We start from the raw sequence: 54,289 nt of genomic DNA, 5'->3' as shown, positions 1-54,289 counted from the left end.
GCTGGCGATGGTGGAGGCAAGCAGTTCATAGACCAGGCCACAGGTCGCGACGACAAAGGCCGAGACGAGCAGCGCGCCCGCCGGTGCCGTGACCTTTCGCGCTGCCGCCGGGTCGCTGTCAGCCATGAATTGCCGCGGCGACGATGATCGCCAGGCCCAGCGCCATCGCGCCGGCGACGATGGCGACGCCGATATTGCGCTGGTCGTGAATCTCGGCCCACAATTTTCCCGGCGTCAGCTTGTCGAGGATGAAAAATCCGACGAGGAAAACGAAAATGCCGACCCCGGCGTAGAGCAGGGTGTTGAGGAAGGTTGCGAGTGACGTGACCATCTGAAAATCCCCTTATTTATGGTTCGGGCCGCCGATGAAGATGACGCCGCCGCCGCTGCTGCCGCGTGCGCCGCGCCGTCCGTCGGCAAAGGGCGACCAGGCATTGGCGCTTGCCAGCATGAACAGCCCGACCATGCCGAGGCACCACAGCGCGTAGAGAAAGCTGCTGGTTCGCATGGGGCTTAATCCTCATCACTCACGGGCGCGAAATCGCTTTCGGCGCGGCGGGCATGTTCGAACTGCGCGTGGATCAGCAGGCCCACGCCCAGCGGCGCGAGAATGAGCAGCAACATGACGAAGAATACGCCGCCGCTGGTGCCCCCGCGGGCGACGACCGCGATCTCGACGCGCGGCGTGGGACCGTCGCGGCGCCAGTCGGGCTGGCCGTCATCGGCCGGCGCATTGCTCCAGAAACCGGAGCCGCCGCCCGCGCGCGCGGGGTCGACCCACTTGTTGCCCTTATAATCCACGATCAGGTCATAGCTGCCCGCGGGCAGGGCAGCGAAATCGGCGCTGGCGCGGCGCGATCCCTCGCTCCAGGCGCCCTCGGAATCGCGACCCGAATATCGCTCGGCCGTCTTGGAAGCGGTGAAGCTCGCCTGATTGCTGCGATCGACCAGCGTATAGTTCATGTCGACCCAGCCGTTCGCCAAGGCGGGCACTTCCGCCTCGACGCGCACCCGCTGTTTCGGGCGGGTAAGTTCGACCGGCCCGACGGTGATCTGCTGATCGCGTCCATCGGCGGCGATATCGGCCGACCCCTGCCACAGTGTCCGGCCGCCCGCACTCACGATCGCGGCGACGACCAGGGCGGCGATGGTCAGCGTGGCAATGACCATCGCCGATTTCAGGAACGGTCGCGCAGGCGATGGCTGATGCGGCAGCGGCGGCGACGGGCGGCCATGGGCGGTGACGCCGAATGCGCGCACGACAACCGATTGCGGCAACCAGCGTGAGCGGGACCAGCTGACTTCGCGGTCATCCGCCTCGCGCGACAACATGCTGCCGGGGCGCACCCAGTCATCGGTGCGAACCGTGTCACCGCGTCGGACGCGCCAGTAAAACTCGCCCACCACATCATCGACACGCGCGGTGCCGTTGGCGAAAAAGGGTTGATATGTTTCCCCATCGACGGTCAGGCCGTTTGATCCGCCGGTCGGCGTCACCGTCAACTGTTCGCCCAGGCTCCAACCGCCGCGCTGTTCGATCAGCCAGCGATACCCGTGATAGGGATTGAACAGGAGGAATTCCTGCCACGGATAGCCGCTGTCGCTGCGCGCCATCCAGCCGACCATTTCCCACTCGACGCCGTCCAGCGTGCCCCGCGCGCCGAGCGGAATGGCCAACCGGGCCGTCTTTTCGTGGTGGCGCGTGACCAGACGCACTTCTGGCTGGCTGACATCCAGAATGCTGGCGCAATATTCGCACGCGACCGTCACCGAATGACCGGCGGCGCGCAGCGTGATCGTGCCGCCGCAATTGGGGCAGGAAAGCGCGGTGGCGGCGGGCGCGTCAGCCATATTGCGGCATCGTCCAGCCCTCGATCGCGCGCAGCCCGGTTGCCTTCAACTCGGCCAGCGTCACATAGCGCCCGTCATAGAACCATGCCTGATCGCCCTTCCTCTGCAGGCTGGCGAGGCGGCCGTCGGGCGCGCGCAGATCGACCGAATAGATCGCCCAGCCCGGTGGTGCTGTGAACGGCAATTCGCCCTCAGCGGCGATGCAGGTCACGTCGCGCGCGTCGGCGATCGTCATTTCCTGACCCTCGACCACCGCGCGGCGGCCGGGGATGGCGGGGCTGCCGCGCGCGATGCGGTTGAGTTCGTCCGAGCCGATGCCGTCCAGCGGCCGTTCGAAGGTCATCATGAACTGACCCATCGCATCGCCCAGCCAGCCGTGGCGATCGCCCTCGAACAGGCAAAGCCATTCGTTCCACGACCCGTCGTCCCATGACCAGCGCACGCGGCCGATTACCTCGAACGCGCGATCCGCAAACCGCCCGCGCGTGCCGATCTGAATCGGGCTGACGTCAAAGGGCAGGGCGGCCTGTTCCCCGGCGATGCCGACGCCATCGTCGCTGCGGACCAGCATCGACCGGCAGTTGTCGCAAACCCGCGTCGGCAGCGCGGCCGACCGGAACGTGACGGGCGCCCCGCAATTGGGGCAGGATAAAGTCAACATGACATGCGGCCCCGGCCCCTTCCGCACGTGCGGAAGGGGCTTCCCCTTAACGGATGCGGCCGAGCAGTTCGGCCTTTTTGGCGTCGAAATCGCTCTGGCTGATCGCGCCGATGCTCAGCAGCTTGTGCAGCTTTTCGATCTGGACATAGGGGTCATCGCCGCCGGCCGCCCCGGCAACGGTGCCCGCGCCGCTGGCGGTGTTGCCGCCGCCCAGCCCCGCCGCCATTGCCTGTCCCAGCGCCATGCCCGCACCGGCGCCGACGCCCATGCCGGCAACGCCGCCCTCGGCACCGGCCGCCTTCTCGATGGCATCGGCGCTCTGGAACTTCACGAAGCGGTCGAGGTCGCCGACGACCCGCATCGACGATGCCTTGTCGAGATATTTCTGCACCTCGTCGGGCAGCGACAGGCTTTCGACAAAGAAGGTCTGGCAGCTGAGACCCCATTGCGTGAAGGCGGGCTGCACCATTTCGCGCAGCCGTTCCGACATCGCGGCCTGATCGGCGGCCATGTCGACAAAGCCGAACTCGCTGCGGCCGAGCGAGGTCGCCAGTTGCGTCGCGATGGCGGAGCGCAACTGTCCCTCGACATCGCCGACGCGCACGCGTTCCAGCGTGCCCATCAGCTTGGCCTGGAACACCGGCGGTTCCTCCACGCGGAAGCTGTAGCCGCCAAAGGCGCGGATGCGGAGCGGGCCGAACTCCTTGTCGCGCACCGTCACTGGCTGCGACGTGCCCCATTTCAGGCCCGCCTGCTCCTTTTGCGAAAAGAACAGCACATCGGCCTTGAACGGCGACTGGAAGCCCTTGTCCCAGTTTTGCAGCGCGGTCATCAGCGGCAGGTTGGCGGTATTCAGCGTGTGCTGGCCCGGACCGAACGCGTCGGCCATCTGTCCTTCATTATAGAAGAACGCGACCTGCCCCTCACGCACGGTCAAGACCGCTCCGTTCTGGATTTCGCGGTCCTGCATGGGATAGCGGATCGCCAGGTCGCCCGGCGCCTCCACCCAGTCGATGACGTCGACGAACTGCTTTTTCAGAAAATCGAGAATGCCCATCGGTCCCTCCAGTTCGCCCAAGTGTAATGCCGAACCATGACACTTGAAAGCGAAACCGGACGATCGGGGTCAGGCTCCGCGCACTGCGCGCGACGTGAATGGGCCGCGCGGCAACAAAGCGCCGCCTGATGCATTGGGGTCGCGTATCTCAATCGCCACAGGATCAACGATGATCGAGCTGAATGACGGCCGCCATATGCCCGCATTGGGTTTCGGAACGTGGCAGATCGCCGAGGCCACCGCTGCGCTGATCGTCCGCAAGGCGTTCGACATGGGTTATCGCCTGATCGACACCGCCGCGATCTATCGCAATGAGCGCGGTGTGGGAGAGGGGCTGTCGGGCGTTGAGGACGTGTTCCTGACCACCAAGTTGTGGAATGACCGGCAGGGCGACCCGGAAGCGGCGCTGGATGAAAGCTTGGCGCTGCTGGGGCGAGATTTCGTCGACCTGTATCTGATCCACTGGCCGGTGCCGCAAAACGACCAGTATCTCGGTGCCTGGAAACGGCTGATCGAATTGCGCGACGCAGGCAAGGTCAAGTCGATCGGCGTTTCCAATTTCCTGCCGGAACATCTGGATCGCATTATCGACGCAACCGGCGTCGTGCCCGCCGTCAACCAGATCGAACTGCATCCCCATTTCCAGCAGGCCGAGGCCCGCGCCTTTCACGCCAAACGCGGCATCGTCACGCAAAGCTGGAGTCCGCTTGGGCAGGGCGCGACGATGAAAGACGCGCGCATTGTCGCCATCGCGGAGAAGCATGGTGTCAGCCCCGCGCAGGTGATACTGGCGTGGCATCTGGCGCTTGGCCTCTCGGTCATCCCCAAGGCGTCAGACGAAGACCACGCACGCGACAATCTGGCTGCGGCGAAGGTGACGCTGGACGACGCCGACATGCAGGCGATTGCCGCGATGGATGATCCGGGCGGCCGGATCGGTGGTGATCCGCGGAGCTTTGCGGGTTAGATCACGCCCATGTCGCTGCGATAATGGTGCCAGGTGAAGATGGCGGCCGCGCCCCGATACGGTCGCCAGGGTTCGGCGATCTCGCGTGTGGCGGCTTCGGAGGGGCGTTCGGGCAGGTCCATGATGCGGCCGACCTCGATCTGGACGGCGAGGTCGCCCGCCGGCCAGATGTCTCGGCGGCCCTCTGCGAACAGCAGGTAGATTTCCGCCGACCAGCGACCGATGCCCTTGACCTTGACCAGTTCGGTCACCGCCGCTTCGTCGTCGGCAGGCAGGTTGGCGAGGTCGAGTTCGCCTGACTGCACCAGCCCGGCAAGGCTGCGGGCATAACCCATTTTCTGGCGCGACAGGCCGGCGGCGCGCAGCGTTTCGTCGCTGGCGGCGACCCATGCGGCGGTGTCGGCGGCGTCGCCAAGTGCCGCCTCCAGCCGCAACCAGACCGCATCGGCGGCCTTGTAGCTGACCTGTTGCCCGACAATCGTTCGCAACAGCGTGGCGACACCCCGGTCGCGGATGCGCGGTTCGGGATAGCCGACACGCCCGATTGCCGCAGCAATGGCGGGTTCGATCGCGGCCAGCGCGTTCAGGTCGTCGCGCAACTGTTCCGCGCTCAATCCCATTCCAGCATCCCTTGAAAGTCGCGCGCCGGCGCTGCATTTGCCGCCCGATCGCAGGAGAAACCAATGCCCCAGCTTATCGTCGTTACCCGTGGTGGAGAAGAGCGCGCCGTCGAGGGCGAAGTGGGCCTGTCGGTTATGGAGGTCATTCGCGACAACGGCTTTGACGAATTGCTGGCGCTGTGCGGCGGGTGCTGTTCATGCGCGACGTGCCACGTTCATGTCGACTCCGCCTTTGTCGACCGGCTGCCCGCGATGAGCGAGGATGAGGATGACCTGCTCGACGCATCGTCGGATCGCAACGAAAGCTCGCGCCTGTCGTGCCAGCTTCAGTTCACCGCCGCGCTCGACGGGCTGCGCGTGCGGATCGCCGAGGAGGACTGATCCGCCTCAGCCTTGTGTTGCGACGGCGTAGAGCGCGATTGCCGCAGCATTTGACACGTTCAGGCTCTCGACGCGCGGGCTGATGGGCAGTCGCGCCAGAACGTCGCAATGTGCGGCGGTGTTCTGGCGCATCCCCTCGCCCTCGGCGCCCAGCACCAGCGCGATGCGCCCGCTGCCCAGCGCCTCGTTGAGTGGCGTCTGGGTGTGGCCGGTCAGGCCGACGCGCCAGTAACCGGCCTCCGCGATCTCTTCCATCGCGCGCGCCAGATTGACGACGCGGACCCACGGCACGATTTCCAGTGCGCCAGACGCAGCCTTTGCCAGCGCGCCGCTTTCGGGCGGGGCGTGCCGGTCCTGCGTCACGATCGCCAGCGCGTCGAACGCCGCGGCCGACCGCAGCACCGCGCCGACATTGTGCGGGTCGGTCACCTGATCGAGGATGACGATCGGACGGCGATCATCGGCCCCGCGTTCCAGCACTTCGCCCAGCCACAGGTCGTCCAGCGGATCGACCTCGATCACCATGCCCTGATGCGGCGCGTCCGACGGCACCAGGCGCCCCAGATCGGCCACGTCGGCATAGGTGATGGGCAGCACGGGCGGCAGGTCAAGATTGGCCAGCGCTTCACGCGTGCCCCACAGCTTGCGGACCTGCCGCTCGGGATTGGCGAGTGCCGCCAGCACGGCGTGACGGCCCCAGAAACGGGGCCGGTTGCCGGGGGCCTGGGAAGGGCGATGTCCGCGTCGGGCCATGATGTTATCGCTTACTCGGCATTGGGGTCGGGGGTCTGAAACGGATCGGTCGGCAGCGGCTGGCGGGGCACGGGATTGCGCGGCAGCGGCTGTTCGGCATTCGCGGCCTTCAGCAGCATCCACGCCAGCACCATTGCACCCTGTCGCATGTCCGGCCCCTTCAGATGGTCGAAGGTGTCGGCGCCCGAATGATGGGTGACGCTGGAATAGTCCAGAGGGTCCTGAATGAACTGGAACGCGGGCAGGCCGATCGCGGCCATGAATTGATGGTCGGTGCCGCCGGTGCGCCCGAACACGACATCGCCCGCACCCATGGGCGCAAAGGGCGCCAGCCATTCGCGCAGGATCGGCACGGCGGCGGCGTTGTTCTCGGCATAGATGCCCCGCAGCTTGCCCGAACCGTTGTCGATGTTGAAATACGCGGCAAGGTTGCGATAGCCGGGCAGCGGCGTGACGGGGAAGCGTTCGGCCTGGCCGTAATAATTCTGGTCGGAATTCTGCGGCGCGGCGGGTGCCGGGCGGCGCGCCAGATATTTCTCGATATAGGCAATGCTGCCGTAGAGCGACTGCTCCTCTCCGTTCCACAGGGCGAAGCGGATCGTGCGCTTTGGCCGCACGCCGATCGCTTTCAGGATGCGGGCAGCTTCCATCACCATCGCCGAACCGGCGGCATTGTCGGTGGCGCCGTCGCCCGCGACCCAGCTGTCGAAATGCGCGCCTGCCATGACATAGCCCGCCCCGGCGTCGGTGCCGGGAATGTCGGCGAGGATGTTATATGCCTGGGGGTCGCTGTCGTCGAACTTCACGTCGCTCAGGATTTCCAGCGTCGGCGCAGGGCCAATGGCGGCGAGGCGCGCCAGCCGTCGGTAATCCTCGGCCGCGATCTCGACGCCGGGCAGCGACGCGCCGGTGCGGTGCATATAGCCCTCGCCGTGCAACAGCTTGTTGTCGCGATAGGAGATGCGCGCAAAGGCCAGCGCCCCTTCGGCTTTCAGAAATGCATCCAGATCGTCCTCGAACGTCAGGCCCGGTTCGCGGGTGCGGATGCGCTGGGGATCGAAGGTCGGCTCCCGAAACGTGTCGAGTTTGGCGAGGTCTTCGCCCGACAGGCGCTTGAAAGCAGCCTCTCCCGGCTCCTTCGCGTTGCCCGGTGCGGAAATCAGCACGATCTTGCCCGCCAGCTTGCCGCGCCATGCCGCGAAATGTTCCTGCTTCGTCATCGGCGCGACGACGATGGGCGCGCTCACCATGCCTTGGGTCGGCGGAGTCCATGCGATGGGAATGGCGGTAAGCTGGATCGCACGCGGCGTAACCATCCGCACGCTGGACCGCTCGATCGACCATCCGCGCCCGAAATCGAATCCCTCCTTGCGCGCGTTCGACAGGCCCATGTCGCGGAACCTGGCGACGGCCCAGTCCTCTGCCTGCCGCATCGCGGGGGAATTGGTCAGGCGCGGGCCGATCACGTCGGTCATGTGCTGTGCTAGCGTCATCACCTGGCTCTGATGCGTGCCTTCGTCCACGATCCGGGCGAAGTCGGGGGCAGGCGCCTGTTGCGCGGCGAGCGGCGTGGCGACGAGCGCAGTTGCAGTGAGCAGGTGGACAAGGCGCATGTTGCCGTGGATTCCCGAAATGACGTTTTGGTTTCGCCGCGTTGCTATTGCGTGACGCCGCGTCGCGCAACGGCGTTGACAAGCCCGATCGCCAAGGGCTAGGGGGCGCCCTCGCTTTTAGGAGCGGCCCCATGGAAGGGTGGCCGAGTGGTTAAAGGCAGCAGACTGTAAATCTGCCCGCGTGAGCGTACACTGGTTCGAATCCAGTCCCTTCCACCATATCCCGCGGACGCTCCCGCCCAACATGTCCTTTCGCTTCCGCTTCGCGATCCGCGACGACATTGCCGCGATCCATGCACTGGTTGAAAGCGCCTATCGCGGCGACGCGGCCCGCATAGGCTGGACGCATGAGGCGGACCTGCTGGATGGGCAGCGCACCGACCCCGACGCACTGGCCGAATTACTGCGCGACCCCGATCAGCGGATGATTTTGGCTGAGACCGATGATGACATCGCCGGATGCGTCGCGATCGAGCGCAAGTCACCCGACGCTGCCTATCTGGGCATGTTGACCGTCCGCCCCGATTGGCAGGCGCGCGGATTGGGCCGATTGCTGATGGCCGAGGCGGAAATGACGGCTCGCGCGCTGTTCGATGCCGACGCAATCGAGATGACCGTCATTCGTCAGCGTGGCGAACTGATCGCTTATTATGAGCGGCGCGGCTATTGCCGGACCGGGGAAGCGCGGCCGTTCCCCTATGGCGACACGCGGTTCGGCGTGCCCCGCACCGACGCGCTTGCGTTCGTGGTGCTGGCAAAGCCGCTTCGCTGATGCTGGCGCCCATGCGGCGGGCGCGATAGACGGCACGCGATGGCACGACATGACATGAACACGTTGACCCGACGGCGGCTGTTGATCGGCGGCGGCGTCGGCTTGGGCATCGTCGCCGCATGGGGCATGTGGCCGCGCCGCTTCCCGCCGCCCGCGCCCGTTCGCGAGGACGAACAAGGCTTTGGCGCGTGGATCAGACTGGCTGAGGACGGGCGGCTGACCGTCGCCATTCCGGTGGTCGAACATGGTCAGGGTGTTTTCACGACCCTGGCGCAGGTGGTGGCCGATGAAATCGGCGCCGACTGGCGCACCGTCGGCGTCGAACCCGCGACGATCGGTCCCGCCCATGCCAATCCGTTGGCGGCTGCGGAATTGTTCGGCGGCGTCGACGCGCGGCTGCCGACATTGCCTGCCTATGCCGGGGCGCGGCGCGCGCGGCTGATGCTGACGGGCGGCTCGTCATCACTCCGTCAGTTCGAGCTTCCGCTGCGCGAAGCGGCGGCGGCGACGCGCGCGTTGCTGATTGCGGCGGCGGCGGCGCGTTGGGGGGTGTCGCCCGAGCAGTGCGTGACGCGCGACGGATTCGTCGTGTCGGGCGACCGGCGTCTGCGCCTGGGGGAACTGGCGGTCGAGGCGAGCGGCCTGACGCCGCCCGATCGCCCCGTGCTGCGAAGCGATGAGGACCATCGCCTGACGGGCACGTCTGTGACCCGGCTCGACAGCCCGGCCAAGCTGGACGGCAGCGCGAACTTCGCGGCCGATATCCGCCTGCCCGGCATGGTCTTTGCCGCGATCCGGCAAGGTCCGCTGGGGCAGACACGGCTGATCGGCGCGAACATTCCGGCGGCGGATAGCGTGCCCGGCGCGATCCGCGTCGTCACCAATGAACGATGGGTTGCGACAATCGCGACCGACAGCTTTGCCGCGCGGCGGGCGCTCGACGCCGTGGCGCCCCGTTTCGAGACCGTCGACCCGCTGAGCGACGACGGGATCGACGCCGCGCTGTCGACGGCTTTGGCAAAGCAGGGCGCGCGCATATCCGCCATCGGCGATCCCGATGCGATGTTGACCGGGCGGCGGTTGTTTCGCGCACATTATCGCACCGCCCCCGGCCTGCACGCCGCGATCGAGCCATCGGCGGCCACCGCCTGGTTCGAAGACGGGCGGCTGCGGCTGTGGCTGGCGACGCAGGCCCCGGCGGCGGCACGCGCGTCGGCGGCGCGGATTACGGGGCTGGCCGAGGATGCGGTGACGATCATCCCGATGCAGGTCGGCGGCGGGTTCGGCGCTGGTCTCGACACGCTGGTTGCCGAACAGGCGGCATTGCTGGCGCAACAGGTCGGGCGTCCGGTGCAATTGAGCTACAGCCGGGGCGAGGATTGCATCCGCGACCGATTTCGCCCGCCCGCCCATGCGCGCATGACCGCGCGGATGGAACGCGATGGCCGTGTGACCGCGTGGCATTCAGCGGTCGCCGCGCCCGCGCTGGGACGGCCGCTCGCCGAACGGCTGATGGCGGGGGAGGGGGTCGCCGACCTGTCGCTGACGCTGCCTGCGCGCGCGGGTGATGCAGCGGCGGTGGCCGGGGCGGCGCCTTTCTATGGCATTCCGAACTGGGCCGTTGACCACCACCCCGCCGCGATTGGCGCGACCGTGGGGCATCTGCGCGGTGGCGCGCATGGCTATACCTGCTTCTTCGCGGAAAGCCTGATCGACGAGCTGGCGCGCCGCGCCGAGTTCGATGCCAGCTATTTCCGTATCCGTATGCTGGGCCAGCAACCGCGCCTTGCCAATTGCCTGAACACCGTCGCATCGCTTGGCGGATGGCAGGGGGGCATCATGGGCAGCGGGCAGGGGATCGCCGCGCACAGTTTTCGCGGGTCGCATATCGCCGTGCTGGCGGAGGCGTCGGTCGAGGGCGGGCGGGTGCGCTGTTCGCGACTGGTGGCAGCGGTGGATTGCGGGCGCGTCGTCCATCCCGATATCGTGCTGCAACTTGTGGAAGGCGGGTTGATCTTCGGCCTGGCACAGGCGCTGGGATGCGCGACCGGGTATAAGGACGGGGTTGCACAGGCGCGCACGCTTACCGATCTGCATCTGCCCATGATGAGCGATATTCCCGACATCACCGTCGAACTGATCCGCAGCGAGGCGGAGCCGGGCGGCGTGTCCGAGCTGGCAGTGCCGCCGGTCGCGCCCGCGATCGCCAACGCGGTGGCGGCGGTCGCCGGTCTTCGCCTGCGCCGCCTGCCGCTCGATCCGGCGAATCCGTGATGCAGCGTCCTGTCGATCATCCCGCGATCCCCGCCCGCCGGGTCGGTGTCCTGCTCATCAACCTGGGTACGCCCGACGGCGCCGATACCAAATCGGTGCGGCGCTACCTCAAGGAGTTCCTGTCCGACCCGCGCGTGGTCGAGATCCCGCAGATCGTCTGGCAGCCGATCCTGCGCGGCGCGGTGCTGACCACGCGACCGAAAAAGTCGGCCCATGCCTATCAGCAGGTCTGGACCGATGCCGGCTCGCCGCTGGCGGCGATCACGCGGGCGCAGGCGGCGGCGATGAAGGACAGCTTCGGCCCCGGCGTAATGGTCGATTATGCGATGCGATACGGCAATCCGTCGATCGCATCGCGGCTTCAGGCGTTGAAGGATGCCGGGTGCGACCGCGTGTTGCTGGCGCCGCTTTATCCGCAATATTCGGCTGCGACCACGGCGACCGCCAATGACAGGGCGTTCGCCCATCTGGCGACGATGCGCTGGCAACCGGCAATCCGCACGCTGCCGCCCTACTACGATGATCCGGCCTATATCGCGGCGCTCAGGACCTCGATCGAGGCGGGGCTGGCGGCGCTGGATTTCGAGCCTGACGTGCTGATCGCCAGTTTCCACGGAATGCCCCGGCGCACGCTGGAGCTGGGTGACCCCTATCACTGCCACTGCCAGAAGACCGCGCGCCTGTTGGGCGAGGCGATGGGGCGGCCGCTGACCATCTCGTTCCAGTCGCGCTTCGGCCCGGCCAAATGGCTTGGTCCCGCGACCGACGAAGTGCTGGTCGAACTGGCGAAGGCAGGCACGCGCCGCGTCGCGATCTTTGCACCCGGCTTTTCAGCCGACTGTCTGGAGACGCTGGAGGAACTGGCGATCCGCGGGCGGGAAAGTTTCGAGGAAGCCGGTGGCGAGCGTTTCGCCTATCTTCCATGCCTGAATGACAGCAACGTCGGCAATGAAATGTTACGTGCGCTGGTCGCTCGCGAACTTGCCGGGTGGATCGACCAGGGCTAGGCCGCGTTCGTTTGATGAGGGCCGAATGGCGGTCCCGTAAACGAGCAGGAGAGATGCATGACTCGCGTCGCGATCGTCACCGGAGGAACACGCGGAATCGGTGAGGCGATCAGCCTTGCGCTCCATGAAGCGGGCGTCACCGTCGCCGCCAACTATGCCGGCAATGATGAACGCGCGCGGGCGTTCACAGAACGCACCGGCATCAAGGCATATAAGTGGGACGTGGCCGATTTCGATGCCTGTCAGGCCGGCGCCGCGCAGGTGGCCGAAGAACTCGGCCCGGTCGACATTCTCGTCAACAATGCGGGCATCACGCGCGACGGCACGATTTTGAAGATGAGCTACCAGATGTGGAAGGAGGTCATGGACACCAATCTTGGCGGTTGCTTCAACATGGCCAAGGCGGTGTTTGCCGGGATGCGCGAACGCAAATGGGGTCGCATCGTCAATATCGGTTCGATCAACGGCCAGGCGGGCCAATATGGCCAGGTCAATTATGCCGCCGCGAAATCGGGCATCCATGGCTTTACCAAGGCGCTGGCGCAGGAAGGTGCGCGTTTCGGCGTGACCGTCAATGCGATCGCGCCCGGCTATATCGACACCGACATGGTGGCGGCGGTGCCCGCCGACGTGCTGGAAAAGATCGTTGCCAAGGTGCCGGTGGGCCGGTTGGGTCAGGCACAGGAAATCGCGCGCGGCGTCGCATTTCTGTGCGCCGACGACGCCGGTTTCGTGACCGGATCGACGCTGAGCATCAATGGCGGCCAGCACATGTATTGACGACCGGCGGGCATTTGCCCTCGCCGCAAAAGCAGAAGGCCGGTCCCGTGGGGACCGGCCTTCTTCCCTCGATACACTACGCGAGGGACTCTCTCGTTACGCGACTGGAGAGAGATGTCTGGATCAGCGGCGGCAATAGCCGGGACGGTCCGACCGATCGATTTCGCGGCCGGCCAGCGCGCCGACGCCACCGCCGATGATCGTGCCGAGCGTCCGGTCGCCGCGACCCGCGATCTGGTTGCCCAGCAGCCCGCCTGCAATCGCGCCGACGATCGTGCCCCCATCGCCGTCGTTGCAACGCTCACGCGCCCGATTGCGATAATAGCGGCGGTCGTTGCCATAATAACGGCGATCATTATAGCCGCGGCGGTCGCGATAGCGCTGGCCGTAATAGCCCGGTTCATAACCGTAATAGCCCTGAGCCTGGGCGGGGGCCGTCGGCACGACGAGAGCGGTCGTTCCCATCGTCAGCGCGGCGGCGGCAAGCGTCAGCTGCTTGAACATTTTTATTCTCCTCGTGCCGTGTTTCAAATCCGTTTCGGCGGATTGGCGAATCGCACCTCACCACCGTTGAAGCCTTTATGGCCGAGTCGCATTGAGCCGAGCCTGAATGCAGCTGTTAGCAATTGTTCAGCTAAACCCGTGGTTGAGCCGGAACGTCGTGCTGATTAGGGCCGGATTGATGCGTATCGCCGTTTCCGTGCTGCTGTGTGTGCTGTTCGTGCCGAGCTATTCGGGCGCGGTGCGGCTGGACCTGCCGGGCGACAATCGCCTTCTCGCGAAACCGGTTGACCTGGTGCCGGGGCAGCCTGCGCGGCGACAGGTCGGTCAGTTGTTGTATCTTGGCGGTATCCGACTGATCGAGCGTGGCACCGGCACCGGCGGTTATTCGGCGATCCGCGTGCGGGGGGACCGGATCACATTGCTGAACGATGGTGGTAATATCCTGGACTTCCGCTGGCGCGGCGGTGTTGCGTTGTCCGAAATCCGCTATTCGTCGCTGCCTGCGGGGCCGGGCAGCGGCTGGCAGAAACAGGATCGCGACAGCGAATCGCTGGCGGTCGATCTCGCCACGGGGCGAATCTGGGTCGGTTTCGAGCGGACGAACGAAATCTGGCAATATGATGCGCGCTTCAAACGCGCGACGGCGCGCGCGGCGCCGAGTGCGATGGCCCGCTGGCGCGAAAATGGTGGTGCCGAATCGCTGGTACGGATGCCCGATGGCGGGCTGGTGGCGCTAAGCGAAGGCACGCGGCCAAGGCGCGGTTCACGCGGGCGCAGGGCGGTTTATTTCGCCGATCCTTCGCGCGGGTTCGACCGGGGGTTCGCCTTTACCTATTATCCGCCTGCGGGGATGCAGCCGACCGACGCGGCGGTGTTGCCCGATGGCCGCCTGCTGGTCCTGAACCGCGCATTCGAATTGCCGCTGGCATTTTCAAATGCGCTGAGCGTGGTCGATCGCGGCGCAATCCGGTCTGGCGCTTCCGTGAGGGGCCGCGTGATTGCCCGGCTGGCGCCGCCGACGCTGCACGATAATTTCGAAGGTCTGGCGGTCACGCAGGAACATGGTCGCACGATCATCTGGCTGGTCAGCGACGACAACCAGTTCGCGCTCCAGCAAAGCCTGCTTCTTAAATTCGCGCTGATAAAATGACATACGAAAGAGCGCCGTTCCACACGGGAACGGCGCTCATTTCACGCAGCCGATCCCTATCGGATCAGGCGGCGGCGTTGCCCGCCAGCTTCTTCGACACTTCGCGCTTGAGGCGACGTGCGCGCAGCGACAGGTCGGTGTCCCGCGTCTTCACCAGCCAGTTGTCCAGTCCGCCGACATGCTCGACCGAACGCAGGCCGTGCGTGGACACGCGCAGACGAACGCTCTTTTCAAGCGAATCCGACATCAGCGTGACATTCTGCAGGTTTGGCAGGAAGGTCCGCTTGGTCTTGTTATTGGCGTGCGACACATTGTGTCCCACCTGCCGGCCCTTGCCGGTCAGCTCGCAAATGCGCGACATGATGTTCAATCCTGATTTCGGGTTGGCCCGGAAAGGCCGCGCCACTACCCCGTCATGGCGGGCGCGTCAACCACCGACACGCAACTTGCCATGCGCGGCGGCGTTGTTGCGGTGACGTTTCAATTCTGAAAGGGGATATCCGATGCGAACGCTGTTGGCCATTCTGGGCGTTGCCGTCCTGGTGATCGTGGTCCTGATGTCGTTGGGCATGGTCAGCATCGACCAGACCCGACCGGGCGTGGTGCAGGCGCCGGAGTTCAAGGCCGATGTCGGCCGCGTCGAACTGGGCACGACCAATCGCACGGTCGAAGTGCCGACGCTGGAAGTCGAAAAGGCGGGCGATCCGCAGCAATAACGGGGGACGCCATTCCATCACCCTTTCGCCTGCCGCCGCCGATGCGCGTCGCGCTCGATGCGGCGGCAGCGGCGGCACGTGCCGGTGAAGTGCCGGTCGGCGCTGTCGTGACGCTCGGCGGCGCCGTGGTCGCGATCGGGTCGAATGCGCCGCGCACGACGCACGATCCGACGGCACATGCCGAAATCGTCGCTATCCGCGCTGCGGCCAGGGCATTGGGGCGTGAGCGACTGGAGGATTGCGACCTGTGGGTCACGCTTGAGCCGTGCGCGATGTGTGCGGGTGCGATCGCCCATGCGCGTATCCGGCGGCTTTATTATGGCGCCGACGATGCCAAGGGCGGTGCCGTGGCCCATGGTCCGCGCTTTTTCACGCAGCCGACCTGCCACCACCGGCCGGAAATCTATGCCGGCATCGGGGAGGGGGACGCCGCAGCGCTGCTGCGATCGTTTTTCGTAACGCGCCGATAAGGCGGGGCGGGCGGTCGAACCGACCATTCCCGCCCCGGCTGGGATCAGCGCAGATCGTTCTGCGTGATCGGCACCAGCTTGATCTCGACGCGGCGGTTTTCCGCGCGACCTTCCTCGCTGTCGTTCGGCGCGACCGGCTGGGTCTCGCCGAAACCGCGCGTGCCCAGGCGCGCCGACTGGACGCCGCGCGTCACCAGATAATCGGCGACCGCCGATGCGCGCCGTTCGGACAGTCCCTGATTATAAGCGTCCGACCCGACCGAATCGGTATGGCCGTAAACATCGACATAGGTCTGGTCGTAACGGCTCAGCGTGTCGGCCACTTGATCCAGCGTCTGGCGAAATTGCGGCCGAATGGCGGTGCTGTCGAAATCGAAGGTGATGCCCGACGGCATGTCGAGCACCAGTTCGTCGCCCTGGCGCACTACGTCGATGCCAGTGCCGGCGGTCTGCTGACGCAGTTCGCGTTCCTGGCGGTCCATATAGGCGCCGACGCCCGCGCCCGCGAGCGCGCCGATCCCCGCGCCGAGAATCTTTTCGGTGCGATCGCGGCGCCCCCCGACGATGTCGCCGAGCAGATAGCCACCAAACGCGCCGCCCAAGCCGCCGATCGCGGCCTTTGAGATGCTGCGCTCACCGGTGACGGGGTCGGTCACGCACGCGCTGGTGATGCCCAGCGCGGCGATGGCAGTTGCGATGCTCAGGCGTTGGGCCAGACGCATGTTCTTTCCTCCGTTTGCAGTTTGTCGGTCGTTCTCTGAGCGGTGCAACACGCTCGACAGCGGCTTGTTCCGCATCCGCACTGAACCGGAAATGAGCGACAGGATGTTCGGATGAAAGGTTGTATCGCTGGACCGTTCTGCCCTATGGCGCTCACTGCCCGCAATGGACCCGCTTCCCCCCTTTCCCTGGATCGACTGCGTCATCATCGTGGCGCTGATCGCGTTGAACGGCGTTTTCGCGATGAGCGAGCTGGCGCTGGTGTCGGCGCGTCGCGCGCGGCTGGAATCGATGGCGCGCGCCGGCAGGAAGGGGGCGACCGCCGCCTTGTTGCTGGCGCAGAATCCGGGCAAATTCCTGTCGGCGGTTCAGATCGGTATCACGCTGATCGGCATTCTGAACGGCGCCTATTCCGGCGCCAGCCTGGGCGTGCCGACGGCCGCGCGGCTGGAGGCGCTGGGCGTGAGCGCCGAATTGTCCGATACGCTGGGCTTCGCCATCGTCATCGGCATCACGACCTATCTCTCGCTGATCGTCGGCGAGCTGGTGCCCAAGCAATTCGCGCTGCGTTCGCCAGAGGCGATTTCCTCGTGGATCGCAATTCCGATGCGCGGCATCTCGGTCGTGGCGGCGCCTTTGGTCTGGCTGCTCGATTCGACCACCGGGCTGGTGTTCAAGATCCTGGGCCTCAGCCGGGAAGCTGAAAATCGTGTGACGGCGGAGGAACTGCACCTGATCGCGACGGAGGCGGCGCGTTCGGGCGTGATTGAGGAGCATGAACGCTCGATCATCTCCGGCGTGGTGCGATTGGCCGATCGGCCGGTGCGTGAAATCATGACGCCGCGAACCGAGGTCGACTGGCTCGACCTTTCACTCCCGGTCGAGGCGGTTCGGGAGACGTTGCGCGCGACGCGGCATACGCGCCTGCCGGTGGCGGACGGATCGATCGACGCGGTGGTCGGCGTGGTCCAGGCTCGCGATGTCGTCGCCGCCCTGATCGACGGGCGGCCGATCGATCTGCACGCGCTGGCCAAACAGGCGCCTGTCCTGCCCGATCAGGTCGACGCCATGGATGCGCTGACGCTGCTGCGCGGTGCCGAAGTGCCAATGGGCTTCGTCCATGACGAATATGGCCATTTCGAAGGGATCGTGACCCCCGCCAATCTGCTGGCGGCGATTGCCGGCGATGTTCGCGGGCCGGACGATATGGGCGAGGACCGTGTGGTCGTGCGCGAGGACGGGTCGTTGTTGGTGTCGGGCCAGATGGCCGCCGATTCGTTGGCCGAACGGATCGATATCGAATTGCCCGAGGATCGCGATTTCGCGACGGTCGCCGGCCTGGCGCTGGCCGTGCTCAAGCACCTGCCGACCGAGGGCGAAACCTTTGTCGAGCAAGGGTGGCGGTTCGAGATCGTCGACATGGACGGCCGCAAGATCGACAAATTGCTGGTCAGCGAAATCGGTTAGGACGCAACGAGTCGGGCGTTGCGGGGTTGGAGAAAGTGATGCGCGCCGTTTCCCCTCTCGCTCTGCTTTTGTGTCTCGCCGCCTGTGCGACGCCGATCCCGCCCTTGCCGCCAGGCGCCGATCCCGATGCGCGGCCCGAACGCACGCCCGACATCTATTATGAGCCAAGCCCTCGCGAGGTCGTGCAGGGCATGTTGTCGCTGGCGCAGGTGACCGACCGCGACATGGTATTTGATCTGGGTTCGGGCGACGGACGCATCCCGATCGCCGCGGCGCGCGATTTCGGCGCGCGCGGCGTTGGGATCGAACTGGACCCGAGGCTGGTCGCGGTGGCGCGCGCCAATGCCGAGCGGGAAGGGGTGGCCGCGCGTGTGCGGTTCGAGGAAGGCGATATCTTCAAGGCCGACCTGAGCGGCGCCACGGTCGTCACATTGTTCCTGCAACCGGGGATCAACCGACGCCTGATGCCCAAATTGCGTGCCGAACTGCCGCCGGGCGCGCGGATCATCAGCCATTATCACGCGATGCGCGGTTGGGAACCGGCGAAGAAGATCAGGGTCAGCGGTCGCCCGATCTTTCTGTGGGTCGTGCCGCCGCGCTAACCCGTCAGCGGATAGCGCTCGACCGCTTCGTAAAGCGCGCCTTCGCGCCCCAAATGGCTCTTGAACAGGATCATCGCGTCGATGTCGAAGGCGTCGGTCGCAAGCCCGGCATGGTCGGCCAGCCAGCGGTCGACCGGACCCGCGCTGCGCCCCAGCCGGGCAAGCGTGATATGGGGCAGATAGGCCCGATGCTCGGGTTCCAGGCCGATGCGAACCAGCGCCTGATCGATCTTTCGGTGCAATTGCCCGATCGCGTCGCGCGGCTGAATGCCCGCCCACAGCGCATTGGGCCGCCCGCGCACGTCGAAGCCGCCGACCCCGGCGATGTGCAGCGACAATGGCGCAAAGCGGATCGCCGCCAGCGCATGGGCGGCATCCTCCGCTGCCCGGCGATCGACCTGTCCTATAAAGCGCAGCGTGATGTGGAGTTGGTCGTCCCCCTGCCACCGGGCGCCGGGCACGCCGTGCATGATGCCGGCCAATCGTTGGCGAATGGCCGGGGGCGGGCGGAGACCGGCGAACAAACGATGCATTGTCGCAATCTGGTGAGCTGATCGCCATCCGGCAATGTAACGAACTATGTCCAATTTACGCGCACGTGCCGGTTTTGCTTGAAAGACACGCGCTTGCACACGATATTTCGATCATCCGGCACGAGCCGGGTTAAAGGAGTTCAAGATGGCAAACTGGTCTGATCCCCGGACCGCCACGTCCGCTCCCTACGCCACGCGCGCAGGAACGCGCGATGCGGCGTATGATGCGGGGCTGCGGTCCTATATGCTTTCGGTCTACAACTACATGGCGTCGGGCGTGCTGCTGACCGGCATCGTCGCGCTGCTGTTCGCATCGTCGGGCATGGCGGCGGCGGTGTTCGCAACGCCGCTGCGCTGGCTGATCGTGCTGTCGCCGCTGGCATTCGTGATGGTGCTGAGCTTCGGCATCAACAAGCTGTCGACCGGCGCGGCACAGGCGACGTTCTGGGCGTTTTCGGCCGTGATGGGCCTGTCGATGTCGTCGATCTTCCTGGTTTACACCGGGGCGTCGATCGCCATCACCTTCTTCGCGACCGCCGTGGCGTTCCTGGCGCTCAGCCTCTATGGTTACACGACGAAGCGTAACCTGTCGGGGTTCGGCACGTTCCTGATTATGGGCGTGGTCGGCCTGATCGTTGCTTCGCTGCTGAACCTGTGGTTCCAGTCGCCGGTCATGAACCTGGTCATCAGCGCGATCGGCGTGCTGCTGTTCGCGGGCCTGACGGCTTATGATACCCAGCGTATCAAGAGCATGTATGACTGGGTGCGCGGAACCGACATGATGGGCAAGGTCGTTATCATGGGGGCGCTGTCGCTCTATCTCGACTTCGTGAACATGTTCCAGTTCCTGCTGTCGTTCATGGGCAGCCGCGAATAATCTTCGGCGTCGGACGACAGATCGAAACGGGAGAGGCCTGGCGGCGAACCGCCGGGCCTTTTTTTGCGGGAACGCCTGACCGGGCGTGATCGTTGAATTGTTCGAAGGAGAACATTCAGTGACCCAGCATGAACTTCCGATCGCCGATGAAGCGAAGGACGGCCTGTCGGTGGCGCCACCCGATCCGGCCGGTGACGACGACGCGCAGGATGCCGTCGATATCGGGTCAGAGGATTCGATGGACGCATCCGACCCGCCATCGACCTCGGCGCCCGGATCTCAGCGCGATGTCGATCAGGCGAAGGAAATCGATCGGTAACAGGACGCCTGACCGAACCGGGGTTCAGCCGGATCGGCGCATCGCCGCCGGCTGAATCGGCAAGCGGTCGAGGTTGAACGGTTCGCTGAACTGCAGCCCCGCCTGTCCGCTATGCGCCCAGCGCAGTTCGGCCTCGAACATCTGCCCCTCCAGCAGTTCGATCTTCAGCCGGGAGCCAACCATCGTTTCGGCGAAGCTGACCCCCTCGATCATCGCGCCCCGGCTGGATACGTTGCGGACCCGCACTTCGCGCGACTCCGTGCCTGTCTGAAGCATGGCGCGTCGAAACGTACGGATGCGCGGCGCGCGGCTGACGCGGATGCCGTCGGCCACGGCATACCCCTGCAGCGCCAGTATCCGCGCCTCTGATGCAGGCATCGGACGACCATAGACAAAGCCCTGGATGTGGCTGCATCCCAAACGCGTGACGAGCGCGATCTCGTCATGCATCTCCACACCCTCGGCAGTTGTTTCCATCCCCAACGCGGTCGCCATCGCCACGATCGCCTGAATCAGCGCGGCATTGCGATTGCCCGTCACCGCCGCGCCGTGGACAAAGCTCTGGTCGATCTTGATCTTGTCGAAGGGCGCCTTGCGAAGATAGCCGAGCGATGAATAGCCGGTGCCGAAATCGTCGAGCGCCAACCGCACGCCCAGCCGCTTGAGCGAAGCGAACATCGCCTCGGATGCAGCGCTCTCGGTCAGGAACACGCTTTCGGTGATTTCCAGCTCCAGCCGGTCGGCGGCCAGTCCGCTGGATGCCAGCGCCGATGCGACGACAGCGGGCAGGTGGGAATTGGTGAACTGGACGGGCGACACGTTGACGGCGACCCGCACGGCGCACGGCCAGCTTGCCGCATCGGCGGTGGCGGTGCGGAGGACCCATTCGCCGATCTGGTCGATCAGGCCGCACTCCTCGGCGATCGGCACGAAATCGCCAGGGGAAACCTCACCGCGCACCGGATGCGTCCAGCGGACCAGCGCTTCATAGCCGACGATCGCCGCGTCCGCGGTTGATACTACCGGCTGATAAGCGACGTGAAACTCCCCGCGCGCCAATGCGCCGCGCAGATCATCCTCGATCGCTTTGCGGTGGCGTGCACCCGCCAGCATGTCCTGATGATAGAAGCGGTGCGTGCCCCTGCCACCGGCCTTGGCGGCATAAAGCGCCAGGTCCGCGCTGCGAATCAGCGTTTCGGAGTCATGGCCGTCCTGTGGCGCCAGCGCGATGCCGATCGAGGCGCCGATCGTCACGGTCGACCCCGCAAGGAAATAGGGTTGCGACAGCGATGCGATGATAGCGGCGGCCAGCACTTCAAGCGATGCGCGACCGTCGGGTTCGGGCACGATGACCTGAAACTCGTCCCCGCCGAGACGCCCGACCAATCCTTTGCTGCCGACGCATTGCGTCAGCCGCTGTGCGACATGCTTCAACAACTTGTCGCCGACCTGATGGCCCAAAGTGTCGTTTACCGCTTTGAACCGGTCGAGGTCGAGTAGCAGCAACGCGACCGGACGCCACCCGTGGCTGGGTCGCGCCAGCATCTGGTCCAGCGACAGCCGCATTCGCTGGCGATTGGCAAGGCTGGTCAGACCGTCGAACAGCGCGAGGCGCGTGATTTCGGCCTCTGCGCGGCGTTTTTCGGTCAGGTCGCTGCCCGTCCCGGTAAAGCCCTGGAACTGCCCCAGCGAATCGATTCGCGGGCTGCCCGATACCGTCCAGTATCGCGTAAGGTCGCCTTGTCCCGATTGCAGCGAATAATCGGAAAAGGACGTGCGCGACGAAAAGTGGAACACAAGAGTGCGTTCGGTGTCGTCCTGGTCTCCCGACAGGCGGAACAGCGACGTGAATGCCTGTCCCAGACAGGGTTCGCTGTCCAGCACCTGCGTGATCTTCTCCGACAAATAGGTCAGGTGTCCGTTGCGGTCGGTTTCCCAGAACCAGCCACTGCCATGCTCCTCCGCCTCGCGCACCAGACGCAACGCCACGCGCGCGGCATCTTCCCCGTCCCCGGATGCCGCTTCGGCGGATCGGATCATGCCGCGCACGCGGTCGAACGGGGTTTTCAGGTCGAGTTTGCCCACGCCGCTCGCTTACGGGCGTCATGCTTACCAAATGGTTTCGGTTGCCACCCACTTGGCCGCATCGTGGCCACCGCCTATGGCAGGCGGCATTTCCCGATCGCATGTGAAACGAGGCCATGACCGTCACCATCCGCGCAACCGACCTGATCGACAGCGTCGCCGACGCGCTTCAGTTCATCAGCTATTTTCACCCGATGGATTATATCCGCGCGCTGGGCGACGCCTATGCCGCCGAACAATCGCCCGCGGCCAAGGACGCGATCGCGCAAATCCTGACCAACAGCCGCATGTGTGCGGAGGGTCATCGCCCCATCTGTCAGGACACCGGCATCGTCAATGTGTTCGTTAAATGGGGCATGGATTGCCGCCTGGACGACACCAGCCGTTCCTTGCAGGACGTGGTGGATGAGGGGGTTCGCCGCGCATACCTGCACCCCGAAAACCGGCTGCGCGCATCGGTGCTGGCCGACCCCGCCTTTACCCGCCGCAACACGCGCGACAACACGCCGTCGGTTCTGCACGTCGAAATGGTGCCGGGCGCAACGGTGTCGGTCGATGTCGCGGCCAAGGGCGGCGGTAGCGAGAACAAGTCCAAGTTCAAGATGATGAACCCGTCGGATTCGATCGTCGAATGGGTGGTCGAGATGCTGCCGCAAATGGGCGCGGGCTGGTGCCCGCCGGGGATGCTCGGCATCGGCATCGGCGGCACGGCGGAACATTGCGTTCTGTTGGCCAAAAAGGCGCTGATGGAGCCGATCGACATGGCGCAGTTGAAGCTGCGCGGCCCGTCGAACGACATTGAAAAGTTGCGGATCGACATTTTCGACCGGGTGAATGCGCTGGGCATCGGCGCGCAGGGGCTAGGCGGCCTGTCGACCATCCTCGACGTCAAGATCATGGACGCGCCGTGCCATGCGGCGGGCAAGCCGGTGGCGATGATCCCCAATTGCGCCGCCATGCGCCACGCGCACTTCACGCTGGACGGTTCAGGAGCAAGCTATCTCGATGCGCCCGATCTGGATGCCTGGCCCAAGGTCGACTGGCAACCCGATCCGGCTGCGATCCGCGTCGACCTCGACACCCTGACGCCCGACGTGGTGCGGGGGTGGAAGCAGGGCGACCGCCTGCTGCTGAACGGCAAGATGCTGACCGGCCGCGACGCCGCGCACAAGCGGATCAAGGACATGCTTGAAGCGGGGCAGGAACTCCCGGTCGCGTTCAAGGGCCGCGTCATTTATTATGTCGGCCCGGTCGATCCTGTCGGTGAGGAAGTGGTCGGCCCCGCCGGTCCCACCACCGCCACGCGCATGGACAAGTTCACCCGCATGATGCTGGACCAGGGGTTGCTGGCGATGGTCGGCAAGGCCGAGCGCGGCCCCGACGCGACCGATGCGATCCGTGAGGGCAAGTCGGCCTATCTGATGGCGGTCGGCGGCGCGGCCTATCTGGTCGCGCGCGCGATCAAGGGGTCGAAGGTCGTGGGCTTCGAGGACCTTGGCATGGAAGCGATTTACGAGTTCGAGGTAAAGGACTTCCCCGTAACCGTTGCCGTCGATGCGGAGGGCAATAATGTCCACCAGCTCGCGCCTCTGGTCTGGCGGGAGCGGATCGCGAAGGACGGGCTGCTCGAAAACGCTTGATCCAGAGCAGGAAAGGAACGGCCCCGCGCGCGGTCGGTTCTTCGTTGCATCTCCCAAAGCGACGAGGTGCGACGATGACCGAGACGATCGATATGATCCACGAGGACGCGCTGCCCGGCCACGAATCGAAACTGACGCCCAAGCCCGAATGGCAGCCGCGCTATCCGGGTTCGGGACGGTTACAGGGCAAGGTCGCGATCATCACTGGCGCCGACAGCGGCATCGGCCGCGCCGTTGCGGCGCTTTACGCGCGCGAAGGCGCCGATGTGGCGATCCTTTACCTGTGCGAACATGACGATGCCGAGGAAACGGCGCGCATCGTCCGGGACGAGGGCGCGCGGGCCATCAACATCGCGGGCGATGTCGGCGACAAGGCGTTCTGTGAACAGGCGGTCGCCCGCATTGTGAAGGAATTCGGCCGGATCGACATTCTGGTCAACAATGCCGGCGAACAGCATCCCGACACCGACATTACCGACATTACCGAGGAACAGCTTCGCCGCACGTTCCAGACCAACATCTTCGGCATGTTCTTCATGGTGCAGGCCGCAGTGCCGCACATGAAGGCAGATGCGGCGATCGTGAACTGCACGTCGGTGACGATGTATCAGGGATCGAAGGAACTGCTCGACTATTCCTCGACCAAGGGCGCGATCACCGCTTTCACCCGCAGCTTGTCGGAGAACCTGATCGAAAAGGGCATCCGTGTGAATGCCGTGGCGCCGGGGCCGATCTGGACGCCGCTGAACCCCAGCGGCGGTGCGACCGAGGAGAAACTAAAGACCTTTGGCGAGAGCACGCCGATCGGGCGGCCGGGCCAGCCCAACGAAGTCGCGCCGTCGTTCCTGTTCCTGGCGTGCGACGATTCGAGCTATATATCGGGACAGGTGCTGCATCCCAATGGCGGGATGATCGTCAATGGCTGACGTGCTGCGTTTCACGCGCTAGGGAAGGGCGATGCCCGTTTCCCAAGCCGATATCGACCTCGCCCACCGTCTTGCCGATGCGGCGGGGGAGGTCATTAGACCGTATTTTCGCGGCGCCTTTGGGCTTGAGACCAAGGGCGACCAGTCCCCCGTCACGCTTGCCGACCAGGAGGCCGAAGCCGCGATGCGCCGGTTGCTCGATGCCGAGCGGTCGGGCGACGGCATTGTGGGCGAGGAATATGGCGAGAAGCCCGGTGTGACCGGGCGACAGTGGATACTCGATCCCATCGACGGAACGCGCAGCTTTACCGTGGGGCGCGCGATCTTTGGCACGCTGATCGCGCTGGTGGAGGATGGTTGGCCGGTGCTGGGCATCATCGACCAGCCGGTGCAGCGCGAACGCTGGGTCGGCGTGGCGGGGCGCGACACGCTGTTCAACGGCCGCCCTGCCCGCACGCGGGCGTGTTCGGCTTTGGAGGGTGCGATCGTGGCGACAACCAGCCCGCATCTGTTCGCCGATGGCGACGTGCCGCACTTCATGTCGCTGATTCATGCGGTGTCGAAGGGTGCGCCGCGACAGGGACCGGTCTATGGCGGCGATTGTTACAATTACGGCCTGCTCGCCAGCGGGCATCTGGATATCGTCTGCGAATCGGGGCTGAAGCTCTATGATTTCGCGGCGCTGGTGCCGGTGGTCGAGGGGGCGGGCGGGCGCATGTGCGACTGGAACGGCGACCCTCTGACCGCCGCCAGCGAGGGGCATGTACTCGCCATCGGCGACGCGGCACGCGCCGACGAGGTGCTGGACGCGCTGCATTCGATCGGCGACCACGACCATCACCACCACTGATCTTGCGTTTCACCGCGACTGCGGCTAACGCGCGCAACTTCCACGATCGCAATGACGAACCGCCTGGCCAGTGTGGGCTGCCATGGCAGTTCAGGATCGTCGACTGCAAGGAGACGAAAATGCCCAAGATGAAGACCAAGAGCGGTGTGAAGAAGCGCTTCAAGTTCACCGCCACGGGCAAGGTGAAGCACGGCGTCGCCGGCAAGCGCCACCGCCTGATTTCACACAACGCGAAATATATCCGTCAGAACCGTGGCACCAGCGTGCTGTCGGATGCCGATGCCGGTCACGTGCGCCTCTGGGCGCCCTATGGCCTCAAGTAAGGGAGGGCATAAGACATGGCACGAGTAAAGCGTGGCACGACCACCAAGGCCAAGCACAAGCGGGTTCTGGATCAGGCGAAGGGCTATTATGGCCGTCGCAAGAACACGATCCGCATCGCACGCCAGGCCGTCGAGAAGGCCGGCCAATATGCGTATCGGGACCGCAAGGTTAAGAAGCGCACGTTCCGCGGCCTGTGGATCCAACGCATCAATGCGGGCGTCCGCGCCGAAGGTCTGACCTATTCGCAGTTCATGCACGGCCTGAAGCTGGCGGGCATCGAACTGGACCGGAAGGTTCTGGCCGACATCGCGATGCACGAAGGTGAAGCCTTCTCCGCAATCATCGCTCAGGCAAAGGCCGCGCTGCCGCAGGCGGCATAAGCCGTTCAGCCGAGGCTGATAAGAAAAGGGGGCGCCGGTCTTTCGATCGGCGCCCCCTTTTATTTGGCTATCGGTTCAGCGGCACTGAACGTTATCGCGGTCGATCGCCTCGCCCGCCGCGGCGCCTGCCGCGCCGCCCAGCAGTGCACCCAGCAGACCCGAACCGCCGGGACGCAGCGCCGTGCCCAGCACGCCACCGGCCAGACCGCCAACGATCAGGCCCGTCGTGCCATCCGAACGGCGGCAATAATAACGGCCATCCTGACCGGCATAAATGCGGTCGTTGCGTGACAGGCGGCGCGCCTGGCGCCGGTTGTCTTCACGGTAATAGCGATCGGCATAATAGCCGCCATAGGAAGGGTCGGGGCGGTTATAGTCGTAGTTCGAATAGCCCAGGCCACCGCCGCCCAAGCCATAGCCGTTCGAGCAACCACCCACCATCGCGGCGCTGCCCAATGTCAACGCGCCCAGTGCGATCTTGAGTCCGCGCATCTTTTGTCTCCTCCTGTTGATGGCTGGGGAATGCCGGAGCGCCCAAATGGTTGCGGGAAAAGGCACATGGGTCCGAAACGATTGCGTTGAAAGCGCCGGTTTTGCGGTGCACAACATGGGCCATGATCGCTACTCCCGCCAGCGCCGACGACCTTCGCGGAAAACCCTTTCGCTATTTCGATTTCGTGATGGCGGCATTCGTCGTCGTGCTGGTGCTGTCGAACGTCATCGGCGCGGCCAAGCTGTCGTCGGTCGGCGGTATCGTGTTCGGGGCGGGCATCCTGTTCTTTCCGGTCAGCTATGTGATCGGCGACGTGCTGACCGAGGTTTATGGTTACGCACGCGCACGCCGGTGCATCTGGGCGGGGTTCGGCGCGCTGATCTTCCTTGCGTTGATGAGCTGGGTGGTCGTCAGCCTGCCGCCCGCCCAAGGCTGGACCGGGCAGGCGGCTTATGAAGCGGTGTTCGGACAGGTCTGGCGCATCGTAATCGCGTCGATCACCGCGTTCTGGGCAGGGGAGTTCGTCAACAGCTTCGTGCTGGCGCGCATGAAGCTGCTGACCGCCGGCCGTCATTTGTGGAGCCGCACGATCGGCTCGACCGTGGTGGGGCAGGCCGTCGACAGCCTGATCTTCTATCCCATCGCCTTTCTGGGCGTCTGGACGACCGAGCAGGTATTGACCGTGATGGTCACGAACTGGGCGATGAAGGTCGCGTGGGAAGTCGTGCTGACGCCCGTCACCTATGCCATCGTGGGCGGACTGAAGCGGGCGGAGGGCGTCGACGTCTTCGACCGCGAAACCGACTTCACGCCCTTTCGCACTCGCGTCTGACCGCAGGGTCAGGCGACGGCGGCGACCAGTCCTTCGAACAACCGGCGGCCATCATTGCCGCCATGCGCGCCTTCGACCCGGCGTTCGGGGTGGGGCATCATGCCCAGCACATTGCCGTTTTCATTCAACAGGCCGGCAATGCCGCGCGCCGATCCGTTGACATCCTCGGCATAGCGGAATGCAATGCGGCCCTCGCCCTCGATCCGGTCGAGCGTGGCGTCGTCGGCGAAATAATTGCCGTCATGATGCGCCACGGGCACGGTAATCGTCTCGCCAGCGCTATAGCCGCGCGTGAACAGCGATCGGTCGTTGGCGACCGTCAGCGGCACATAGCGACACACGAAATCCAGCCCCTTGTTCCGCATCAGCGCGCCGGGAAGCAGGCCGATTTCCGTCAGGATCTGGAATCCGTTGCAGATGCCGATGACCGGCACGCCGCGACCCGCCGCATCGACGACCGCGCGCACCACCGGGGATCGCGCCGCAATCGCGCCACAGCGCAGATAATCGCCATAGGAAAAACCGCCGGGCAGCGCGATCAGATCGGTGCCGCCCGGCAGGTCGCTGTCGCCGTGCCAGACCATCGCCGGCTTCTGCCCTGTCACCTGCTCCAGCGCGACGGCGATGTCGCGGTCGCAGTTCGAGCCGGGAAAGACGATGACCGCCGTCTTCATGCCGCGTGCTCGACCCGGTAGTTTTCGATGACGGTATTGGCGAGCAGCTTTTCGCACATGTCCCTGACCGCTTCGTCGCTGGTGCCGTCGGCAACGTCGAGTTCAAAGATCTTGCCGGCGCGCACATCGGCCACGCCGTCGAAGCCCAGCGAACCGAGCGCGTGCTGAATGGCCTTGCCCTGCGGATCGAGGACGCCGGGCTTGAGGGTCACGACGACGCGAAGTTTCATGGGGTTCAGGTCCATCACGGTAAAAACGGAATGGCGCCGCTATGGCGTGTCGCGCGCGCGCCCGCAACCCGCGTGCTTGACGGTTCGTTCTGTTCGTGTTTTGTTCAATCGAGCGGGAGAGAAGCGATGATGAATGACCTGACATTTTACACCAATCCCATGTCGCGCGGTCAGATCGCGCGCTGGATGATCCATGAAACCGGATTGGCATATCAGGCCGTGGTGCTCGATTATGGCAAGATGATGAAAAGAAGCGAATATCGGGCGATCAATCCGATGGGCAAGGTGCCGGCCATTGTTCATCGCGAGCAGGTCGTGACCGAATGCGCCGCCATTTGCGCCTATCTGGCGGATGCCGTGCCCGATCGCGGATTGGCGCCGCCCGTCGAACGGCGCGGCGATTATTATCGCTGGCTGTTCTTTGCCGCCGGCCCGCTGGAACAAGCGGTGACGGCCCGTGCGCTGGGATTTGAAGTTCCGCCCGAGAAGCAGGCGACCGCGGGGTTCGGCACCTTCGAGCAAACGGTCGACACGCTGGATGAATGGCTGTCGACGCATGATTACGTCGCCGCCGATATTTTCACCGCGGCCGATGTCTATGTCGGCGCGCAGGTTATCTGGGGCACCCAGTTCGGCACCTTGCCCAAATTGCCCGCGTTCGAGCGTTATGCCGCCCGGCTGTGCGAGCGTGCCGCATATCAGGAAGCAAAGGCGATCGATGATGCGCTGATCGCGAAAATGCAGCGGAAGACAATGGTTTGAGGCCAGCCAGCGGCGCGCTTGCACCTTTTCGAAACGGATGCTTGAATCGATCGCGCAGCCTGCTATACGGCGCGCCTCGCCAACGGGGTTCGCCTCGATTGTCGTCGGTCGGGGAATAGCTCAGCCTGGTAGAGCACCACGTTCGGGACGTGGGGGCCGGAGGTTCGAATCCTCTTTCCCCGACCAATTTATCCCGCATCGGCAATTCGTCCGCATCGCCATTTCGGTTCCCCAGCCCGCGACCCGTTTTCGGTCGGACATCGGCGCGAGTCGAGGCTGGTCGCATCGGATGCAGCCCTGGTTCGCGCCCTTTTACGGCATTGCCGGCGCCTGCTTTCGTCCCGCCCGGCAGCGGGTTGGGCGGCCGAGCCGGGCGACGCGCGCGACCGCTTTGGCAATGGCGGGTTTAGGTGCTATCGGCCGCGCGACCATGAGCACCCCACAGTCCAAGATCCGCAACTTTTCGATCATCGCGCATATCGACCATGGCAAGTCGACGCTGGCCGATCGCCTCATCCAACGCACCGGCGGCCTGACCGAGCGCGAGATGTCGGCGCAGGTGCTCGACAATATGGATATCGAGAAGGAGCGCGGCATCACCATCAAGGCGCAGACCGTGCGCCTGGAATGGAAGGGCCATGTCCTGAACCTGATGGACACGCCGGGACATGTCGACTTCGCCTATGAAGTCTCGCGCTCGCTTGCGGCGTGCGAGGGTGCGCTGCTGGTGGTCGACGCGGCGCAGGGTGTTGAGGCGCAGACGCTGGCCAATGTCTATCAGTCGATCGAGCATGACCATGAAATCGTGCCCGTCATCAACAAGATCGACCTGCCCGCCGCCGAACCCGAAAAGGTCCGGGCCGAGATCGAGGATGTCATCGGCCTCGACGCATCGGGCGCGGTGCTGGCCAGTGCTAAGTCGGGCATCGGGATCGAGGAAATCCTGGACGCCGTGGTCGAGCGGATTCCCGCACCCCGCGGCGATGCAGACGCCCCGCTGAAAGCGATGCTGGTCGATAGCTGGTATGACCCGTATCTGGGCGTCGTCATCCTGGTGCGCGTGATCGACGGGACACTGAAAAAGGGCCAGCAGATCAAGTTCATGCAGGCCGGCACGACGCATCTGGTCGACCGCGTCGGCTGTTTCCGGCCCAAGATCGAGCAACTTGCCGATCTCGGCCCCGGCGAAATCGGCTTCATCACGGCACAGATCAAGGAAGTCGCGCAGACTGCGGTCGGCGACACCATCACCGATGCCCGGAAACCGGCTGCCGAGGCGCTGCCCGGCTTTAAGGAAGTGCAGTCAGTGGTGTTCTGCGGCCTGTTCCCGGTCGACGCCAACGACTTTGAAAAACTACGCGAATCGATCTCGAAGCTGCGGCTGAACGATGCGAGTTTCACGTTCGAGATGGAAACATCGGCGGCGCTGGGTTTTGGCTTTAGATGCGGTTTCCTAGGCCTGCTGCACCTTGAGATCATTCAGGAGCGGCTGACGCGCGAATATGACCTGGATCTGATTACCACCGCGCCGTCGGTGGTCTATCAAATCGAGTTGACGCACGGCAGCGGTCATCTTGAGCTGCATAACCCCGCCGACATGCCCGACCCCAGCCGGATCGAGACGATCGCCGAACCCTGGATCGAGGCGACGATCTATGTTCCCGACGAATATCTGGGAACGATCCTGAAGCTGTGTCAGGACCGGCGCGGAATCCAGAAGGATCTGACCTATGTCGGCGGCCGGGCGCAGGTGAAATACGAACTGCCGCTCAACGAAGTCGTGTTTGATTTCTATGATCGGCTGAAATCGATCAGCCGTGGCTATGCCAGCTTTGACTATGAACAGATCGGTTATCGCGAAGGCGACCTTGTGAAGATGTCGGTGCTGGTCAACAACGAACCGGTCGACGCGCTGTCGATGATCGTGCATCGTTCGACCGCCGAAGGCCGCGGGCGCGGCATGTGCGAGCGGTTGAAGGATCTGATCCCGCGTCACTTGTTCAAGATCCCGATCCAGGCCGCGATCGGTGGCAAGGTCATCGCGCGTGAGACGATTGCCGCGCTTCGCAAGGACGTTACCGCCAAATGCTATGGTGGCGACATCAGTCGCAAGCGCAAGCTGTTGGAAAAGCAAAAGGAAGGCAAAAAGCGGATGCGCGAATATGGCTCGGTCCAGATTCCGCAGGAAGCCTTTATCGCCGCGCTTCGCATGGGTGAGGAATAATCGGTCCCCGGATGCAACGCATCGGAACCTAGACGCCGATGGCGCGTCGGGCCAGTGACGCGCGGTGACGGCGCGCATATGCGGGAGCGACTTTACCATGGCGAAGAATCCGAACGAAGCGATCGACCAGGCGAATGACGCAGCCAAAGCAGGCATGGATCATGTCGGCAATGCGGCGCGCGAATCGGCCGATCAGATGCAGGCAGCGGGCGAGCGGATGAAGGCAACCGCTGATTCGATGACCAACGCCGGCTCGCAACTGGGCCTCAAGATGCTCGATCAGGCCGAAACCAACACGCGCGAGGCGTTTCAGGCGATGCGCGCCGCCGCGCAGGCCAGCGACGTCTCCGACGTGATGCGTATCCAGAGCGAATATATGCGCGAACAGGGCGGCCGTGCGGTGTCGCAGGCGCGCGAGATCAGCGAGATGATCGCCGAGTTCGGTCGGCAGGCCATGGGCCAGATGACCGGCCGTCGTTGATGCGATCGGGGCAGGGGCGCGCGCGACGCCGCGCCCTGTCCCTTTTCATCGGTCTCGCGGCGGTTTCGACGATAACGCCTGCGGTCGCGCAGGACCGTCCGTTGGTGCTGGCGGCAGCCAGCCTTCAGGAAGCGCTGGACGAGGCGGCGACGCGGTTTTCGCGCGGTGCGGCCGATCGTCCGCGCCTGTCCTTCGCCGGGTCGTCCTCGCTCGCGCGCCAGATCATGTCGGGCGCGCCTGCCGACTTGTTCATCTCCGCTGACGAAGCGTGGATGGATGCAGTAGAGCGAAGCGGCGAGGTTGCCCCCGGCACGCGTGCGGCCATGGCGGGCAACCGACTGGTATTGATCGCACCTGTCGACCGGCAGGTGGCGGCGCGTTCGGGCGCCGATATCCTGCGCGCCCTGGGGTCTGGTCGTCTGGCGATGGCGGACCCCGATGCGGTGCCGGCGGGACGCTATGGCCGGGCTGCGCTTTCACGGTTCGGGATATGGAACGCGGTCGCACCCAGGGTCGCGCGCGCGGAAAATGTGCGGGCGGCACTGGCGCTGGTCGAACGCGGCGCGGCGACGCTCGGCATTGTTTATGCAACCGACGCCATGGCGTCACGGCGCGTGCGAATCGTCGGCACCTTTCCCCGCGCCAGCCATCCGCCGATCCGATATCCGATCGCGCGGCTCAAGCGGTCGAACAGCACGCGCGCGGAGGCGTTTCGCCGGTTCCTTCTGTCAGTCGATGGGCAGGCCATCCTGCAAAAGCACGGTTTCTCAAACACCTAATGCTCGAACCTCAGATCACGCCTGAGATAGATTACGGTGTCCCATTGTCCGCGCGGCGTCGTCCACACGCGCCGATAATCGCAGCGCAGCGCCTGTTTGACCGCGCGCAGGCTCTGTCGGTTCCAGATCGCCAGTTCACGTGTCGATGTGACGATCACGGGCGGGCGCCGGCGCAGGATGCGGCGCACCTCGGCGGCCTCGTCGATGCCCATCGCGCCCTGCTCGGTTGCATAGGCAAGCATGTTGGGAAAGGCATAGGGTGTCGGCACGCAGGTGTCGGCCAGACGATAAGTGATCGTGTCGCCGATAAAGACATAAGGGCAGTCGCCACGCGCGTTCAGCCGCACGAGCCGCGCCGCCTCCCGCGCCCCCGCCGCGTCATCGGGAATGAAGGCGCGCTCGGCCAGGAACAGTAGCAGGCCAAGGCCCAGCGCGCCGATGGCGGCGCGCGGACGGCGGCCGAATGTGGTGGCGGACATCACCGTCAGCGGGGCGATCAGGGGCAGTGCATAGTGGTCGAAGAAGGTGCCGATCGCGATGAAGCCGCCCACCGCCGCGACCAGCCACCCGGCGGCCAGCATCAGCACCGGCGGGGTCGGGCGCGGGCGCAGCCGCCACGCCAGCAGCGAACAGGCGATCAGCGGCGATAACTGGGCCGCGATCCCCAGCAGCCGCATCGCCACTTCGTCGGCGGGATAGGGCGGCCGTAAAAAGATCGAGCTGAAATTGGCGAACCAGAACGCCGAAAACGCGGCTGGTCCCATCGCGGCATAGGAAAGCGCGGCAATGCCCGTCGGGGCCAGCCCGGCGGCCAGGAACAGCATTGCCGCAAGCGCCAGTCGTCCCGGACGAGCGCCCGAACGCCGTAGCCACCACAGATGCGCCAGTCCGACAAACGCGCCTTCGACGGCGGCGGTGTATTTGAGCTGGATGGCGATGCCGCCCAACAGGGCCGCCGCCAGTCCCGATGCCACCATCGAGCGACGCCGCCCATCCGCCGCCAGCGCGGGTAGCTTCAACGTCAGCAGCAACGCGATCGTCACCGGCAGGTTATAGAAAACCGGCGCCTGCCCGCCGCGACCGCCCAGCACCGACAGCCAGACGAGATAGGCGATCGCGGCGACCATCGCTCCGCGCGGGCTGGCGCCGACGCGCAGGGCGGCAAGGCGAATGACGATCGCGGTGGCGGCGGCCGCCATCGTCGCCATCACCTGATACGCCGCGATGCCGTCGCCTGGCAGCATCGCGGGGATTGCATAAAGCAGGAACAGACCCACCGGCTTGCGGTCCCACAGGTCGATGAACGGCACCGCGCCGTTCCAGATGCGCGCGCCGACCAGCAGATAATATTGCTCGTCGACATGGATGACCGGATTGCCGAAATCCCACACCCGCAGCGCCAGCGCCGCTAGGCTCAAGACGATCGCCGGCAACAGCCGCCGCCGCGCGTCGGGCAATTGCAGCATGGTCAGTAGAACTGGCGCAGCGTCAGACGACGTTCGGTGCCGTCGCACATGCCGAACCGGACGACCCGGCCCGGCGCGCCCGCCGACCAGCCGGTGTCGACACTGCCGCCATCGGGCATCGGCACCGGGTTTCCATCGACGGTGCAGATCTGGTCGCGCGCGTTCCAGCCCGCTTGTGCCGCCGGGCTGCCGCGCATGACATGCAGCACCGCCAGCCGGCCATTGTCATATCCGACCAGCAGGCCGCTGGTCGATCGCACCGGCGGCTTGGCGGCGTCCGCTCCCGGCTTCAGGATCATGTGCCCCGCACGGGCATCCATCAGCACGCGGTATCGCTGGAACAGCCCGTTGCCGATTCGCCCGGCGGTGCGCGTCTGGTCGGAAAAGCCGCCCTTTGCCTCGATACGGGTTTCGACCGGCGCGGGTGGCAGGGTGCCCAGCCGGACATCGGGCAGGATCGCCATTTCGGTCTCCACCGGGCCGCCCAGACCAAAGGCGATGGCGGTCGTCACGGTGCGCGGCCGGATGCGCGCGGACGCCCATGCGGACCGCGACAGGGTGAGCGCGGCACCGTCGCCGGTATCCACGATCAGCGGGCGGAACCGCGACCGGCCGACCGCGACCGCACTGGTGAACACGCCGGTGCCGGGTAGCCGGGACAAGGACGCGCGCGCGCCGGTAAAGGGCACCCGTCCGCTCGCCAGCATCCGAAATCGGCGGTTTTCGTAATCGATATCGATCGCGCAGCAGCTCAGCATGTCGCTGCCGATCAGCAGGTCGACCGGCTGCGCGCTGCCGGTGGCGATGGCCGACAGGTCGACAATCGCCAGCCGGGCGTTCGGTTGCGTGAAGGCGCCCATCGTGACGCGCTCGACCCGCGTCCAGCCCAGCGGCACCGCGCCGCCGACCGCATCCGCGCGTTCACCGCGCGACGGCTCAAGCTTTAGCCCCGCCCGGCTGGCGAACAGGCGTGAGGCGACGCTGGCGCTGACCCCGGTGTCAAGGATCGCGCTGGCGCGGCTGCCGTCGACCATCATGTCGAACCGGATCTGGTTGCCGGGCGTCAGGTCAAAGGCGACCCATCGATTCTCCGCATCGGCCGCAAGCGCGACTTGGCCGTTCGTCTGTGCGTCGGACGCAGCCGATATGGTCAGCAGAAGGGGGGCACAGAAAAGCAGGTTCCAACGCACGACCGCACGCCTAGCGCGCCTTGTCGCGTTAGGCGAGTGCGTTGGCAGGCGGGCGCAAGGTCCTGTGGTGACTGATGCACCGGTGCAACGGACAGCCTTCCGCCACGGGCTTTGGGCCGGTTTTCAAACGCAGCCCATGATTTGGCGAAAGCACGATTGACAGTGATGCTGCGGCGCGACAGTGTTTTCGTGTCGTCGTCGGGCAACCGGCGGACACGCGCGGGAGAGTGCGGGTCGCAAGGTCCGCCACCGAAGGAGCAACCGCCCCGGAATCTCTCAGGTGCAAAGGACCGCGCGGGTCTTGCGATACTCTGGAAAGCGGCACCGGTGTTTCCGGCGCCCACCGAAGGGGTAACCCCGGCTGATGCCCGGGGGAAAGCTCTCAGGTTCCCGTGACAGAGGGGGCGATGCGGATACACGGTCATGATATGACCATGGAACTGCGTCGGTTTCACCTTGTCGTCACAGGAGCCTTGCTTGGCCGATCATCTGACCGAAGAAGAAATCGAAGGCGAAGCGCCGCCCGTGCTGACGCTGCCGCTGGACGAGTGGCACCGGGAACATGGTGCGCGAATGGTCGAGTTCGCCGGCTATCATATGCCGATCCAGTATGATGGCATCATGGCCGAACATCTGTGGACGCGCGAATCGGCGGGCCTGTTCGATGTCAGCCATATGGGTCAGTTGCGGATCGACGGACCCGGCGTGGTCGACGCGCTGGAATCGCTGTTGCCGGCCGATGTTGCCGGGCTGGGCGCGGGGCGGCAGCGTTACTCGCTGTTGCTGGCCGATAGTGGCGGCATCCTGGACGACTTGATGTTGGCGCGCCTGCCCACCGACCACCCGTTCGGTGAGGTCGAGGATGGCGAGCCAGCCTTTTACATGGTCGTGAACGGCGCGACCAAATGGGACGATCTGGCGCATCTGCGCGAAGGGCTGGACGACGCGATCAACCTGAACCTGCTGGACGAACGCGCGCTGCTGGCGTTGCAGGGACCAAAGGCGGTCGATGCGCTGGAGCGGCTGGTTCCGGGCGTCGCGGCGCTGGGCTTCATGACGGCGGCGGCGTTCGATTGGCGCGGCACGGCGCTGTGGATCAGCCGATCGGGCTATACCGGCGAGGATGGCTTCGAGGTTTCGGTGGCGGCTGACGATTCCGTGGCGCTGGCACAGGCGCTGTGCGCCGAGCCGGAGGTCAAGCCCATCGGCCTTGGCGCGCGCGATTCGCTGCGGCTGGAGGCCGGGTTGCCGCTCTACGGCCACGACCTGGATGAAGAAACGACGCCGGTTGCCGCCGACCTTGGCTTTGCCCTGTCCAAGCGGCGGCGCGAGGGCGGCGGCTTTCCCGGTGCGGAACGGGTGCTGGGTGAGTATGTAACCGGCGCGGCTATCAAGCGCGTCGGCCTTATTGTGGAAGGGCGCCAGCCCGTGCGTGAAGGCGCGACGGTAGTTAATGCCCATGGCGCGACGATCGGGCGCGTGACGTCGGGCGGCTTTGCGCCCAGCGTGGGCCAGCCGATCGCCATGGCGTTCGTGCCCGCCGAACTCGCCGCACCCGGCACCGCCATCATGCTTCAGCAACGGGGCAAGCCGCACGCCGCGACGGTCGCGGCCATGCCCTTCGTTCCCCATCGTTACATTCGCAAGGGAGTGTCAAAGTGACCCGTTACTTCACCGACGAGCATGAGTGGATCGAGGTTGACGGCGACACCGCGACCGTCGGCATCACCGATTACGCGCAGGGCCAGCTTGGCGACATCGTGTTCGTCGAAGTGCCCGAAGCGGGCCGCGATGTGACCAAGGGCGGTGAAGCGGCCGTGGTCGAGAGCGTCAAGGCCGCCAGCGACGTCTATGCTCCCGTCAGCGGCACCGTGGTCGAGGGCAATGCCGCGCTGGCCGACGATCCGTCGCTGGTGAACAGCGATCCCGAAGGGACCGGCTGGTTCTTCAAGCTGACGCTTGCCGATACCGGTCAGCTCGACGGGCTGATGGACGAAGCCGGTTACAAGGATTTTGTCGGCAAGCTGTGATTTCGCGATGCCCCGCCGATCGCGGCGGGGCCGGAGACAATGATGCGTTACCTGCCCCTTACCGATGCCGATCGCGGCGACATGCTGGCCGCGATGGGCGCCCCCTCGATCGAGGCACTGTTCGAGGATGTGCCCGTCCATGCGCGACAGCCCGGCCCGATCGCCGGATTGCCGATGCACGCCAGCGAACTGGCGGTCGAACGGCACATGACCGCGCTTGCCCGCCGAAACCTGGTTGCGGGCGAGGTGCCGTTCTTCCTGGGCTGTGGCGCCTATCGCCATCATGTGCCTGCCAGCGTCGATCATCTGATCCAGCGCGGCGAGTTCCTGACCGCCTATACGCCCTATCAGCCGGAAATCGCGCAGGGCACGCTACAAATGCTGTTCGAGTTCCAGACGCAGGTCGCGCGCCTGTTCGGCACGGATGTGGCCAACGCATCGATGTATGACGGGTCGACGGCGTGCTGGGAAGCGATCGTCATGGCGCGCCGCGTGACGCGCCGGGCAAAGGCGATCCTGTCGGGCGGCCTGCATCCGCATTACGTCTCGGTCGCGAAGACGATGGCGAAATATACCGGCGACGTGCTCGACACCCGCCTGCCCGACCTGTCGGCAACGCCGGACACCGCCGACCTGATCGACGCGATCGATGATGAGACGTCGTGTGTGGTCGTGCAATATCCCGACATTCTGGGCCGCATCGGCGACCTGTCCGAACTGGCGGCGGCGTGTCAGGCCAAAAAGGCGCTGCTGATCGCCGTCGTCACCGAACCCGTGGCGCTGGGCGCGATCCGCTCGCCCGGCGAAATGGGCGCGGATATCGTGGTGGGCGAGGGGCAGTCGCTGGGCGTCGGCCTGCAATTTGGCGGGCCTTATGTCGGGCTGTTCGGGTGCAAGGACAAATATGTCCGCCAGATGCCGGGCCGCTTGTGCGGGGAGACCGTCGATGCAGAGGGCAAGCGGGGCTTCGTGCTGACGCTGTCGACGCGCGAGCAGCATATCCGGCGTGAGAAGGCGACGTCGAACATCTGCACCAATTCCGGCCTGTGTGCGCTGGCCTTTTCCGTGCACATGACGCTGCTGGGCGAAAAGGGGCTGCGCGGGCTGGCCGAGGTCAATCATTTCGCTGCCAGCGCGGCGGCGGAGCGGCTGGCGAAGGTGCCGGGTGTCGAGCTGGTGACGCCCGGCTTCTTCAACGAGTTCACGCTGAAACTGAACCAGGAAGCGCGGCCCGTCGTCCGCACGCTGGCCGATCGTCAGATTCTGGCGGGGGTGTCGCTGGGTCGCCTGTATCCCGGCGTCGAGGCGCTGGAGCGCGGGCTGGTCGTGGCAGTGACGGAGACGACGACGGCGGAGGATGTCGAAACCCTTGCCGCCGCGCTTGAGGAGGTGCTGGCATGAGCGCGATCAACCAGAGCGGGTGGAAGCCCGAAATGCAGTCGGTCGAGGGCGGCGCGGCCGGCGCGACCCGCACCGGCAACCGGGCGCTGATGCTTGAGGAAGCGCTGATCTTCGAGATCGGCAGCAGCGAGACGACCGGCGTTGATCTGCCCCAAGTGCCCGCCGCGAACAGCCGTCTGGGTAGCTTGGCCCGGACCGCGCCGATCGGCTTGCCTGGCCTGTCCGAACCCGAAACCGTGCGGCATTACACACGCCTCAGCCGCCAGAATTATGCCATCGACCTGGGCCTGTTTCCGCTGGGTTCGTGCACGATGAAGCATAATCCGCGCCTGAACGAGAAAATGGCGCGGCTGCCCGGTTTCGCCGACATTCATCCGCTGCAACCCGTCGATACGGTGCAGGGCGCGCTGGGCGTCATCAACGAACTTGCCTTCTGGCTGATCGAGCTGACCGGAATGCACGGCGTCGCGATGAGCCCGAAAGCGGGCGCGCATGGTGAGCTGTGCGGCATCCTTTGCATCAAGGCAGCGCTGGAAGCGCGTGGGGAGGGTGGCCGCAAGGTCATTCTGGTCCCCGAAAGCGCGCACGGGACCAATCCGGCAACGGCGGCGTTCGCCGGCTTCACCGTCGAGAACATCCCGGCGACCGATGCGGGCCGCGTCGATACCGACGCGCTCAAGGCGCGGCTGGGACCCGACGTGGCGGGGGTGATGATTACCAATCCCAACACCTGCGGCCTGTTCGAACGCGATCTGAAGATCATCTCCGATGCCGTTCATGACGCAGGCGGTTACGTCTATTGCGACGGGGCCAATTTCAATGCGATCGTCGGGCGCGTGCGCCCCGGCGACCTGGGCGTCGATGCGATGCACATCAACCTGCACAAGACCTTTTCCACACCCCATGGCGGCGGCGGGCCGGGGTCGGGACCGGTGGTGCTGTCGGAAGCGCTGTCGCCGTTCGGTCCGCTGCCCTTCACCGCGCGCCACACTGACGGACATATCCAACTGGTCGAGGAGGAGACCGCCGGGGAGGATCATCCTGACAGCTTCGGCCGGATGACCGCGTTCCACGGCCAGATGGGGATGTTTACCCGCGCACTGACCTATATCCTCAGCCACGGGGCCGATGGGCTGTATCAGGTGTCGGGCGACGCGGTGCTCAACGCCAATTATGTGCTGCGCCGGCTTGAGGGCGTGCTCGACGCGCCATTCGCCGGGAGCGGCCCGTGTATGCACGAGGCGCTGTTCAGCGACGAAGGCTTCCCGGCGGGCTTCTCGACGCTCGACGTGGCAAAGGGACTGATCGACGAGGGATTCCATCCGATGACGGTCTATTTCCCGCTGGTCGTTCACGGCGCGATGCTGGTTGAACCCACGGAGACCGAGTCAAAGGCCGCGCTCGACCAGTTCATCGATGCGTTCGCGTCGGTGGCTGAGCGGGCCAAGGCAGGTGACGCCAGCCTGAAATCCGCGCCACATTTTGCGCCGCGCCGTCGCCTGGACGAGACGCTGGCCGCGCGCAAGCCCGTGCTCGTGTGGAAGGAACCGGCAACGGCCGAGGCGGCCGAATAAAGGAAAGGGGGCGGCCCGATGAGCCGCCCCCATTTTTGCATCAGGCGAAGAGCCTGGTCGCCGTTTCCGCGACCCGCTTGCCCTGATAGCGCGCGCCGTCGAGTTCGACGGCGCTGGGCATCCGGCTGCCATCGCCGTCGGCGATCGTTGTCGCCCCATAAGGCGAGCCACCCTTGACCTCGTCCACGCCCATCTGGCCGGCGAAACCATAATCCAGACCCACCACTGTCATGCCGAAATGCAGCAGGTTGGTGATGAGCGAGAACAGCGTCGTTTCCTGCCCGCCATGCTGGCTGGCGGTCGAGGTAAAGGCCGCGCCCACCTTGCCGTTCAGGGCACCGCGGAACCACAGGCCGCCGGCCTGGTCGAGGAACGATGCCATCTGGCTGGACATCCGGCCGAACCGCGTCGGACTGCCGATGACGATCGCGTCATAATCGGCGAGTCGTTCGACGCTTTCGATGACGGCGTGGGTGTGATCCGACTTGAACCCGGCGGCCTGCGCGACTTCGGCGGGGGCGGTTTCGGGCACGCGCAGGATGTCGACGGTCGCACCGCCCGACCGCGCGCCCTCGGCAACCGCGTCGGCCATTTGCGACATGTGTCCGTAGGATGAGTAATAAAGAACCAGAACCTTGGTCATCAGCGTGTCTCCTGTCTTGAAAGGGTCGGGGAAAGGCCGGGGGGGGGTCTTTCCCCGTCCGACGCCCGCATAAGGGCGGGCGGGTCGAAAAAAGGTCAGTCGGCGTCGACCAGGACCAGTTCGGCATCCTCGATCGCGCGGATGACATAGGCCCTGCCGCCCGACAGCGCCGCGCCGTCGCGCGCGTTGAACGAAACGCCGTCGATCTCGATTGCACCGGTCGCGGGCACCAGATAGGCGTGGCGGCCCTCGCCGACTTCATGCTCGACCTGTTCGCCGGCCCTCAGCGTCGCGCCCATGACGCGCGCATCGGCGCGGATGGGGAGCGCATCGCCATCCTCGGCAAAGCCGCTGGCGAGCGTGACGAACCGGCCCGAACGATCGTCTTTGGGAAAGGGCTTTGCACCCCAGCTCGGCGCGCCGCCCGCGCGCTTCGGTTCGATCCAGATCTGGAACAGCGTCGTGGTTTCCGGCTCCAGATTATATTCGGCGTGGCGCACCCCGGTGCCCGCCGACATGACCTGAACATCACCCGCGCCCGTGCGGCCCTTGTTCCCCATCGAATCCTGATGGGTGATTGCCCCGGAGCGGACATAGGTGATGATCTCCATGTCGCGGTGCGGGTGCGGGGGAAAGCCGCTGTTCGCGCCGATCTCGTCATCATTCCAGACGCGGATCGAACCCCAGCCCATGCGGGCAGGGTCGTGATAATTGGCGAACGAGAAATGATGTCGCGCGTTGAGCCAGCCATGGTCGGCATGACCCAGCGTTTCGAATGGTCGTTTGTCGATCATCGGAACCTCCTTGATTGACGCCAAGATAGGGGGCCGACGGTCAGACGAAAATGGAAACCATGGAAACCTATCGTTTCCCAAAACCCGCTCCGCTGCCCATGTCCGGTCTGGCAAGGAGGGACATGGCCCGCATTTCCGTCACCCGCGCGATTTCGATCGACTCAAGCGAACTGGTCGAGAGCTTCACGCGCGCCGGCGGGCCGGGTGGCCAGCATGTGAACACCACCGACAGCGCGGTGCAATTGCGCTTCCATGTCGCGGCATCGCCCAACCTGCCCGAACGGGTGAAGGCGCGGCTGGCCGAACTGGCGGGCAGCCGGATGACGCGTGAGGGCGTGCTGATCCTGCGCGGTGACGGCGCCCGGTCACAGGAAATGAACCGACGCGACGTGCGCGAACGGTTGATCGCGTTGATCCGCGAAGCGACGATCGTGCCCAAGGCGCGCCGCGCGACAAAGCCGACCCGCGCGTCCCAGACGCGGCGCGTCGATGGGAAGGCGCGGCGTGGCGCGATCAAGAGCGGGCGGGGCCGCGTGCGACCCGAATGACAGGCATCGGTTGCACAAGTTGCAATCGCAACCGTTCCTTTCGCACTTGCACAATTATGCGCTGCACCGCAAAAAGAACCTGCCTTTCAGGCATCCTCTCCTAAAACTTTTCAGGCCGATCCGCTTGCCGGGTCGGCCATTTTTTTTCGTTCAGTCGACGCGGATGCGGGTGTTGGCGTCGAAACCGGCGACCGCCAGTTCGGCGATGCGTTCCGCGACCGTCTCCGGCGGCTTGACGCTGGCCGGGTCTTCGCCGGGATAGGCGCGCGCGCGCATTTTGGTGCGGGTGGCGCCCGGGTCCACGATCGCGGTGCGGATCCTGGTGATGTTCCGCATTTCCTCGCCATAGCTGGCGAGCAGCGTTTCGAACGCCGCCTTGGACGCGCCATAGGCACCCCAATAAGCGCGCGGCGCGAGCCCGACGCTGGACGTGACACCGATCACGCGCCCGCCATCGCTATGGCGAAGCAGCGGGTCAAAGGATGCGATGAGCGCGGCCTGTGCGCTGACGTTCAACGTCATCAGCGTGGCAAATTCCTTCATGTCGATTGCCGGAACCGCCGCCAGCGTCCCCAGCATCCCGGCGTTCAGCACCAGGATGTCCAGCGCGTGCCACCGTTCGGACACGGCGGTCGCCAGCCGGGCAACCCCATCGGTTTCAGTCAGGTCGAGCGGCGCGATGGTTGCCGATCCGCCAGCCTCGTAAATGCGCTCCTCGACTTCTTCCAGTCCGCCGGCGGTGCGCGCGGTCAGCACCACATGCGCGCCGCGTGCGCCAAGCGCGATGGCGGTCGCCGCGCCGATCCCGCGCGAGGCGCCGGTGACGAGCGCGATCCGGCCCGAAAGAGGCGTGTCGGTCATGTCAGTCCTGTCGTTGTTGATTGAAACGGGTCAGCCGACGCGTTCTTCGAGCATCGAGAATTGCTCGACCGTGCCGCGTTCGTCCTGATCGGTCAGGCTGGTGGGGTAATCACCCGTGAAACAGGCGTCGCAATGGCTGGGGCGGATATCGGCGCGCTTGGCCTCTCCCAGCGCCTTGTAAAGGCCGTCGATCGACACGAACGCCAGACTGTCGGCGTGGATGAAATCAGTCATGCCGTTCACGTCGAACTTGGCGGCGAGCAGCTTGGCGCGTTCGGGCGTGTCGACGCCGTAGAAGCAGCTGTGCCGCGTCGGCGGCGACGCGATCCGCATATGCACTTCCCTGGCGCCGGCTTCGCGCATCATCTGCACGATCTTGAGGCTGGTGGTTCCGCGCACAATCGAATCATCAATAAGGACAACGCGTTGACCCTGGATCAGTGCACGATTGGCGTTGTGCTTGAGCTTGACGCCCAGATGGCGGACCTTGTCGCCGGGCTGGATGAACGTCCGCCCGACATAGTGCGAACGGATGATGCCAAGTTCAAACGGGATGCCCGACTGTTGCGCGTAACCGATCGCGGCGGGCACGCCCGAATCGGGAACCGGGATGACCAGATCGGCCTCCACCGGCGCTTCGATCGCCAGTTGCGCGCCGATATTCTTTCGCACCGAATAAATTGAGCGTTCGTCGACGATCGAATCGGGGCGGCTGAAATAGACATGTTCGAAAATGCACGGGCGTGCCGGAACGGGCTTGAACGGCCGGATCGACCGGACCTGACCGTCCTGCACGATCACCAGCTCACCCGGATCGACCGCCCGCTCGAACTCGGCCCCGACCACGTCCAGCGCGACGGTTTCGGAAGCGAAGATCACCGAATCGCCCAGTCGCCCCATCACCAGCGGGCGAATGCCCAGCGGGTCGCGGCAGGCGATCATGCCCTCGGGCGTCATGCAGATCAGCGAATAGGCGCCCTCGACCCGCCTCAGCGCATCGATGAACTTGTCGAGCAGCGAGCGATAGCTGGACGTCGCGACCAGGTGGATGATGACTTCGGTATCGCTGGTCGACTGGAAGATCGAGCCGGAGCGGACGAGATCGCGCTTGAGGCGAAGCGCGTTCGAGATGTTGCCGTTGTGCGCGATGGCGAAACCGCCGCTGGCAAGATCGGCGTAAAGCGGCTGGACGTTGCGAAGCGCGGTTTCACCGGTGGTCGAATAACGGACATGGCCGGCGGCGGTCATGCCGGGCAGCGCGCGGATCACTTCGTCGCGGTCGAAATTGCCCGCGACATGCCCCATCGCGCGGTGGGTATGAAACTGCGTCCCGTCGAAGGTCGAAATCCCCGCGGCTTCCTGTCCCCGGTGCTGGAGGGCATGGAGACCCAGTGCGACCAGTGCCGCCGCGCTTTCGGCGTTCGCGACGCCGAAAATGCCGCACTCCTCGCGAAGATGGTCGTCGTCGAACGGATTGGTGGTCAGCATGCGCCCGGTGCTTTCCGATAATCGAGGGAATCGTTTGGCGCGCATATAGGCACGCCGGGCGCGTTTGTCGCCCCGTTGTCACAAATGCAACGGAGCGCCGCCCCCGATCGGGCGTTCAGCGATAAGAAGGAGACGGATGATGGCCAAGGACCATGGCAGCTCGATCAAGGACGACAAGCTGTATGAGGACCTCCGCAAGGACGGCGCTTCCAAGGAGAAGGCGGCGCGCATCGCCAATGCGAAGGCTGGCGGCACGCTCGACCATGAATCGACCCGGCTGGAGGATCGCACGCGTGACGCGCTTTACGATCAGGCCAAGGAGATCGGCATCGAAGGCCGGTCGGACATGACCAAGGACGAACTGGTCAAGGCCATCCGGGAGCATTGAGCGGTGGCCTCGGTCCCGCTAGGGCGATGGCATGGCCGACCAACGCGATACCGGGCTGCTGCTCGACCCGAAATATGATGCCGCCGGGCTGATAACCGCCGTCGCCACTGACGCGGCGACGGGTGACTTGCTGATGGTCGCGCACATGAATGCCGATGCGCTCGCGGCGACGCTGGCGATGGGCGAGGCGCATTTCTGGTCGCGCAGCCGCGCGCGATTGTGGAAAAAGGGCGAGACATCGGGCCATGTCCTGCGCGTCCGCGACGTGCGGATCGATTGCGATCAGGATTCGGTATGGCTGATCTGCGATCCCGCCGGACCGGCCTGTCACACGGGCGCGCGCAGCTGTTTTTATCGGCGAGTGACCGGCGATGCGCTGTCGCCGCTGGATTAGCGCCGCCGCGCTGCTGCTGTCGGCGTGTGGCGGCGGCGCGGATGCGCCCGTGGCCGATGATGAGGCCCGACTAGAAGCGGCCGCCATCGCACGTGGACTGGTGCGCGAAGCGGCCGATGCGCCGCTGACCGGGTTGTTCGTTCGCGACAATGACCGGATGTGCCTGATCGAACAGGGCGCGGGTGCGCGCATCGGGATCGTCAGCGATTATGACGGCGGCGGCGCTTGTGCGGCCGCGGGGGCTGCGATCCGCAACGGCGGTGGCGTGCGGATCACGCTGGGGGCGGCTGGCGATTGCACCTTCGATGCAGCCTTTGACGGCAATCGCATCGCTTTTCCGGCGCGCCTGCCTGCCGGCTGCCGCCGTTTTTGCAGCGCACGCTCATCGTTGAGCGCGGTGTCGGTCACGCGCCTGTCCGACAGCGCGGCGGAAGCGGCGGCGCTGCGCGACAATCGCGGGCGGCTGCTCTGCGACGGTTGACGCTTACGTTAAGGGCAACTATTTTGCCCGGATGCTTACGACCGCCGCCACGCATGAGGCACTCGCCCCGATCGAACCGCGTCACGACCGCGACGCTTTTTCGATTTCCGATCTGTGCGCCGAGTTCGATGTCACGCCGCGCGCGCTTCGTTTTTACGAGGACGAAGGCCTGATCGCGCCCGAACGGCGCGGGCTTCAGCGCATCTATTCGCACCGCGACCGTGCGCGGCTGGCCTGGATCCTGCGCGGCAAGCGCGTCGGCTTCAGCCTGGCCGAGATTCGCGAGATGATCGACCTTTACGATATCGGCGACGGCCGGCGCATCCAGCGGCAGGTGACGATCGAGAAGTGCCGCGCCCGCATCGCCACGCTGGACGCGCAAAAGCGCGACATTGATGCCGCGATCGCCGAGTTGAACGACTTTCTGGCCGTGGTCGAAGCGGCCGAAGACAACAAGAACGACTGAGAGGATCCCGCCATGCCCCAATATACCCCGCCGGTTCGCGACACGCGCTTCATCCTCGACTACGTCGTCGGGCTGGAACGCCACGCCAATCTGCCTGGTTTCGCCAACGCCACGCCCGACATGGTCGATGCGGTGCTGGAGGAAGGCGGGCGCTTCGTTGCGGAGGTGCTGTTTCCGCTCAACCAGGTCGGCGACCAGCAGGGTTGCACGCGCCATGACGATGGCAGCGTCACCACGCCGGAGGGGTTCAAGGCAGCCTATGACCAGTTGCGCGAGGCGGGCTGGATGACATTGGGCGCGCCCGAGGAATTTGGCGGGCAGGGGATGCCGCACACCGTCTCGACCGCGTTCGAGGAATATATGATCTCCGCCAACATGGCGTTCGCCATGTATCCCGGCCTGACCCACGGCGCGATCGCCGCGCTGATGGCCAAGGGGTCGGACGCGCAGAAGGCGATGTATGTGCCCAAAATGGTGTCGGGCGAATGGGGCGGGACCATGAACCTGACCGAGCCGCATTGCGGCACCGACCTGGGCCTTATCAAGACCAAGGCCGAACCGCAGGGCGATGGCAGCTATTCGATCACCGGCACCAAGATCTTCATCTCGTCGGGCGAACACGACCTGACCGACAACATCATCCATCTGGTGCTGGCCAAGACGCCGGGCGCGCCCGACAGTTCAAAGGGCATCAGTCTGTTCGTCGTGCCCAAGTTCATCGTGAACGATGACGGCTCGCTGGGCGACCGCAACGCCGTGTCGTGCGGTTCGATCGAGCACAAGATGGGCATCCACGGGAATTCGACCTGCGTCATGAACTATGACGGTGCAAAGGGCTGGCTGGTTGGCGAGGAGATGAAGGGGCTGGCCGCGATGTTCATCATGATGAACGCTGCACGCCTGGGCGTGGGGCTGCAGGGACTTGGCGTGGCCGAAGTCGCCTATCAGAACGCCGTGCACTACGCCCGCGACCGTCGGCAGGGCCGTGCGCTGACCGGTGCGGCCGAGCCGGAGGAAAAGGCCGATACGCTGTTCGTCCATCCCGATGTGCGCCGCATGTTGATGGAGGCCAAGGCGCTGACCGAAGGCCTGCGTGCGCTGTGTCTGTGGGGCGCGTTGCAGGTCGACCTGTCGAACAAGGCGCCCGATGACGGCGAGCGGCAGATGGCCGACGACCTCATCAGCCTGTTGACCCCGGTCATCAAGGGTTACGGCACCGACAAGGGATATGACATCGCGACCAACGCACAGCAGGTTTACGGTGGCCATGGCTACATCGCCGAATGGGGCATGGAGCAATATGTCCGCGATGCGCGGATCGCCATGATCTATGAAGGCACCAACGGCGTTCAGGCGATGGACCTGGTCGGGCGCAAGCTGGCCCAGAATGGCGGCCGCGCGGTGCAGGCGTTCTTCAAGCTGGTCGGCGACGAGATCGCGGCGGCAAAGGGCGACGAAGCCTCCGCCGACTTTGCCGGGCGGCTGGAAAAGGCGCTGGGCGACCTGCAGGCCGCGACCATGTGGTTTCTGGCAAACGGCATGAAGAACCCCGAACATGTCGGTGCCGGGGCGCACAGCTACATGCATCTGATGGGTATCGTCGCGACAGGGCTGATGTGGCTGCGGATGCTGCGCGCGGCTGCGACGGGGCTGGCCGCCGGCGACGGCGATGCGAAGTTCCTGAACGGCAAGGTTGCGACCGCGCGCTTCTATGCCGAACGCATCCTGCCCGATACCGGCGCGCTGCGCCGCAAGATCGAGGGCGGGGCGGAGGCTGTCATGGCGATCGAGCCGGACATGTTCCTCGCGGCCTGATCGGAAACCAAACCGGCGGCGTGCCTTATTCGGGCGTCGCCGGGAGTTGTATCCGGGGCGGCGATGCCGATGGTCGTCGCCGGACGCCTGCCAGCCCGCCGGACGGGGGCGTATCGGCAAGCGTGTCACGCCCGGTCGAGTGCGGCAGGATGCGCGGCTTCATGCAGTCGCCGGGGCTGGCGCGCTTGAACCGGGCGCAGTCCCACAGCGCCTTGTCGAACCCCGTCCGGCGATCGCGCAGATAGCTGAACGCCAGCGCCTGGATCCGGCGTGCGTCGGCGGGTAGCGCGGTTGGGGTATCCGCGCGATCGCTCCACGCCATCAGCTTGCAATAGGGCCGCGTCCCGCACGCCGCGAGCGCCATTGCCGCCCAGTCGGCAGGTGACAGGCGCGGGTCGAGCGTCACCAGAAACAGGTCGGGGTCGCCCGCCGTCGCTTCGGGCACGGCATCGGCGATTACCGGGGGCTGGGCAGCGCCCTCACCGATATTCCCGGCGCCGTTCGCGCCCGAATGGGATGGCGCGATGCCGTTCAGCCGGGTGATCCGCGGCTCTTCCGCCAGATAGCGGCCCCGGAATGCGCCCGGCGTGCCCCACCAGCCGGTCCAGCGAAAGAACAAATGTCCCTGCACCGCGCTCACCTTGTCAAGGCTCGCGCTCCAATAGGGGACGACCCATTCGGTGTGATAATGCGTCGACATGCCCACCGATTTGTCGACGTGCCCGGCCAGCGCGGCATCGGCCACATCGCGCGCGCGACCCCATGCCGCGTCGCTGTATCGCCGTGCCAGCGCGCCGTCGCATGTGAAGGTGAACTGGCAGCCCGTCCGACGCTCGGCGCCCTGAAACACGACGCCGCATATGGTCTTGGGAAAGGCCGGATGACGGACACGGTTCAGCACCACCTGCGCCACGGCGCGTTGCCCCACCGGCTCGTCTCCGGCTTCGTAAAGGAGCGCCGCGGCCAGACAATCGGTGGCGCGCGCGATGCTGTCGGCACCGCCCACAATGCGAAACGGCCGTGCGCCCAGTTTCGGCGCGGTCGAGAAGGGGACCGAGGCATTGATCGCGCGCGCATCATCGGGGGCGACCGGGACGAACAGCGCCGGTTCGACTGGCGGCAGCACCGCGGGGGGCACAGCCTTAACAGGTGATGGCGAGACCCGGTGCCGCTCCACCGGAACGATGCGGGGCGCATTGATGACGATCAGCAATGGCGCAATCATCGCCACAAGCGCCAGCGCCACCAGCATCGCACGAAGCGGTCGGGCAAGCGCGATCGGCTGCGCGGTTTGCGACGTCAGGTCATGCATGGGTGAAGCCCGGTCAGCGGCCCCATGCAACCCGGTTCGCGGGTCACACGCGGCGCCGCCGCCTCATTGCTCCGGCAGGAAATCGGGGACCGACAGATAGCGCTCACCCGTGTCGTAGTTGAAGCCCAGCACCCGCGACCCGGCGGGCAGTTCGCCCAGCTTGGTCGCGATCGCCGCCAGCGTCGCGCCCGACGAGATGCCGACCAGCATCCCTTCCTCGCTTGCCGAACGCCGCGCCATGTCCTTGGCCGCGTCGGCGGGCACACGCACTACGCCGTCGATCGACTGGGTATGCAGGTTGGTGGGGATGAATCCCGCACCGATGCCCTGAATGGGGTGCGGGGCCGGCTGCCCGCCCGAAATCACAGGGGAGGCATCCGGCTCGACCGCGAACACCTTGAGGGCGGGCCAGTGCTTTTTCAGTTCCTCCGCAACGCCGGTGATATGGCCACCGGTGCCCACGCCCGTGACGATGGCGTCGATCGGCGCGTCGCGAAAGTCGTTCAGAATCTCCTGCGCGGTGGTGCGGACATGCACGTCGATATTGGCCGGATTGTCGAATTGCTGCGGCATCCAGCTATCGGGCGTTGCAGCCACAATCTCGGTCGCACGCTCGATCGCGCCCTTCATCCCCTTTTCACGGGGAGTCAGGTCGAAACTGGCCCCGTAAGCCAGCATCAGGCGGCGGCGTTCGATCGACATGCTTTCCGGCATGACCAGGATCAGCTTGTAACCCTTGACCGCCGCGACCATCGCCAGCCCGACGCCGGTATTGCCGCTGGTCGGCTCGACGATGGTGCCGCCGGGTTGCAGCTTGCCGTCCCGCTCGGCCGCTTCGATCATCGCCAGCGCGATGCGGTCCTTGATCGAGCCGCCGGGGTTGGAGCGTTCGGACTTGATCCACACCTCTGCCGTGGGGAACAGGCGGTTCAGCCGGACATGCGGCGTGTTGCCGATGGTCGCCAGGATCGAATTGGCCTTCATGCGCTCTTCTCCTCAAGCGGTGGGAATTCCAGCGTTTCCGGTGGGTCGAAACTGCGCGCGGCACGCAGTTCGGGAAACAGCCGGTCCCAGTATAGCGTCACCAATATGGCCAGTGCGCCGCCGCCCGCAACCGCCAGCACCGGGCCGAGCGCGGCGGCGAGAAAACCCGAGCGCGCCTCACCCAGTTCGTTCGAGCCGGAGACGAACAAGGTCGATACCGCACCGACCCGCCCGCGCATCGCGTCGGGCGTATAAAGCTGGATCAGCGATTGCCGGACATAGACCGATACCATGTCGGTCGCACCGATCACGAACAGTGCGACCAACGACAGTGCGACGGCGGGCGCAAGGTCGCTGCCGACCGCCGACGGGCCAAGGACGGGCACCAGCACCGGCGCCGCCAGTCCGAACACCACCGTCGCGGCACCGAAGCCGACGACGGCCAGCAGCATCTTGCCGCCGACATCGCGTTTCAGCGGACGCCACGCGAACCAGGCGCCCACCGCCACCGCGCCCAGCGCCGGGGCCGCGCGCAGATGGCCCAGCCCCTCGGCCCCGACCATCAGGATGTCGCGGGCGTAGATCGGCAGCATCGCGGTCGCGCCGCCCAGCAGCACCGCGAACAGATCAAGGCTGATCGCGCCCAGCACCAGCCGGTTGCGGCGCACATAATGCAGGCCGTCGACCATCTGCGCCCATGGATTGCGCGCGCCGGTGATCGTCGCGCGCGGGGTCGGATGGATAAACAACAGGCACAGAAACGCCAGCGCGAACAGCCCGGTCGATGCGGCATAGGCGCCCCAGTCAGCGGCGGCATACAGATATCCGCCCATCGCCGGGCCGATGACCGAACCCGATTGCCACGCCAGCGACGACAGCGCGATGGCGGTGGGCAATGATGCGGCAGGCACCAGATTGGGGGCCAGCGCTTGTAGCGCGGGGCTGGCGAACGCGCGCGCGACCCCCAGCAGCGCGGCGACCGCGAACAGGGCAGGCAGGGTAATCGCGTCGGTATAGGTCAGCCATGCGAGCACGCCCGCGCACCCCGCCTCCAGCGCGACCGATGCGCGGGCGATCCAGCGGCGGTCCATCCGGTCGGCGGTCCAGCCGGTGATGAGGCTGAGGAACAACAGCGGCACGAACTGCGCCACGCCGATCAGGCCGAGCTGGAATGCCGCCGCCTGTATGCCCATCGTCTCACGCGCAATGTCATAGACTTGCCAGCCGATGACGATGACCATCGCCATCTGACCCAATGTGCTGGTCAGGCGGGCGATCCAATAGGCACGGTAACTGGGGATGGACAGGGGATGCGGCGCGGACATGCTGCAGCGATTGGAACCACATCGCCGCGACTGCAAGGCGAGATTGCGTTTGCGCCGCCGCAGCAGCGCTATCGGCTGGCGGGCAACAGGACCGTGACGATGGTGCCGGTGCCCGGCGTGCTGACGATGTCCAGCCGCCCGCGATGCCGCTCGACGATATGCTTGACGATCGACAGGCCCAGGCCCGTGCCCCCCGCCGCCCGGCTGCGGCCCGAATCGACGCGATAGAATCGCTCCGTCAGGCGCGGCAGATGTTCGGGCGGGATGCCGTCGCCCTCATCCCGCACGGTCAGGCGCACCATCGGCCCGCCGTCGTGGATCAGCTCGACCGTGACCGGCGTGTTCGGGCGGCCATATTTCAGCGCGTTGCCGATCAGGTTGTGCAGCACCTGGCTCAATTGCGCGCGGTCGCCGCGCACGGGCGGCGCATCGGCCACCGCCGTCACCAGATCGCCCGCGCGCCGGTCGGCGATGCTCGACACCTCCGCGCGGACTTCCTCGACCAGATCGCCCAGCCGCACCGTCTGGTCGGGTTCGCGATATTTCTCCGCCTCGATCCGCGACAGGCTCATCAAGTCATCGACCAGCCGCCGCATTCGGGTTGCCTCGCCGAACATGATCTTCAGGAAGCGGTCGCGGATTTCGGGATCGTCGCCTGCGCCCTCGCGCAGCGTTTCGATGAAGCCCAGGATCGACGCCAGCGGCGTCCGCAGTTCGTGGCTGGCATTGGCGACGAAATCGACGCGGATGCGGTCGGCGGCATAACTGCCCGTGCGGTCGATCAGGTGGACGACGCGCAGGCTCGGTCCCGCGCGGCGCACATGCATTTCCCAACGCTGCTCGCGCGTGCCCAGTCCGACCAGATGGATCGGCTCGTCGTCGCCGCTGTCCGGCCCGGCGGTCAGCCGTTCGGCGGCGGCGGGGTGGCGGATGGCGAGGCGTACATCCTCGCCCAAGATATGCTGGCCCAACAGTGCGCGGGCGGGCGAATTGGCGCGCACGACGCGGCGGTCGGCAACGATCAGCACGGGTTCCACCACCGCTTCGATCACGTCGCTGATAAGCGGTTCGGCGGGCAGGGCCGGCGCGGGCGGCGGCGGCGCGGTTTCCGCCGCGTCGTCGGACACGGTGCCCAGCGCCACCAGCACGGCGGCGATGGCGCCGACCATCGCCACGACGATCGCGTTGGCATCGCTGCCGATGATGAGCGCGGCGGCGCCGCTCGCCACCGCGATGCCCAGCGCAACCCCTGCGCGAATCGCCCGTTCCCCTGCCATCGTCCGATCGCGTAACCGATCGCGGCAGTTTTGTCCCCGGTCGCTGCCGTTATTGACCCCCGGCACCGCCTCCGCCAAGGGAAGCGGCCATTCCCATTCATCCAACGCGAAGGTTTTTCGGTGTCCGACAACACCCAGCCGATGAGCTTCCAGCGCATGATCCTGACGCTCCATGATTATTGGAGCGCGCGGGGCTGTGCCATCCTCCAGCCCTATGACATGGAAATGGGGGCGGGCACCTTTCACCCCGCCACCACGCTGCGCGCGCTGGGACCGGAACCGTGGAACGCCGCCTTCGTCCAGCCGTGCCGCCGACCGACCGACGGGCGATACGGCGAAAATCCCAACCGGCTGCAGCATTATTACCAGTATCAGGTGATCCTGAAGCCCAGCCCGGCGGATTTGCAGGAACAGTATCTGGGGTCGCTGGCGGCGATCGGCATCGATTTCGCCATGCACGACATCCGCTTTGTCGAGGATGACTGGGAAAGCCCGACGCTGGGCGCATGGGGCCTTGGCTGGGAAGTGTGGTGCGACGGGATGGAAGTCACCCAGTTCACCTATTTCCAGCAGATGGGCGGTTTCGATTGCAAGCCGGTCGCGGGTGAGCTGACCTACGGGCTTGAACGGCTGGCGATGTATATCCAGAACAAGGACAGCGTTTACGACCTGGCGTTCAACGACGCGGGCGTGAGTTACGGCGACGTGTTCCTCGAAAACGAACGCCAGATGTCGACCTGGAACTTCGAGGTCGCCAATACCGACAGCCTGTTCGACCAGTTCAGGAAGCACGTCGCCGAATGCGAGAACTCGCTGGACGCCAACCTGCCGATTGCCGCCTATGAACAGGCGATCAAGGCCAGCCATGTGTTCAACCTGTTGCAGGCGCGCGGCGTCATCTCCGTCGCGGAGCGTCAGGCCTATATCGGCCGTGTCCGCGATCTGGCCAAGGGCAGTTGCCAGAAGCAGATCGAGAAGATGACACCCCAGTGGCAGGCACGTTTCCCGGAGTGGTCGCTGTGACCGATTTTCTGCTTGAGCTTCGTTCGGAGGAAATCCCCGCCCGGATGCAGGATCG

61 protein-coding genes, 2 tRNA genes and 1 riboswitch (1 of these 64 cut by a window edge) are annotated in these 54,289 nt (G+C 65.5%); of the genes, 36 read left to right on the top strand and 27 right to left on the bottom strand.

The genetic code is table 11. The annotated features are described in order from the left end of the window. The 6 genes from VL973_RS04065 to VL973_RS04040 all read right to left on the bottom strand — a co-directional run. On the bottom strand, positions 1–126 hold the beginning of the coding sequence (locus VL973_RS04065; RefSeq protein WP_325282747.1) for a polyamine aminopropyltransferase. It extends 1,404 nt beyond the left edge of the window; the window shows 126 of its 1,530 coding nt (coding positions 1–126); it begins with the start codon at positions 124–126; its stop codon lies off the left edge, out of view. After that, positions 119–331, bottom strand: coding sequence for a DUF350 domain-containing protein (locus VL973_RS04060; RefSeq protein ID WP_096341679.1), 213 nt, complete (start codon positions 329–331; stop codon positions 119–121). Before VL973_RS04060 ends, VL973_RS04065 begins: the two co-directional genes overlap by 8 nt. A gap of 12 nt (positions 332–343) precedes the next feature. Then, positions 344–508 carry a hypothetical protein gene (locus tag VL973_RS04055; RefSeq protein ID WP_325282746.1) on the bottom strand — a complete coding sequence of 55 codons (165 nt, stop codon included), beginning with the start codon at positions 506–508 and terminating at the stop codon, positions 344–346. A gap of 5 nt (positions 509–513) precedes the next feature. Further along, complete coding sequence (locus VL973_RS04050) at positions 514–1,851, bottom strand: DUF4178 domain-containing protein (RefSeq protein WP_325282745.1); 1,338 nt, start codon at positions 1,849–1,851, stop codon at positions 514–516. Beyond that, the gene (locus VL973_RS04045) at positions 1,844–2,422 is read right to left on the bottom strand and encodes a DUF4178 domain-containing protein (protein ID WP_325282744.1); all 579 of its coding nucleotides are present in this window, start codon (positions 2,420–2,422) and stop codon (positions 1,844–1,846) included. The genes VL973_RS04050 and VL973_RS04045 overlap by 8 nt, the downstream gene beginning before the upstream one ends. 136 nt (positions 2,423–2,558) lie before the next feature. Further along, positions 2,559–3,569 carry an SPFH domain-containing protein gene (locus VL973_RS04040; protein WP_325282743.1) on the bottom strand — a complete coding sequence of 337 codons (1,011 nt, stop codon included), beginning with the start codon at positions 3,567–3,569 and terminating at the stop codon, positions 2,559–2,561. Between the two features lie 169 nt (positions 3,570–3,738). Between VL973_RS04040 and VL973_RS04035 the strand changes: the two genes are divergently transcribed. Next, positions 3,739–4,536, top strand: coding sequence for an aldo/keto reductase (locus tag VL973_RS04035; RefSeq protein WP_325282742.1), 798 nt, complete (start codon positions 3,739–3,741; stop codon positions 4,534–4,536). On the opposite strand, the gene VL973_RS04030 is transcribed toward VL973_RS04035, so the two are convergent. Further along, positions 4,533–5,156, bottom strand: coding sequence for a DNA-3-methyladenine glycosylase family protein (locus VL973_RS04030; protein ID WP_325282741.1), 624 nt, complete (start codon positions 5,154–5,156; stop codon positions 4,533–4,535). The two genes, VL973_RS04035 and VL973_RS04030, sit on opposite strands and share 4 nt — an antisense overlap. A gap of 63 nt (positions 5,157–5,219) precedes the next feature. Between VL973_RS04030 and VL973_RS04025 the strand changes: the two genes are divergently transcribed. Further along, positions 5,220–5,537 (top strand): 2Fe-2S iron-sulfur cluster-binding protein, encoded by a 318-nt coding sequence (locus tag VL973_RS04025; protein ID WP_325282740.1) that lies wholly within the window; start codon positions 5,220–5,222, stop codon positions 5,535–5,537. Between the two features lie 6 nt (positions 5,538–5,543). Here VL973_RS04025 and VL973_RS04020 read toward each other — a convergent pair whose 3' ends face one another. Together VL973_RS04020 and VL973_RS04015 are read right to left on the bottom strand one after the other, a co-directional pair. Further along, positions 5,544–6,290 (bottom strand): TrmH family RNA methyltransferase, encoded by a 747-nt coding sequence (locus tag VL973_RS04020; RefSeq protein ID WP_325282739.1) that lies wholly within the window; start codon positions 6,288–6,290, stop codon positions 5,544–5,546. 11 nt (positions 6,291–6,301) lie between these two features. Then, positions 6,302–7,903: a M20/M25/M40 family metallo-hydrolase gene (locus tag VL973_RS04015; RefSeq protein ID WP_325282738.1), complete on the bottom strand. Its 1,602-nt coding sequence runs from the start codon at positions 7,901–7,903 to the stop codon at positions 6,302–6,304. A gap of 133 nt (positions 7,904–8,036) precedes the next feature. On the opposite strand from VL973_RS04015, the gene VL973_RS04010 reads away from it, so the two are divergent. The 5 genes from VL973_RS04010 (at position 8,037) to phbB (ending at position 12,736) form a co-directional block, all read left to right on the top strand. After that, positions 8,037–8,122 (top strand) — tRNA-Tyr (locus VL973_RS04010). Between the two features lie 25 nt (positions 8,123–8,147). Beyond that, the gene (locus VL973_RS04005; RefSeq protein ID WP_325282737.1) at positions 8,148–8,675 is read left to right on the top strand and encodes a GNAT family N-acetyltransferase; all 528 of its coding nucleotides are present in this window, start codon (positions 8,148–8,150) and stop codon (positions 8,673–8,675) included. A gap of 54 nt (positions 8,676–8,729) precedes the next feature. After that, positions 8,730–10,949 (top strand): xanthine dehydrogenase family protein molybdopterin-binding subunit, encoded by a 2,220-nt coding sequence (locus VL973_RS04000; RefSeq protein ID WP_325282736.1) that lies wholly within the window; start codon positions 8,730–8,732, stop codon positions 10,947–10,949. Continuing rightward, complete coding sequence (gene hemH, locus VL973_RS03995; RefSeq protein WP_325282735.1) at positions 10,949–11,956, top strand: ferrochelatase; 1,008 nt, start codon at positions 10,949–10,951, stop codon at positions 11,954–11,956. The genes VL973_RS04000 and hemH overlap by 1 nt, the downstream gene beginning before the upstream one ends. 57 nt (positions 11,957–12,013) lie before the next feature. After that, entirely contained in the window at positions 12,014–12,736 is a 723-nt protein-coding gene (gene phbB, locus VL973_RS03990) for an acetoacetyl-CoA reductase (RefSeq protein WP_325282734.1), read from the top strand. Between the two features lie 123 nt (positions 12,737–12,859). Here the strand turns inward: phbB and VL973_RS03985 are convergent, their stop codons facing one another. Beyond that, positions 12,860–13,240, bottom strand: a complete 381-nt coding sequence (locus VL973_RS03985) for a glycine zipper 2TM domain-containing protein (protein WP_325282733.1) — start codon at positions 13,238–13,240, stop codon at positions 12,860–12,862. A gap of 178 nt (positions 13,241–13,418) precedes the next feature. On the opposite strand from VL973_RS03985, the gene VL973_RS03980 reads away from it, so the two are divergent. After that, positions 13,419–14,390 carry an esterase-like activity of phytase family protein gene (locus tag VL973_RS03980; RefSeq protein ID WP_325282732.1) on the top strand — a complete coding sequence of 324 codons (972 nt, stop codon included), beginning with the start codon at positions 13,419–13,421 and terminating at the stop codon, positions 14,388–14,390. Positions 14,391–14,454: 64 nt separating this feature from the next. On the opposite strand, the gene rpmB is transcribed toward VL973_RS03980, so the two are convergent. Next, complete coding sequence (gene rpmB / locus VL973_RS03975) at positions 14,455–14,751, bottom strand: 50S ribosomal protein L28 (protein ID WP_325282731.1); 297 nt, start codon at positions 14,749–14,751, stop codon at positions 14,455–14,457. Between the two features lie 142 nt (positions 14,752–14,893). Between rpmB and VL973_RS03970 the strand changes: the two genes are divergently transcribed. Next, on the top strand, positions 14,894–15,106 hold the full coding sequence (locus VL973_RS03970; protein ID WP_325282730.1) for a hypothetical protein: 213 nt from the start codon (positions 14,894–14,896) through the stop codon (positions 15,104–15,106). A gap of 41 nt (positions 15,107–15,147) precedes the next feature. Further along, positions 15,148–15,576 (top strand): nucleoside deaminase, encoded by a 429-nt coding sequence (locus tag VL973_RS03965; RefSeq protein ID WP_325282729.1) that lies wholly within the window; start codon positions 15,148–15,150, stop codon positions 15,574–15,576. A gap of 44 nt (positions 15,577–15,620) precedes the next feature. Here VL973_RS03965 and VL973_RS03960 read toward each other — a convergent pair whose 3' ends face one another. After that, positions 15,621–16,298, bottom strand: coding sequence for a YiaD family glycine zipper/OmpA-like lipoprotein (locus VL973_RS03960; protein WP_325282728.1), 678 nt, complete (start codon positions 16,296–16,298; stop codon positions 15,621–15,623). 163 nt (positions 16,299–16,461) lie between these two features. Between VL973_RS03960 and VL973_RS03955 the strand changes: the two genes are divergently transcribed. Then, positions 16,462–17,763, top strand: coding sequence for a hemolysin family protein (locus VL973_RS03955; RefSeq protein ID WP_325282727.1), 1,302 nt, complete (start codon positions 16,462–16,464; stop codon positions 17,761–17,763). Positions 17,764–17,801: 38 nt separating this feature from the next. Then, positions 17,802–18,365, top strand: a complete 564-nt coding sequence (locus VL973_RS03950; protein ID WP_325282726.1) for an SAM-dependent methyltransferase — start codon at positions 17,802–17,804, stop codon at positions 18,363–18,365. Here VL973_RS03950 and thpR read toward each other — a convergent pair. After that, positions 18,362–18,898, bottom strand: coding sequence for an RNA 2',3'-cyclic phosphodiesterase (gene thpR / locus VL973_RS03945; protein ID WP_325282725.1), 537 nt, complete (start codon positions 18,896–18,898; stop codon positions 18,362–18,364). The genes VL973_RS03950 and thpR overlap by 4 nt on opposite strands. A gap of 145 nt (positions 18,899–19,043) precedes the next feature. Here thpR and VL973_RS03940 point away from each other — a divergent pair, with 145 nt between their 5' ends. Both VL973_RS03940 and VL973_RS03935 read left to right on the top strand, forming a co-directional pair. Further along, entirely contained in the window at positions 19,044–19,775 is a 732-nt protein-coding gene (locus VL973_RS03940; RefSeq protein WP_325282724.1) for a Bax inhibitor-1/YccA family protein, read from the top strand. A gap of 118 nt (positions 19,776–19,893) precedes the next feature. After that, on the top strand, positions 19,894–20,094 hold the full coding sequence (locus VL973_RS03935; protein ID WP_325282723.1) for a hypothetical protein: 201 nt from the start codon (positions 19,894–19,896) through the stop codon (positions 20,092–20,094). A 24-nt stretch (positions 20,095–20,118) separates the two neighbouring features. On the opposite strand, the gene VL973_RS03930 is transcribed toward VL973_RS03935, so the two are convergent. Further along, complete coding sequence (locus tag VL973_RS03930) at positions 20,119–22,179, bottom strand: putative bifunctional diguanylate cyclase/phosphodiesterase (protein ID WP_325282722.1); 2,061 nt, start codon at positions 22,177–22,179, stop codon at positions 20,119–20,121. 116 nt (positions 22,180–22,295) lie between these two features. Here VL973_RS03930 and VL973_RS03925 point away from each other — a divergent pair, with 116 nt between their 5' ends. The 5 genes from VL973_RS03925 to rplT all read left to right on the top strand — a co-directional run bounded on the left by VL973_RS03925 (position 22,296) and on the right by rplT (position 26,299). Beyond that, on the top strand, positions 22,296–23,819 hold the full coding sequence (locus tag VL973_RS03925) for a fumarate hydratase (protein WP_325282721.1): 1,524 nt from the start codon (positions 22,296–22,298) through the stop codon (positions 23,817–23,819). A gap of 74 nt (positions 23,820–23,893) precedes the next feature. Continuing rightward, positions 23,894–24,745 carry a glucose 1-dehydrogenase gene (locus tag VL973_RS03920; RefSeq protein ID WP_325282720.1) on the top strand — a complete coding sequence of 284 codons (852 nt, stop codon included), beginning with the start codon at positions 23,894–23,896 and terminating at the stop codon, positions 24,743–24,745. 31 nt (positions 24,746–24,776) lie between these two features. Further along, a complete protein-coding gene (locus tag VL973_RS03915) occupies positions 24,777–25,595 on the top strand; it encodes an inositol monophosphatase family protein (RefSeq protein WP_325282719.1) in 819 nt (272 codons plus the stop codon). Positions 25,596–25,714: 119 nt separating this feature from the next. After that, positions 25,715–25,918, top strand: a complete 204-nt coding sequence (gene rpmI / locus VL973_RS03910) for a 50S ribosomal protein L35 (protein ID WP_066699836.1) — start codon at positions 25,715–25,717, stop codon at positions 25,916–25,918. Positions 25,919–25,933: 15 nt separating this feature from the next. After that, positions 25,934–26,299 carry a 50S ribosomal protein L20 gene (gene rplT / locus VL973_RS03905; RefSeq protein ID WP_325282718.1) on the top strand — a complete coding sequence of 122 codons (366 nt, stop codon included), beginning with the start codon at positions 25,934–25,936 and terminating at the stop codon, positions 26,297–26,299. Positions 26,300–26,374: 75 nt separating this feature from the next. Here rplT and VL973_RS03900 read toward each other — a convergent pair whose 3' ends face one another. Then, a complete protein-coding gene (locus VL973_RS03900) occupies positions 26,375–26,791 on the bottom strand; it encodes a hypothetical protein (protein ID WP_325282717.1) in 417 nt (138 codons plus the stop codon). 122 nt (positions 26,792–26,913) lie between these two features. Between VL973_RS03900 and VL973_RS03895 the strand changes: the two genes are divergently transcribed. Then, a complete protein-coding gene (locus VL973_RS03895; protein ID WP_325282716.1) occupies positions 26,914–27,624 on the top strand; it encodes a queuosine precursor transporter in 711 nt (236 codons plus the stop codon). An 8-nt stretch (positions 27,625–27,632) separates the two neighbouring features. Here VL973_RS03895 and purQ read toward each other — a convergent pair whose 3' ends face one another. Then, a complete protein-coding gene (gene purQ / locus VL973_RS03890; protein ID WP_325282715.1) occupies positions 27,633–28,298 on the bottom strand; it encodes a phosphoribosylformylglycinamidine synthase subunit PurQ in 666 nt (221 codons plus the stop codon). After that, positions 28,295–28,528 (bottom strand): phosphoribosylformylglycinamidine synthase subunit PurS, encoded by a 234-nt coding sequence (gene purS, locus VL973_RS03885; protein WP_325282714.1) that lies wholly within the window; start codon positions 28,526–28,528, stop codon positions 28,295–28,297. The genes purQ and purS overlap by 4 nt, the downstream gene beginning before the upstream one ends. 126 nt (positions 28,529–28,654) lie before the next feature. Here purS and VL973_RS03880 point away from each other — a divergent pair, with 126 nt between their 5' ends. The 5 genes from VL973_RS03880 to modA all read left to right on the top strand — a co-directional run bounded on the left by VL973_RS03880 (position 28,655) and on the right by modA (position 32,774). Next, positions 28,655–29,290: a glutathione S-transferase family protein gene (locus tag VL973_RS03880; protein ID WP_325282713.1), complete on the top strand. Its 636-nt coding sequence runs from the start codon at positions 28,655–28,657 to the stop codon at positions 29,288–29,290. A gap of 109 nt (positions 29,291–29,399) precedes the next feature. Beyond that, positions 29,400–29,476: transfer RNA gene (locus tag VL973_RS03875), tRNA-Pro, on the top strand. A gap of 244 nt (positions 29,477–29,720) precedes the next feature. Next, a complete protein-coding gene (gene lepA, locus VL973_RS03870) occupies positions 29,721–31,514 on the top strand; it encodes a translation elongation factor 4 (protein ID WP_325282712.1) in 1,794 nt (597 codons plus the stop codon). A 97-nt stretch (positions 31,515–31,611) separates the two neighbouring features. Then, positions 31,612–31,995, top strand: a complete 384-nt coding sequence (locus VL973_RS03865) for a phasin family protein (protein WP_325282711.1) — start codon at positions 31,612–31,614, stop codon at positions 31,993–31,995. Next, complete coding sequence (gene modA / locus VL973_RS03860; protein WP_325282710.1) at positions 31,995–32,774, top strand: molybdate ABC transporter substrate-binding protein; 780 nt, start codon at positions 31,995–31,997, stop codon at positions 32,772–32,774. The genes VL973_RS03865 and modA overlap by 1 nt, the downstream gene beginning before the upstream one ends. Here modA and VL973_RS03855 read toward each other — a convergent pair. Beyond that, positions 32,771–34,240 (bottom strand): hypothetical protein, encoded by a 1,470-nt coding sequence (locus tag VL973_RS03855; RefSeq protein WP_325282709.1) that lies wholly within the window; start codon positions 34,238–34,240, stop codon positions 32,771–32,773. The genes modA and VL973_RS03855 overlap by 4 nt on opposite strands. 2 nt (positions 34,241–34,242) lie before the next feature. Continuing rightward, positions 34,243–35,430 carry a retropepsin-like aspartic protease gene (locus tag VL973_RS03850; protein WP_325282708.1) on the bottom strand — a complete coding sequence of 396 codons (1,188 nt, stop codon included), beginning with the start codon at positions 35,428–35,430 and terminating at the stop codon, positions 34,243–34,245. A gap of 210 nt (positions 35,431–35,640) precedes the next feature. Continuing rightward, positions 35,641–35,733, top strand: a riboswitch (glycine riboswitch). A gap of 174 nt (positions 35,734–35,907) precedes the next feature. On the opposite strand from VL973_RS03850, the gene gcvT reads away from it, so the two are divergent. Genes gcvT through gcvPB form a run of 4 tightly spaced genes read left to right on the top strand, consistent with a single transcriptional unit; the run spans position 35,908 to position 40,435 of the window. After that, positions 35,908–37,092 carry a glycine cleavage system aminomethyltransferase GcvT gene (gcvT, locus tag VL973_RS03845; protein WP_325282707.1) on the top strand — a complete coding sequence of 395 codons (1,185 nt, stop codon included), beginning with the start codon at positions 35,908–35,910 and terminating at the stop codon, positions 37,090–37,092. Further along, the gene (gene gcvH / locus VL973_RS03840; protein WP_325282706.1) at positions 37,089–37,460 is read left to right on the top strand and encodes a glycine cleavage system protein GcvH; all 372 of its coding nucleotides are present in this window, start codon (positions 37,089–37,091) and stop codon (positions 37,458–37,460) included. The genes gcvT and gcvH overlap by 4 nt, the downstream gene beginning before the upstream one ends. A gap of 42 nt (positions 37,461–37,502) precedes the next feature. Next, on the top strand, positions 37,503–38,861 hold the full coding sequence (gcvPA, locus tag VL973_RS03835) for an aminomethyl-transferring glycine dehydrogenase subunit GcvPA (RefSeq protein ID WP_325282705.1): 1,359 nt from the start codon (positions 37,503–37,505) through the stop codon (positions 38,859–38,861). Next, on the top strand, positions 38,858–40,435 hold the full coding sequence (gene gcvPB / locus VL973_RS03830; RefSeq protein ID WP_325282704.1) for an aminomethyl-transferring glycine dehydrogenase subunit GcvPB: 1,578 nt from the start codon (positions 38,858–38,860) through the stop codon (positions 40,433–40,435). The genes gcvPA and gcvPB overlap by 4 nt, the downstream gene beginning before the upstream one ends. 40 nt (positions 40,436–40,475) lie before the next feature. Here the strand turns inward: gcvPB and wrbA are convergent, their stop codons facing one another. Both wrbA and VL973_RS03820 read right to left on the bottom strand, forming a co-directional pair. Further along, complete coding sequence (wrbA, locus tag VL973_RS03825) at positions 40,476–41,078, bottom strand: NAD(P)H:quinone oxidoreductase (protein WP_325282703.1); 603 nt, start codon at positions 41,076–41,078, stop codon at positions 40,476–40,478. Between the two features lie 95 nt (positions 41,079–41,173). Then, complete coding sequence (locus VL973_RS03820) at positions 41,174–41,872, bottom strand: pirin family protein (RefSeq protein WP_325282702.1); 699 nt, start codon at positions 41,870–41,872, stop codon at positions 41,174–41,176. Between the two features lie 122 nt (positions 41,873–41,994). Here VL973_RS03820 and arfB point away from each other — a divergent pair, with 122 nt between their 5' ends. Further along, on the top strand, positions 41,995–42,420 hold the full coding sequence (gene arfB, locus VL973_RS03815) for an alternative ribosome rescue aminoacyl-tRNA hydrolase ArfB (RefSeq protein ID WP_325282701.1): 426 nt from the start codon (positions 41,995–41,997) through the stop codon (positions 42,418–42,420). Between the two features lie 150 nt (positions 42,421–42,570). On the opposite strand, the gene VL973_RS03810 is transcribed toward arfB, so the two are convergent. Both VL973_RS03810 and purF read right to left on the bottom strand, forming a co-directional pair. After that, positions 42,571–43,281 carry an SDR family NAD(P)-dependent oxidoreductase gene (locus tag VL973_RS03810; protein ID WP_325282700.1) on the bottom strand — a complete coding sequence of 237 codons (711 nt, stop codon included), beginning with the start codon at positions 43,279–43,281 and terminating at the stop codon, positions 42,571–42,573. Between the two features lie 30 nt (positions 43,282–43,311). Beyond that, positions 43,312–44,769: an amidophosphoribosyltransferase gene (gene purF, locus VL973_RS03805; protein ID WP_325282699.1), complete on the bottom strand. Its 1,458-nt coding sequence runs from the start codon at positions 44,767–44,769 to the stop codon at positions 43,312–43,314. A 139-nt stretch (positions 44,770–44,908) separates the two neighbouring features. On the opposite strand from purF, the gene VL973_RS03800 reads away from it, so the two are divergent. Genes VL973_RS03800 through VL973_RS03780 form a run of 5 tightly spaced genes read left to right on the top strand, consistent with a single transcriptional unit; the run spans position 44,909 to position 48,313 of the window. Beyond that, on the top strand, positions 44,909–45,157 hold the full coding sequence (locus VL973_RS03800; protein WP_325282698.1) for a DUF7218 family protein: 249 nt from the start codon (positions 44,909–44,911) through the stop codon (positions 45,155–45,157). A gap of 31 nt (positions 45,158–45,188) precedes the next feature. Further along, complete coding sequence (hisI, locus tag VL973_RS03795; protein WP_325282697.1) at positions 45,189–45,551, top strand: phosphoribosyl-AMP cyclohydrolase; 363 nt, start codon at positions 45,189–45,191, stop codon at positions 45,549–45,551. Further along, entirely contained in the window at positions 45,529–46,032 is a 504-nt protein-coding gene (locus VL973_RS03790; RefSeq protein ID WP_325282696.1) for a hypothetical protein, read from the top strand. Before hisI ends, VL973_RS03790 begins: the two co-directional genes overlap by 23 nt. A gap of 31 nt (positions 46,033–46,063) precedes the next feature. After that, positions 46,064–46,498 carry a MerR family transcriptional regulator gene (locus VL973_RS03785; protein WP_325282695.1) on the top strand — a complete coding sequence of 145 codons (435 nt, stop codon included), beginning with the start codon at positions 46,064–46,066 and terminating at the stop codon, positions 46,496–46,498. Between the two features lie 12 nt (positions 46,499–46,510). Then, positions 46,511–48,313 (top strand): acyl-CoA dehydrogenase C-terminal domain-containing protein, encoded by a 1,803-nt coding sequence (locus tag VL973_RS03780; RefSeq protein WP_325282694.1) that lies wholly within the window; start codon positions 46,511–46,513, stop codon positions 48,311–48,313. A gap of 25 nt (positions 48,314–48,338) precedes the next feature. Here the strand turns inward: VL973_RS03780 and VL973_RS03775 are convergent, their stop codons facing one another. The 4 genes from VL973_RS03775 to VL973_RS03760 form a co-directional block, all read right to left on the bottom strand. Next, positions 48,339–49,625 carry a cell wall hydrolase gene (locus VL973_RS03775; RefSeq protein WP_325282693.1) on the bottom strand — a complete coding sequence of 429 codons (1,287 nt, stop codon included), beginning with the start codon at positions 49,623–49,625 and terminating at the stop codon, positions 48,339–48,341. Positions 49,626–49,688: 63 nt separating this feature from the next. Next, entirely contained in the window at positions 49,689–50,609 is a 921-nt protein-coding gene (gene cysK / locus VL973_RS03770) for a cysteine synthase A (RefSeq protein ID WP_325282692.1), read from the bottom strand. Further along, on the bottom strand, positions 50,606–51,934 hold the full coding sequence (locus VL973_RS03765) for an MFS transporter (RefSeq protein WP_325282691.1): 1,329 nt from the start codon (positions 51,932–51,934) through the stop codon (positions 50,606–50,608). Before VL973_RS03765 ends, cysK begins: the two co-directional genes overlap by 4 nt. Positions 51,935–52,002: 68 nt before the next feature. Then, complete coding sequence (locus tag VL973_RS03760) at positions 52,003–53,211, bottom strand: ATP-binding protein (protein WP_325282690.1); 1,209 nt, start codon at positions 53,209–53,211, stop codon at positions 52,003–52,005. Between the two features lie 156 nt (positions 53,212–53,367). Between VL973_RS03760 and VL973_RS03755 the strand changes: the two genes are divergently transcribed. Continuing rightward, positions 53,368–54,234, top strand: coding sequence for a glycine--tRNA ligase subunit alpha (locus VL973_RS03755; RefSeq protein WP_325282759.1), 867 nt, complete (start codon positions 53,368–53,370; stop codon positions 54,232–54,234). Positions 54,235–54,289: the final 55 nt, after the last annotated feature.

The sequence above is a fragment of the Sphingomonas sp. genome (assembly GCF_035490575.1).
GTDB lineage: Bacteria > Pseudomonadota > Alphaproteobacteria > Sphingomonadales > Sphingomonadaceae > Sphingomonas.
Note: the sequence above shows the minus strand (reverse complement) of the source record. Positions and strands in the feature narration are given on the sequence as shown.

Coding starts and splice junctions, on each gene's coding strand:
- VL973_RS03760 (WP_325282690.1), bottom strand. CDS start 53,211: ATGGCAGGGGAACGGGCGATTCGCGCAGGGGTTGCGCTGGGCATCGCG.
- cysK (WP_325282692.1), bottom strand. CDS start 50,609: ATGAAGGCCAATTCGATCCTGGCGACCATCGGCAACACGCCGCATGTC.
- VL973_RS03965 (WP_325282729.1), top strand. CDS start 15,148: ATGCGCGTCGCGCTCGATGCGGCGGCAGCGGCGGCACGTGCCGGTGAA.
- hisI (WP_325282697.1), top strand. CDS start 45,189: ATGGCCGACCAACGCGATACCGGGCTGCTGCTCGACCCGAAATATGAT.
- VL973_RS03980 (WP_325282732.1), top strand. CDS start 13,419: ATGCGTATCGCCGTTTCCGTGCTGCTGTGTGTGCTGTTCGTGCCGAGC.
- rpmB (WP_325282731.1), bottom strand. CDS start 14,751: ATGTCGCGCATTTGCGAGCTGACCGGCAAGGGCCGGCAGGTGGGACAC.
- VL973_RS04030 (WP_325282741.1), bottom strand. CDS start 5,156: ATGGGATTGAGCGCGGAACAGTTGCGCGACGACCTGAACGCGCTGGCC.
- purS (WP_325282714.1), bottom strand. CDS start 28,528: ATGAAACTTCGCGTCGTCGTGACCCTCAAGCCCGGCGTCCTCGATCCG.
- VL973_RS03790 (WP_325282696.1), top strand. CDS start 45,529: ATGCGCTGTCGCCGCTGGATTAGCGCCGCCGCGCTGCTGCTGTCGGCG.
- VL973_RS04045 (WP_325282744.1), bottom strand. CDS start 2,422: ATGCTGGTCCGCAGCGACGATGGCGTCGGCATCGCCGGGGAACAGGCC.
- VL973_RS03925 (WP_325282721.1), top strand. CDS start 22,296: ATGACCGTCACCATCCGCGCAACCGACCTGATCGACAGCGTCGCCGAC.
- VL973_RS03765 (WP_325282691.1), bottom strand. CDS start 51,934: ATGTCCGCGCCGCATCCCCTGTCCATCCCCAGTTACCGTGCCTATTGG.
- gcvPB (WP_325282704.1), top strand. CDS start 38,858: ATGAGCGCGATCAACCAGAGCGGGTGGAAGCCCGAAATGCAGTCGGTC.
- VL973_RS03900 (WP_325282717.1), bottom strand. CDS start 26,791: ATGCGCGGACTCAAGATCGCACTGGGCGCGTTGACATTGGGCAGCGCC.
- wrbA (WP_325282703.1), bottom strand. CDS start 41,078: ATGACCAAGGTTCTGGTTCTTTATTACTCATCCTACGGACACATGTCG.
- VL973_RS03895 (WP_325282716.1), top strand. CDS start 26,914: ATGATCGCTACTCCCGCCAGCGCCGACGACCTTCGCGGAAAACCCTTT.
- thpR (WP_325282725.1), bottom strand. CDS start 18,898: ATGCATCGTTTGTTCGCCGGTCTCCGCCCGCCCCCGGCCATTCGCCAA.
- VL973_RS03955 (WP_325282727.1), top strand. CDS start 16,462: ATGGACCCGCTTCCCCCCTTTCCCTGGATCGACTGCGTCATCATCGTG.
- modA (WP_325282710.1), top strand. CDS start 31,995: ATGCGATCGGGGCAGGGGCGCGCGCGACGCCGCGCCCTGTCCCTTTTC.
- VL973_RS03985 (WP_325282733.1), bottom strand. CDS start 13,240: ATGTTCAAGCAGCTGACGCTTGCCGCCGCCGCGCTGACGATGGGAACG.
- VL973_RS03915 (WP_325282719.1), top strand. CDS start 24,777: ATGCCCGTTTCCCAAGCCGATATCGACCTCGCCCACCGTCTTGCCGAT.
- VL973_RS03775 (WP_325282693.1), bottom strand. CDS start 49,625: ATGCATGACCTGACGTCGCAAACCGCGCAGCCGATCGCGCTTGCCCGA.
- VL973_RS03810 (WP_325282700.1), bottom strand. CDS start 43,281: ATGACCGACACGCCTCTTTCGGGCCGGATCGCGCTCGTCACCGGCGCC.
- VL973_RS03755 (WP_325282759.1), top strand. CDS start 53,368: ATGATCCTGACGCTCCATGATTATTGGAGCGCGCGGGGCTGTGCCATC.
- purF (WP_325282699.1), bottom strand. CDS start 44,769: ATGCTGACCACCAATCCGTTCGACGACGACCATCTTCGCGAGGAGTGC.
- VL973_RS03950 (WP_325282726.1), top strand. CDS start 17,802: ATGCGCGCCGTTTCCCCTCTCGCTCTGCTTTTGTGTCTCGCCGCCTGT.
- purQ (WP_325282715.1), bottom strand. CDS start 28,298: ATGAAGACGGCGGTCATCGTCTTTCCCGGCTCGAACTGCGACCGCGAC.
- VL973_RS04055 (WP_325282746.1), bottom strand. CDS start 508: ATGCGAACCAGCAGCTTTCTCTACGCGCTGTGGTGCCTCGGCATGGTC.
- VL973_RS03855 (WP_325282709.1), bottom strand. CDS start 34,240: ATGCTGCAATTGCCCGACGCGCGGCGGCGGCTGTTGCCGGCGATCGTC.
- VL973_RS04020 (WP_325282739.1), bottom strand. CDS start 6,290: ATGGCCCGACGCGGACATCGCCCTTCCCAGGCCCCCGGCAACCGGCCC.
- VL973_RS04005 (WP_325282737.1), top strand. CDS start 8,148: ATGTCCTTTCGCTTCCGCTTCGCGATCCGCGACGACATTGCCGCGATC.
- VL973_RS04000 (WP_325282736.1), top strand. CDS start 8,730: ATGAACACGTTGACCCGACGGCGGCTGTTGATCGGCGGCGGCGTCGGC.
- VL973_RS03940 (WP_325282724.1), top strand. CDS start 19,044: ATGGCAAACTGGTCTGATCCCCGGACCGCCACGTCCGCTCCCTACGCC.
- VL973_RS03865 (WP_325282711.1), top strand. CDS start 31,612: ATGGCGAAGAATCCGAACGAAGCGATCGACCAGGCGAATGACGCAGCC.
- arfB (WP_325282701.1), top strand. CDS start 41,995: ATGGCCCGCATTTCCGTCACCCGCGCGATTTCGATCGACTCAAGCGAA.
- hemH (WP_325282735.1), top strand. CDS start 10,949: ATGCAGCGTCCTGTCGATCATCCCGCGATCCCCGCCCGCCGGGTCGGT.
- VL973_RS04060 (WP_096341679.1), bottom strand. CDS start 331: ATGGTCACGTCACTCGCAACCTTCCTCAACACCCTGCTCTACGCCGGG.
- VL973_RS03880 (WP_325282713.1), top strand. CDS start 28,655: ATGATGAATGACCTGACATTTTACACCAATCCCATGTCGCGCGGTCAG.
- VL973_RS03800 (WP_325282698.1), top strand. CDS start 44,909: ATGGCCAAGGACCATGGCAGCTCGATCAAGGACGACAAGCTGTATGAG.
- VL973_RS03785 (WP_325282695.1), top strand. CDS start 46,064: ATGCTTACGACCGCCGCCACGCATGAGGCACTCGCCCCGATCGAACCG.
- VL973_RS04025 (WP_325282740.1), top strand. CDS start 5,220: ATGCCCCAGCTTATCGTCGTTACCCGTGGTGGAGAAGAGCGCGCCGTC.
- VL973_RS03780 (WP_325282694.1), top strand. CDS start 46,511: ATGCCCCAATATACCCCGCCGGTTCGCGACACGCGCTTCATCCTCGAC.
- rpmI (WP_066699836.1), top strand. CDS start 25,715: ATGCCCAAGATGAAGACCAAGAGCGGTGTGAAGAAGCGCTTCAAGTTC.
- VL973_RS03820 (WP_325282702.1), bottom strand. CDS start 41,872: ATGATCGACAAACGACCATTCGAAACGCTGGGTCATGCCGACCATGGC.
- VL973_RS03960 (WP_325282728.1), bottom strand. CDS start 16,298: ATGCGTCTGGCCCAACGCCTGAGCATCGCAACTGCCATCGCCGCGCTG.
- phbB (WP_325282734.1), top strand. CDS start 12,014: ATGACTCGCGTCGCGATCGTCACCGGAGGAACACGCGGAATCGGTGAG.
- VL973_RS04035 (WP_325282742.1), top strand. CDS start 3,739: ATGATCGAGCTGAATGACGGCCGCCATATGCCCGCATTGGGTTTCGGA.
- VL973_RS04040 (WP_325282743.1), bottom strand. CDS start 3,569: ATGGGCATTCTCGATTTTCTGAAAAAGCAGTTCGTCGACGTCATCGAC.
- VL973_RS03970 (WP_325282730.1), top strand. CDS start 14,894: ATGCGAACGCTGTTGGCCATTCTGGGCGTTGCCGTCCTGGTGATCGTG.
- VL973_RS04050 (WP_325282745.1), bottom strand. CDS start 1,851: ATGGCTGACGCGCCCGCCGCCACCGCGCTTTCCTGCCCCAATTGCGGC.
- VL973_RS04015 (WP_325282738.1), bottom strand. CDS start 7,903: ATGCGCCTTGTCCACCTGCTCACTGCAACTGCGCTCGTCGCCACGCCG.
- rplT (WP_325282718.1), top strand. CDS start 25,934: ATGGCACGAGTAAAGCGTGGCACGACCACCAAGGCCAAGCACAAGCGG.
- gcvPA (WP_325282705.1), top strand. CDS start 37,503: ATGCGTTACCTGCCCCTTACCGATGCCGATCGCGGCGACATGCTGGCC.
- lepA (WP_325282712.1), top strand. CDS start 29,721: ATGAGCACCCCACAGTCCAAGATCCGCAACTTTTCGATCATCGCGCAT.
- VL973_RS03920 (WP_325282720.1), top strand. CDS start 23,894: ATGACCGAGACGATCGATATGATCCACGAGGACGCGCTGCCCGGCCAC.